62 protein-coding genes, 2 tRNA genes and 1 pseudogene are annotated in these 52,159 nt (G+C 33.4%); 31 read left to right on the forward strand and 34 right to left on the reverse strand.

All coding sequences use genetic code 11. The features are described 5' to 3' along the window. Window positions 1–78: 78 nt before the first annotated feature. Window positions 79–324 carry a DUF3781 domain-containing protein gene (locus Q4Q16_RS06435; RefSeq protein ID WP_303346898.1) on the reverse strand — a complete coding sequence of 82 codons (246 nt, stop codon included), beginning with the start codon at window positions 322–324 and terminating at the stop codon, window positions 79–81. Between the two features lie 131 nt (window positions 325–455). Here Q4Q16_RS06435 and Q4Q16_RS06440 point away from each other — a divergent pair, with 131 nt between their 5' ends. Beyond that, window positions 456–599: a hypothetical protein gene (locus tag Q4Q16_RS06440; RefSeq protein ID WP_303346899.1), complete on the forward strand. Its 144-nt coding sequence runs from the start codon at window positions 456–458 to the stop codon at window positions 597–599. 193 nt (window positions 600–792) lie between these two features. On the opposite strand, the gene Q4Q16_RS06445 is transcribed toward Q4Q16_RS06440, so the two are convergent. Together Q4Q16_RS06445 and pgsA are read right to left on the reverse strand one after the other, a co-directional pair. Then, window positions 793–1,035: a DUF357 domain-containing protein gene (locus Q4Q16_RS06445; protein ID WP_303346900.1), complete on the reverse strand. Its 243-nt coding sequence runs from the start codon at window positions 1,033–1,035 to the stop codon at window positions 793–795. Next, on the reverse strand, window positions 1,028–1,597 hold the full coding sequence (gene pgsA / locus Q4Q16_RS06450; RefSeq protein ID WP_303346901.1) for an archaetidylinositol phosphate synthase: 570 nt from the start codon (window positions 1,595–1,597) through the stop codon (window positions 1,028–1,030). Before pgsA ends, Q4Q16_RS06445 begins: the two co-directional genes overlap by 8 nt. Before the next feature lie 49 nt (window positions 1,598–1,646). Here pgsA and Q4Q16_RS06455 point away from each other — a divergent pair, with 49 nt between their 5' ends. The 5 genes from Q4Q16_RS06455 to Q4Q16_RS06475 are packed head-to-tail and all read left to right on the forward strand — an operon-like array spanning window position 1,647 to window position 5,332. Then, complete coding sequence (locus Q4Q16_RS06455; protein ID WP_303346902.1) at window positions 1,647–2,228, forward strand: L-threonylcarbamoyladenylate synthase; 582 nt, start codon at window positions 1,647–1,649, stop codon at window positions 2,226–2,228. A 58-nt stretch (window positions 2,229–2,286) separates the two neighbouring features. Continuing rightward, window positions 2,287–2,991 (forward strand): DNA repair and recombination protein RadB, encoded by a 705-nt coding sequence (gene radB, locus Q4Q16_RS06460; protein ID WP_303346903.1) that lies wholly within the window; start codon window positions 2,287–2,289, stop codon window positions 2,989–2,991. Between the two features lie 55 nt (window positions 2,992–3,046). Further along, window positions 3,047–4,216, forward strand: a complete 1,170-nt coding sequence (locus Q4Q16_RS06465; protein ID WP_303346904.1) for a pyridoxal phosphate-dependent aminotransferase — start codon at window positions 3,047–3,049, stop codon at window positions 4,214–4,216. Further along, window positions 4,213–4,950: a DUF362 domain-containing protein gene (locus Q4Q16_RS06470; protein ID WP_303346905.1), complete on the forward strand. Its 738-nt coding sequence runs from the start codon at window positions 4,213–4,215 to the stop codon at window positions 4,948–4,950. Before Q4Q16_RS06465 ends, Q4Q16_RS06470 begins: the two co-directional genes overlap by 4 nt. Window positions 4,951–4,954: 4 nt before the next feature. Then, window positions 4,955–5,332: a putative zinc-binding protein gene (locus Q4Q16_RS06475; RefSeq protein ID WP_303346906.1), complete on the forward strand. Its 378-nt coding sequence runs from the start codon at window positions 4,955–4,957 to the stop codon at window positions 5,330–5,332. Between the two features lie 30 nt (window positions 5,333–5,362). On the opposite strand, the gene Q4Q16_RS06480 is transcribed toward Q4Q16_RS06475, so the two are convergent. Next, window positions 5,363–7,141 (reverse strand): ribosome biogenesis/translation initiation ATPase RLI, encoded by a 1,779-nt coding sequence (locus Q4Q16_RS06480; RefSeq protein ID WP_303346907.1) that lies wholly within the window; start codon window positions 7,139–7,141, stop codon window positions 5,363–5,365. Between the two features lie 738 nt (window positions 7,142–7,879). Here Q4Q16_RS06480 and Q4Q16_RS06485 point away from each other — a divergent pair. The 8 genes from Q4Q16_RS06485 (at window position 7,880) to Q4Q16_RS06520 (ending at window position 11,072) form a co-directional block, all read left to right on the forward strand. Next, on the forward strand, window positions 7,880–8,101 hold the full coding sequence (locus Q4Q16_RS06485) for a hypothetical protein (protein WP_303346908.1): 222 nt from the start codon (window positions 7,880–7,882) through the stop codon (window positions 8,099–8,101). Next, window positions 8,098–8,268, forward strand: coding sequence for an LPXTG cell wall anchor domain-containing protein (locus Q4Q16_RS06490; RefSeq protein ID WP_303346909.1), 171 nt, complete (start codon window positions 8,098–8,100; stop codon window positions 8,266–8,268). The genes Q4Q16_RS06485 and Q4Q16_RS06490 overlap by 4 nt, the downstream gene beginning before the upstream one ends. Beyond that, complete coding sequence (locus Q4Q16_RS06495) at window positions 8,269–8,892, forward strand: energy-coupling factor ABC transporter permease (protein ID WP_303346910.1); 624 nt, start codon at window positions 8,269–8,271, stop codon at window positions 8,890–8,892. Between the two features lie 2 nt (window positions 8,893–8,894). Further along, window positions 8,895–9,386 carry a hypothetical protein gene (locus Q4Q16_RS06500; protein WP_303346911.1) on the forward strand — a complete coding sequence of 164 codons (492 nt, stop codon included), beginning with the start codon at window positions 8,895–8,897 and terminating at the stop codon, window positions 9,384–9,386. A 178-nt stretch (window positions 9,387–9,564) separates the two neighbouring features. Beyond that, the gene (pth2, locus tag Q4Q16_RS06505; RefSeq protein ID WP_303346912.1) at window positions 9,565–9,903 is read left to right on the forward strand and encodes an aminoacyl-tRNA hydrolase; all 339 of its coding nucleotides are present in this window, start codon (window positions 9,565–9,567) and stop codon (window positions 9,901–9,903) included. 56 nt (window positions 9,904–9,959) lie between these two features. Beyond that, window positions 9,960–10,616, forward strand: coding sequence for a delta 1-pyrroline-5-carboxylate synthetase (locus Q4Q16_RS06510; RefSeq protein ID WP_303346958.1), 657 nt, complete (start codon window positions 9,960–9,962; stop codon window positions 10,614–10,616). 2 nt (window positions 10,617–10,618) lie between these two features. Beyond that, window positions 10,619–10,780 (forward strand): zinc finger domain-containing protein, encoded by a 162-nt coding sequence (locus Q4Q16_RS06515; RefSeq protein WP_303346913.1) that lies wholly within the window; start codon window positions 10,619–10,621, stop codon window positions 10,778–10,780. Between the two features lie 22 nt (window positions 10,781–10,802). Next, window positions 10,803–11,072: an elongation factor 1-beta gene (locus Q4Q16_RS06520; RefSeq protein WP_303346914.1), complete on the forward strand. Its 270-nt coding sequence runs from the start codon at window positions 10,803–10,805 to the stop codon at window positions 11,070–11,072. 312 nt (window positions 11,073–11,384) lie between these two features. Here Q4Q16_RS06520 and Q4Q16_RS06525 read toward each other — a convergent pair. The 3 genes and pseudogenes from Q4Q16_RS06525 to Q4Q16_RS06535 all read right to left on the reverse strand — a co-directional run bounded on the left by Q4Q16_RS06525 (window position 11,385) and on the right by Q4Q16_RS06535 (window position 15,207). Then, a pseudogene (locus tag Q4Q16_RS06525) lies at window positions 11,385–12,344 on the reverse strand (IS5/IS1182 family transposase). Between the two features lie 544 nt (window positions 12,345–12,888). Further along, window positions 12,889–13,800 carry a type II secretion system F family protein gene (locus tag Q4Q16_RS06530; RefSeq protein ID WP_303346915.1) on the reverse strand — a complete coding sequence of 304 codons (912 nt, stop codon included), beginning with the start codon at window positions 13,798–13,800 and terminating at the stop codon, window positions 12,889–12,891. Continuing rightward, a complete protein-coding gene (locus Q4Q16_RS06535; protein WP_303346916.1) occupies window positions 13,801–15,207 on the reverse strand; it encodes a CpaF family protein in 1,407 nt (468 codons plus the stop codon). 132 nt (window positions 15,208–15,339) lie between these two features. On the opposite strand from Q4Q16_RS06535, the gene Q4Q16_RS06540 reads away from it, so the two are divergent. Beyond that, window positions 15,340–16,236 (forward strand): 50S ribosomal protein L11 methyltransferase, encoded by an 897-nt coding sequence (locus Q4Q16_RS06540; protein ID WP_303346917.1) that lies wholly within the window; start codon window positions 15,340–15,342, stop codon window positions 16,234–16,236. Here the strand turns inward: Q4Q16_RS06540 and Q4Q16_RS06545 are convergent. Beyond that, window positions 16,233–17,486, reverse strand: a complete 1,254-nt coding sequence (locus tag Q4Q16_RS06545) for a tripartite tricarboxylate transporter permease (protein ID WP_303346918.1) — start codon at window positions 17,484–17,486, stop codon at window positions 16,233–16,235. The genes Q4Q16_RS06540 and Q4Q16_RS06545 overlap by 4 nt on opposite strands. A gap of 147 nt (window positions 17,487–17,633) precedes the next feature. Between Q4Q16_RS06545 and Q4Q16_RS06550 the strand changes: the two genes are divergently transcribed. From Q4Q16_RS06550 to Q4Q16_RS06565, 4 genes are all read left to right on the forward strand, one after another. Further along, window positions 17,634–18,125, forward strand: coding sequence for a hypothetical protein (locus Q4Q16_RS06550; RefSeq protein WP_303346919.1), 492 nt, complete (start codon window positions 17,634–17,636; stop codon window positions 18,123–18,125). 442 nt (window positions 18,126–18,567) lie between these two features. Then, a complete protein-coding gene (gene feoB / locus Q4Q16_RS06555; RefSeq protein WP_303346920.1) occupies window positions 18,568–20,586 on the forward strand; it encodes a ferrous iron transport protein B in 2,019 nt (672 codons plus the stop codon). Window positions 20,587–20,728: 142 nt separating this feature from the next. Further along, entirely contained in the window at window positions 20,729–20,956 is a 228-nt protein-coding gene (locus tag Q4Q16_RS06560) for a FeoA family protein (protein ID WP_303346921.1), read from the forward strand. Between the two features lie 52 nt (window positions 20,957–21,008). Continuing rightward, a complete protein-coding gene (locus Q4Q16_RS06565) occupies window positions 21,009–21,206 on the forward strand; it encodes a hypothetical protein (RefSeq protein WP_303346922.1) in 198 nt (65 codons plus the stop codon). Here the strand turns inward: Q4Q16_RS06565 and Q4Q16_RS06570 are convergent. The 7 genes from Q4Q16_RS06570 to Q4Q16_RS06600 form a co-directional block, all read right to left on the reverse strand. Then, the gene (locus Q4Q16_RS06570; RefSeq protein WP_303346923.1) at window positions 21,203–22,042 is read right to left on the reverse strand and encodes an energy-coupling factor ABC transporter ATP-binding protein; all 840 of its coding nucleotides are present in this window, start codon (window positions 22,040–22,042) and stop codon (window positions 21,203–21,205) included. The genes Q4Q16_RS06565 and Q4Q16_RS06570 overlap by 4 nt on opposite strands. Before the next feature lie 8 nt (window positions 22,043–22,050). After that, the gene (cbiQ, locus tag Q4Q16_RS06575) at window positions 22,051–22,881 is read right to left on the reverse strand and encodes a cobalt ECF transporter T component CbiQ (protein ID WP_303346924.1); all 831 of its coding nucleotides are present in this window, start codon (window positions 22,879–22,881) and stop codon (window positions 22,051–22,053) included. A gap of 95 nt (window positions 22,882–22,976) precedes the next feature. Continuing rightward, window positions 22,977–23,291, reverse strand: a complete 315-nt coding sequence (locus Q4Q16_RS06580; protein ID WP_303346925.1) for a PDGLE domain-containing protein — start codon at window positions 23,289–23,291, stop codon at window positions 22,977–22,979. Next, window positions 23,284–23,916: a cobalt transporter CbiM gene (cbiM, locus tag Q4Q16_RS06585; RefSeq protein WP_303346926.1), complete on the reverse strand. Its 633-nt coding sequence runs from the start codon at window positions 23,914–23,916 to the stop codon at window positions 23,284–23,286. The genes Q4Q16_RS06580 and cbiM overlap by 8 nt, the downstream gene beginning before the upstream one ends. Before the next feature lie 255 nt (window positions 23,917–24,171). Then, complete coding sequence (locus Q4Q16_RS06590) at window positions 24,172–25,452, reverse strand: oligosaccharide repeat unit polymerase family protein (protein WP_303346927.1); 1,281 nt, start codon at window positions 25,450–25,452, stop codon at window positions 24,172–24,174. A 13-nt stretch (window positions 25,453–25,465) separates the two neighbouring features. Further along, complete coding sequence (locus Q4Q16_RS06595) at window positions 25,466–26,239, reverse strand: adhesin (protein WP_303346928.1); 774 nt, start codon at window positions 26,237–26,239, stop codon at window positions 25,466–25,468. Between the two features lie 8 nt (window positions 26,240–26,247). After that, a complete protein-coding gene (locus Q4Q16_RS06600) occupies window positions 26,248–26,415 on the reverse strand; it encodes a 4Fe-4S binding protein (protein ID WP_303346929.1) in 168 nt (55 codons plus the stop codon). A 154-nt stretch (window positions 26,416–26,569) separates the two neighbouring features. Here Q4Q16_RS06600 and Q4Q16_RS06605 point away from each other — a divergent pair. Together Q4Q16_RS06605 and Q4Q16_RS06610 are read left to right on the forward strand one after the other, a co-directional pair. Further along, window positions 26,570–26,652 (forward strand) — tRNA-Leu (locus tag Q4Q16_RS06605). A gap of 41 nt (window positions 26,653–26,693) precedes the next feature. Further along, window positions 26,694–26,766, forward strand: a tRNA-Thr gene (locus tag Q4Q16_RS06610). Between the two features lie 7 nt (window positions 26,767–26,773). Here the strand turns inward: Q4Q16_RS06610 and Q4Q16_RS06615 are convergent. The 7 genes from Q4Q16_RS06615 to hmd all read right to left on the reverse strand — a co-directional run bounded on the left by Q4Q16_RS06615 (window position 26,774) and on the right by hmd (window position 32,113). Next, a complete protein-coding gene (locus tag Q4Q16_RS06615) occupies window positions 26,774–27,334 on the reverse strand; it encodes a UPF0254 family protein (RefSeq protein ID WP_303346930.1) in 561 nt (186 codons plus the stop codon). Continuing rightward, complete coding sequence (locus tag Q4Q16_RS06620) at window positions 27,327–27,977, reverse strand: hypothetical protein (protein ID WP_303346931.1); 651 nt, start codon at window positions 27,975–27,977, stop codon at window positions 27,327–27,329. The genes Q4Q16_RS06615 and Q4Q16_RS06620 overlap by 8 nt, the downstream gene beginning before the upstream one ends. A 9-nt stretch (window positions 27,978–27,986) precedes the next feature. Continuing rightward, complete coding sequence (locus Q4Q16_RS06625; RefSeq protein ID WP_303346932.1) at window positions 27,987–28,682, reverse strand: Nif3-like dinuclear metal center hexameric protein; 696 nt, start codon at window positions 28,680–28,682, stop codon at window positions 27,987–27,989. Further along, a complete protein-coding gene (locus Q4Q16_RS06630) occupies window positions 28,683–29,468 on the reverse strand; it encodes an SAM-dependent methyltransferase HcgC family protein (protein ID WP_303346933.1) in 786 nt (261 codons plus the stop codon). Between the two features lie 3 nt (window positions 29,469–29,471). After that, window positions 29,472–29,951, reverse strand: a complete 480-nt coding sequence (locus tag Q4Q16_RS06635) for a DUF3236 domain-containing protein (RefSeq protein WP_303346934.1) — start codon at window positions 29,949–29,951, stop codon at window positions 29,472–29,474. 24 nt (window positions 29,952–29,975) lie between these two features. Next, a complete protein-coding gene (gene hmdB, locus Q4Q16_RS06640) occupies window positions 29,976–30,974 on the reverse strand; it encodes a 5,10-methenyltetrahydromethanopterin hydrogenase cofactor biosynthesis protein HmdB (protein ID WP_303346935.1) in 999 nt (332 codons plus the stop codon). A gap of 125 nt (window positions 30,975–31,099) precedes the next feature. Beyond that, entirely contained in the window at window positions 31,100–32,113 is a 1,014-nt protein-coding gene (gene hmd, locus Q4Q16_RS06645) for a 5,10-methenyltetrahydromethanopterin hydrogenase (RefSeq protein ID WP_303346936.1), read from the reverse strand. 376 nt (window positions 32,114–32,489) lie between these two features. On the opposite strand from hmd, the gene hmdC reads away from it, so the two are divergent. The 3 genes from hmdC (at window position 32,490) to Q4Q16_RS06660 (ending at window position 35,833) form a co-directional block, all read left to right on the forward strand. Further along, window positions 32,490–33,986, forward strand: a complete 1,497-nt coding sequence (gene hmdC / locus Q4Q16_RS06650) for a 5,10-methenyltetrahydromethanopterin hydrogenase cofactor biosynthesis protein HmdC (protein WP_303346937.1) — start codon at window positions 32,490–32,492, stop codon at window positions 33,984–33,986. An 83-nt stretch (window positions 33,987–34,069) separates the two neighbouring features. Next, a complete protein-coding gene (locus tag Q4Q16_RS06655) occupies window positions 34,070–34,939 on the forward strand; it encodes a hypothetical protein (RefSeq protein ID WP_303346938.1) in 870 nt (289 codons plus the stop codon). A 9-nt stretch (window positions 34,940–34,948) separates the two neighbouring features. Beyond that, on the forward strand, window positions 34,949–35,833 hold the full coding sequence (locus Q4Q16_RS06660) for a PhoU domain-containing protein (protein ID WP_303346939.1): 885 nt from the start codon (window positions 34,949–34,951) through the stop codon (window positions 35,831–35,833). A 23-nt stretch (window positions 35,834–35,856) separates the two neighbouring features. On the opposite strand, the gene Q4Q16_RS06665 is transcribed toward Q4Q16_RS06660, so the two are convergent. The 7 genes from Q4Q16_RS06665 to Q4Q16_RS06695 are packed head-to-tail and all read right to left on the reverse strand — an operon-like array spanning window position 35,857 to window position 40,316. After that, window positions 35,857–36,699: a fumarate hydratase gene (locus tag Q4Q16_RS06665; protein WP_303346940.1), complete on the reverse strand. Its 843-nt coding sequence runs from the start codon at window positions 36,697–36,699 to the stop codon at window positions 35,857–35,859. A 49-nt stretch (window positions 36,700–36,748) separates the two neighbouring features. After that, window positions 36,749–36,988 (reverse strand): 4Fe-4S binding protein, encoded by a 240-nt coding sequence (locus Q4Q16_RS06670; RefSeq protein WP_303346941.1) that lies wholly within the window; start codon window positions 36,986–36,988, stop codon window positions 36,749–36,751. Window positions 36,989–36,997: 9 nt separating this feature from the next. Further along, entirely contained in the window at window positions 36,998–37,498 is a 501-nt protein-coding gene (locus Q4Q16_RS06675) for a 4Fe-4S dicluster domain-containing protein (protein ID WP_303346942.1), read from the reverse strand. A gap of 11 nt (window positions 37,499–37,509) precedes the next feature. Then, window positions 37,510–38,376, reverse strand: coding sequence for a pyruvate synthase subunit PorB (porB, locus tag Q4Q16_RS06680; RefSeq protein WP_303346943.1), 867 nt, complete (start codon window positions 38,374–38,376; stop codon window positions 37,510–37,512). Window positions 38,377–38,378: 2 nt separating this feature from the next. After that, complete coding sequence (gene porA, locus Q4Q16_RS06685; RefSeq protein ID WP_303346944.1) at window positions 38,379–39,524, reverse strand: pyruvate synthase subunit PorA; 1,146 nt, start codon at window positions 39,522–39,524, stop codon at window positions 38,379–38,381. A 13-nt stretch (window positions 39,525–39,537) separates the two neighbouring features. Then, on the reverse strand, window positions 39,538–39,780 hold the full coding sequence (gene porD / locus Q4Q16_RS06690) for a pyruvate synthase subunit PorD (RefSeq protein ID WP_303346945.1): 243 nt from the start codon (window positions 39,778–39,780) through the stop codon (window positions 39,538–39,540). A 14-nt stretch (window positions 39,781–39,794) separates the two neighbouring features. Beyond that, window positions 39,795–40,316, reverse strand: a complete 522-nt coding sequence (locus Q4Q16_RS06695; protein ID WP_303346946.1) for a pyruvate ferredoxin oxidoreductase subunit gamma — start codon at window positions 40,314–40,316, stop codon at window positions 39,795–39,797. Window positions 40,317–40,603: 287 nt separating this feature from the next. Here Q4Q16_RS06695 and Q4Q16_RS06700 point away from each other — a divergent pair, with 287 nt between their 5' ends. Then, window positions 40,604–42,208 carry a dihydropteroate synthase-like protein gene (locus Q4Q16_RS06700; protein ID WP_303346947.1) on the forward strand — a complete coding sequence of 535 codons (1,605 nt, stop codon included), beginning with the start codon at window positions 40,604–40,606 and terminating at the stop codon, window positions 42,206–42,208. Between the two features lie 2 nt (window positions 42,209–42,210). On the opposite strand, the gene Q4Q16_RS06705 is transcribed toward Q4Q16_RS06700, so the two are convergent. Next, window positions 42,211–42,615: a hypothetical protein gene (locus Q4Q16_RS06705; protein WP_303346948.1), complete on the reverse strand. Its 405-nt coding sequence runs from the start codon at window positions 42,613–42,615 to the stop codon at window positions 42,211–42,213. A 119-nt stretch (window positions 42,616–42,734) separates the two neighbouring features. On the opposite strand from Q4Q16_RS06705, the gene Q4Q16_RS06710 reads away from it, so the two are divergent. The 6 genes from Q4Q16_RS06710 to Q4Q16_RS06735 are packed head-to-tail and all read left to right on the forward strand — an operon-like array spanning window position 42,735 to window position 47,494. Continuing rightward, window positions 42,735–43,589 carry a MoxR family ATPase gene (locus Q4Q16_RS06710; protein ID WP_303346949.1) on the forward strand — a complete coding sequence of 285 codons (855 nt, stop codon included), beginning with the start codon at window positions 42,735–42,737 and terminating at the stop codon, window positions 43,587–43,589. Window position 43,590: 1 nt separating this feature from the next. Beyond that, window positions 43,591–44,745 (forward strand): VWA domain-containing protein, encoded by a 1,155-nt coding sequence (locus tag Q4Q16_RS06715; protein WP_303346950.1) that lies wholly within the window; start codon window positions 43,591–43,593, stop codon window positions 44,743–44,745. A gap of 8 nt (window positions 44,746–44,753) precedes the next feature. Next, window positions 44,754–45,671: a TIGR00269 family protein gene (locus tag Q4Q16_RS06720; protein WP_303346951.1), complete on the forward strand. Its 918-nt coding sequence runs from the start codon at window positions 44,754–44,756 to the stop codon at window positions 45,669–45,671. A 5-nt stretch (window positions 45,672–45,676) separates the two neighbouring features. Further along, entirely contained in the window at window positions 45,677–45,877 is a 201-nt protein-coding gene (gene thiS, locus Q4Q16_RS06725; protein ID WP_303346952.1) for a sulfur carrier protein ThiS, read from the forward strand. 2 nt (window positions 45,878–45,879) lie between these two features. After that, entirely contained in the window at window positions 45,880–46,743 is an 864-nt protein-coding gene (locus tag Q4Q16_RS06730; RefSeq protein WP_303346953.1) for a DUF89 domain-containing protein, read from the forward strand. Window positions 46,744–46,750: 7 nt separating this feature from the next. Beyond that, the gene (locus Q4Q16_RS06735; protein ID WP_303346954.1) at window positions 46,751–47,494 is read left to right on the forward strand and encodes an NAD(P)-binding domain-containing protein; all 744 of its coding nucleotides are present in this window, start codon (window positions 46,751–46,753) and stop codon (window positions 47,492–47,494) included. On the opposite strand, the gene Q4Q16_RS06740 is transcribed toward Q4Q16_RS06735, so the two are convergent. The 4 genes from Q4Q16_RS06740 to mer all read right to left on the reverse strand — a co-directional run bounded on the left by Q4Q16_RS06740 (window position 47,475) and on the right by mer (window position 51,473). Beyond that, window positions 47,475–48,743 (reverse strand): cytidyltransferase, encoded by a 1,269-nt coding sequence (locus Q4Q16_RS06740; RefSeq protein ID WP_303346955.1) that lies wholly within the window; start codon window positions 48,741–48,743, stop codon window positions 47,475–47,477. The two genes, Q4Q16_RS06735 and Q4Q16_RS06740, sit on opposite strands and share 20 nt — an antisense overlap. Before the next feature lie 24 nt (window positions 48,744–48,767). Further along, window positions 48,768–49,250: a DUF308 domain-containing protein gene (locus Q4Q16_RS06745; protein ID WP_303346956.1), complete on the reverse strand. Its 483-nt coding sequence runs from the start codon at window positions 49,248–49,250 to the stop codon at window positions 48,768–48,770. Between the two features lie 39 nt (window positions 49,251–49,289). After that, the gene (locus tag Q4Q16_RS06750; protein WP_303346959.1) at window positions 49,290–50,372 is read right to left on the reverse strand and encodes an archaeosine biosynthesis radical SAM protein RaSEA; all 1,083 of its coding nucleotides are present in this window, start codon (window positions 50,370–50,372) and stop codon (window positions 49,290–49,292) included. Window positions 50,373–50,513: 141 nt separating this feature from the next. Beyond that, on the reverse strand, window positions 50,514–51,473 hold the full coding sequence (gene mer, locus Q4Q16_RS06755; RefSeq protein WP_303346957.1) for a 5,10-methylenetetrahydromethanopterin reductase: 960 nt from the start codon (window positions 51,471–51,473) through the stop codon (window positions 50,514–50,516). Between the last annotated feature and the right edge of the window lie 686 nt (window positions 51,474–52,159).

Raw genomic sequence — 52,159 nt, forward strand, 5'->3', positions numbered from 1 at the left:
ACAATATTTTAATTAAAAATCAACTGGTCTGCCAAAAACTAATTTTGGCGGACACTCATCAAACGGGATTCTTAAAAATCATTTACAGATTTTATGGGCAGTTATAATTGTAAAGCTGCTTGTATTGATTGTTATTCTGCAATCGTCAATTTCAACATAATAGTTTTTACCTTCTTTTTTAACTCGAGATTCTTCCTTCTTAAGTTTTGAAATGCAATAGCTGACAGGTTCGGCACTGATTTCTAAATTTTTCGCTATTCTTCCAACGCCCATTTTAGTCGTATGGATTTTATCAACATTGTCTAAAAGAACTTTCTTATGCATTTTAACACCTATTTTTTACAATCAATAATTTATTTATATGGCCTTTATTTATTTAGTATTTTTATTTTTAAAATTTATTCTTAAATCCACAGAAGAAGAACAGCGTAATTCCAGCAATTATGGGATTGCTATTGGTACAATCACTGAAGGTTGGGGCAATGCTTGAAGATATGGGTCATGCAGGAGTTGCTGATTTTCAAATTTCGGATAATAAACCTGCCGGAATGTCTTGTTGGTGTCATGGCAGCTATTGCAGCATCATCAAACCATCATAATATTGGATGGCGAATCAATATGATTGTCTGATTTCAAAACAAGTTGCAGAATCTTAAGCAATTAATCAATTTGCATGAAGATAAATGTGAATCCATTATTATTGTAACTCATGATATGAGGGTTATTGAAGTTTCGGACATTGAAGTAATTTCTGCCGGTGATGATTTCATTAATAAACGGTAAAATTGATGTTTAAATGAGTCCATGAATCATTCTTAAAGCATCCAATAATCCGTGACTGTATTCGATACAACCGAATGCAGTTCTCATGTCTTTCTTTTCTAAATAATACTTGGAATCATTCCAATAATCAATAGCTCTGTCGTATACTTCTTTTTCTTTTCCTTCAAAAGTAATATGGGCCACCTGATTCAGGTTTCTTTCTAATTTTGCAATGTCTTTTGCTATCTTTTCGGGACTTTCAAGTTCAGTCATTTAATCTCCTCCAAACATGCCACACTCTCTGAGCAACTGTAAAGTATGATAATGCCACTAAAATGTAAATTATGTATGTGAAGTAAATATCGCCTGCAAAGTATGCTGTGATTGCTCCTGCCATTAAAATAATCATGCGGACTGCACGTTCGGCTATTCCAATGTTGCAGTCAACGCCTTGAGATTCCGCTCTTGCCCTTACATAACTGACGCAGATTGCAGAGTGAACTGCTAAAATGCCAACAAACCAGTTGCAGTATCCTCCAAATATTATTCCAATGTAGATTATTGCATCTGCAAATCTGTCCATTGTGGAGTCAAGAAATGCACCGAATCTGGATGATCTGTCATGATATCTTGCAACAGCACCATCAATAACATCTAATAGTCCGGAAAGTAAAATGGCTACTGTTCCTAAAATCAGTAATTTGTTCGCAAATCCATAAGCTGCAAGAACCGCAACGAATGGGGAAATTATCGTAACAATATTCGGATTGATATTTAATCTTTTAGCGATAGGATTCAATATTTTTGTCAGTAAGGGTCGTAAACTTTGAAGCATAATTTATATATATAAAGATTTTATCTAATATAATTGTTAGGTAGATTAAATGAAAATAATAAAAACAAGTATTGATGGTGTTGATGAAAAAATAATAGCTGAGGCAGTTCAGGTATTGGCTGGGGGAGGAGTTGTGCTGTATCCGACCGACACGGTCTATGGGCTGGGAGCCAATATTTTTGACAATAAGGCAGTTAAAAAAATTTTCGCAATTAAAAAAAGAAGTTTGTTAAAACCCTTATCTATACTTGTTCATGACATTGACGCAATAGAATTGGTTGCTAAGGTCACACCTGATCATAAAAAGATTTTCAATAAGTATCTGCCAGGTCCATATACATTTATTTTAAATAAAAACAGAATAGTCCCGAGAGCAGTCACAGGAGGATTGAGCAATGTTGGAGTAAGGGTTCCTGACTGTAAACTCGCCTGCAGTTTAGCCAGGATTTTTCCAATTACCACAACTAGCGCCAATATTTCCGATGATGAAGTTCTGGCCAGTCCCGGAGAAATTTTAGAACAGCTTGATTGTGAAATCGATTTTGTAATTGATGTTGGAGATTTAAACTCACAGAATCCCTCTTCCATTATTGATTTATCAGGCATTAAACCAAAAATCATAAGAAAATAAATGGGATTTCATTTATTGTTCTTAAATTATATATTTTATAAAAAACTAATATCTTATTATGAAGGTATTGGCTAAATTCGAAGATAATCACAAAATTCCATCTGATTCATCTCTTGATGTCATGTTGGGCGGAGGATTTGAAAAAGGCATAATCACCCAGATTTTTGGCCCTCCAAGTTCAGGTAAAAGTAATATAACTTTATCAATAGCTGTCAATGTTGCCAAAAACGGTAAAAAAGTGATTTATGTAGATACTGAAGGTGGAATTTCAATAGACAGGATTAAACAGATTTCCGGCATTGATTTTCCTATTGTGGCTAATAACATTATGGTTTTCGAACCGACTAACTTTTCAGAACAAAAAGATGCCGTTAAGTCAATAGATATCTGGCTTAGAAAAAACCATAGGGATGTTGACTTGATTGTTCTGGATTCTGCTGTGGCACTGTATAGGGTGGATGATATGAAATCCTCCATATTAAATAAGGAACTGGGCAGGCAGATGGGTATTTTATCCAAAATTGCAAGACAATATGATATTGCAGTAATTTTGACAAATCAGATTTATAGTTCCTTTGATGATGAAGGAAACAATGATATTAAGGCTGTTGGGGGAACTATTCTGCAGTACTGGAGTAAAGCTATAATTCAGCTTGAGAGAGGAGACGAAATCAACCAAAGAATTGCAACACTAAAGCGCCATAGAAGTATTCCTGAAGGAAAACAGACAGTTTTTTCAATTACTTCAAAAGGCATTGTTTAGGTAATTTTATTAATAATTAAAAATATATATCTATTTTAAATCGTTGAGTGATATTATGAGGACTAAGTTTGATATTAAAAACCCAAGAAAAAAGTTTAAAAAAACTGAAAGGGTGCCTCCAAAAGGTTATGATAATGCAAATGACTTTTTTGAAGACATGTATATGGATGAAGACATGATTTGGATGGGTCAAAATACTAACCATTTACATGATGATACAATAGCCGACGCAATGGTTGAGGCTATTCGTAAAAAAACTTATTGCAGATATCCTGCTCCAGAAGGATTTTCAGAACTCAAAAAATTAATATTGGACGATTTAGGTTTTGAAGATTTGGAAGTTCTATTAACCTCCGGCGCAACCGAATCATTGTACTTATGTATGCAGGCTCTTTTATCACCTGAAGACAATGTTGTTCTATCAGACCCGGGATACTTTATTATCGGGGACTTTGCAAATAGGTTTGCAAATGAGGTAAGGTATGTGCCGATTTATGATGAAAAATACGGATATAAATTAACTCCTGACCTTTTAAGAGAAAATATGGATGAGAATACTCGTATGGTCATTTTAATTGATCCTTTAAATCCTTTAGGTTCCTCATATGATGAAGATGAATTAAAAGAATTTGCAAAAATCGCAAAGGAAAATGATTTGTACATTTTACATGATATTACTTACAAAGATTTTGCAAGAGAGCATTTTTTAGTTGAAAATTATGCTCCCGGCCAAACTCTGACCATTTACAGTTTTTCAAAAATATATGGAATGGCAGGACTGAGGATTGGAGGAGTGGTCTCTTCAAAACCAATAATTGATGTTATTAAAAATGCTGTTGTCAATGACTTGGGAGTAAATATTATTTCTCAATATGGGGCTATTGCAGGGCTCAAATCAAAACAGGACTGGTTTGAAGATATGAGAGCAACCTGTTTTGAAAATCAAAGATTAATCAAAGAAATGGTTGATACAGTAGATGGCATATTTTTGCCGGTTTATCCGTCTGATGCGAATATGATGGTTATTGATTTATATGATGCTGGAATCGATCCAAAAGTCATGTCAAATTATCTAATTAAAAAAGGACTTTTCACAAGGGAAGGGGAATATACCTCCAATGATTTTGGAGATAGATATTTGCGTATTAGTTTTTCCATTCCGACAGAAGAAATTAAGGTATTCTGTGAAGAGTTCCCTAAAGCTGTTGAAGCTTTAAGAAAATGATTAATCCGGATTTTGAGGGGTTTCGATATCACAAACCTCTTCCTAATTTTTATAAGACAGATAATCCTGCAAATCCCAAAAGGGAAATTTCAGATGAATTGCTTTTGAAATTAAACAGACTGGCTAGAAAATACAATTTCACTGGAATCACCTATTCCAAATTGTCTGATGATTTTAAAAAGGAATTTAACATTGTATTCGATAATGTGCTTATTTTTAAATTTCTCATGGGAGATGACATATTGCAGATGGAACGGTCTTTTGAGAAATGTAAATTAATGGATGAGGAATTTCAGGAGTATGGCATTCATATTTATGAATTTGCAGATTTTCTAAGGGAAAATGGGTTTCAGGCAGATTTGTTACACCCTTTAGATGATGGCTTAAGTTTAAGAGCAATTGCCATGCAGTCCAGGGATTGTATAATTACTAGAAGCAACATATGTTTATTTAAAGACGGACTGCATAACGGATTTTTTATAATCCACACGTCAATTGATAACTTGCCTGTGAAAACCGAAAATGAAATGTTGTGGGTTGAAGATTTCTGCTCAACCTGCGGAGTTTGTATTGATGCGTGTCCTGAAGATGCATTTGATGATAACGGAAAAATTTTAAGAAAGGTCTGCACAGCCCACAGGGAAGGTTGCAACGAGTGTATTTTAAGATGCCCGTTCTTTAAAAGAGGTTATGATAAAGTTAAAAAAAGATACGAAAGAATGAAAAAAAGGTGAGAAAATGTGTGATAAAATAGCTTTGGTTTCATGTAGCGGATTAAGTCCACTGGGGTTGGTTGTAAGAGCGGCTACTGTAGAATTGGCTTTGGAAAATGAGAATATTGTTGCTGCATGCATTTCCGAATATTCTGCACAGCCAAACAATTGCTCTGCAATATTGGATGATGCAAAAGTTGTTACAATAACCGGATGTGGAGATGATTGCGCTTCTGTTATTTTAAATGAAAAGGATATAGAAACAGTTAAAAACATTTCTGCAGATTTGGTTGTAAAAACTTATGATTTAAATCCTTTGGATGCAGTTCGTTTAGATGATGACGGTGAAAAAGCAGTAAGCGTTTTGAAAAAATACATCTTAAAGGAACTTGAAAATATCTAATTTTAAAAAAATAAATAATGAGGAGATTATTTAATCGGACAGATAATAATATTCTCCTTTCTCTTTTTGTTCACGGTCTTTATAACTGTCAAGTTTATTTACTCTTGGCCTTTTTGTTTCTTTGTCTCTTCTGAATGTAATGCTTAGGTTTCCTAAAAATTCGTTCATTGCATTTCTTAAATCAGTAGGTTTTGATGCATGGCCGTTTAAACCCGGAGTTCCGTTAAACACCATCGCCCTATCAGAGATATAATCGATAAATACAATATCGTGATCAACGATAAGTGAGGCAGCATTTCTGCTTTCAACCATTTTGCGAATCACTCTTGCAGCTATTAATCTCTGTTCCACATCTAAAAATGCTGTAGGCTCGTCAAAAAGATAAATTTCAGCATCTTTTGATAGTGTTGCTGCAATAGCCAATCTTTGAAGTTCCCCTCCACTTAAACCGTTAACAGGTTTGTCCAACATATCATCTAATGTTAGGGGTTTCATAATTTCGCTTTCAAAGATTTTGCTTCCGAAGCTTGGAGCGTTCATGTATAAAAAGTCGCTTACGGTTCCTTCAAAGTTAGAAACGATGTACTGTGGCTTGTATGCAATTGAAACCTCTTCGTCAACTTCGCCCTCTGTCGGATTTTCGACTCCTGCAAGTATTTTGGCAAATGTTGTTTTACCAATACCGTTTGAACCAAATGCGGTTACGATTTCATCATAGAAAATCTCTCCTGCATCTGCAGATAAGCAAAATCCGTCATATTCTTTATTCAAATCAGAATAGCTTGCAAGTGCATCTCCTTCATCTTCGGGAGTTGGAGGCCTGATTGTAAATTCAATTGGATTTTTTCTAATTCTCACATTCTCTTCTGCTAAAAATCCATTGATATATGCATTTATTCCTAAACGAACTCCTTTTCTTCCAGATACAACACCGTATCCTCCTGGTTGTCCATATAATATATGGATGTTGTCTGATAAAGCGTCTAAAGTAGCAAGGTCGTGCTCAATAACAAGTACGCTTTTGCCTTCTTCAGCAAGTGAGCGAATTACTTTAACGGCGTTCAGCCTTTGAGATACGTCAAGCCAGGAAGTAGGTTCGTCAAAGTAATAGAAATCCCCTTCTCTTAAAACGGTTGCAGCTATTGCAACTCTTTGAAGTTCCCCTCCGCTCAGGTTTTCCATTTTTCTGTCCAATACATTTTCAAGCTGCAATTCCTTTGTAACATATTCAAGCTGATTTCTCTCATTTACATTGGTGAGCAAATCTCTGACTTTTCCTTTTACAACTTTTGGAAGCTGGTCAACCATTTGCGGCTTTAAGACAGTTTTAATTTTACCTTCAGATAAGTCTTTGAAGTATTTTTGAAGAGATGATCCTTTATAGTATTCGATTACATTGTCCCAATTTTCAGGCTTATTTTCAAAGTCTCCAAAGTTCGGGATTAAATTTCCTGATAGAATATTCATGATTGTGGATTTACCAATACCGTTCTGACCTAAAAGACCCAGAACAGTTCCCTCTTCTAAGGTTGGAAGTCCAAATAATTCAAACTGGTTTTGCCCGAATCTATGAATAGGCTCTCCTGCAGCTTCTGGCAGGTTAATGATTGTAATGGCATCAAAAGGACATCTATTTGTACAAATACCGCATCCTTCACATAATTCTTCAGATATCAACGGTTTTTTAGTATCTTCATCAATTATGATAGTGTCCTCATCCATTCTAACACCCGGACAGTAATTGATACATAGATAATCGCATTTTTTTGGCTGACATCTGTCTTTATCTAAAATTGAAATACGAGTCATTATTATCACATAAAAAAATATAATCATATATAATTTTGTTTATTCTATTTAATTAAATTATGGTTATTTTATTCATTTATGTGTCTTTTGATGGCGCCATCTAAGATTTTATCTTCCTTTATGATTTGATTTATATTTTTTTTTAAGAGTGGTGTGAGGTATTATTAAGTTGTTTTATGCTGATATGTCATATATTTATCAGATATGATTTTTTATATCCAAATCAGCATTTTCCAGCTTTAATATCTAATTAATGAGTGCTGATGTAAATTGATATTTGTGATAAGGTATGTTTGGATGCATTTTTAAATAACTTAATCTGTTCAGTTGCACATATCTTTTTTTGAATAATTATTCTAGTGTAATAATATTTTATAATCTATTTGATGAATTTTATCATTCATTGGTTTTTGTAAAGAAAATCTTATTTTTCATTTTGCTAGTTCTTATTATTATAAATATAGTTAATTTTATTAACTTATATAATAAAAATAATATTATTGTTATGATTTTTATATATTATTTTGATGCTGTAAATAAAATGAGTTGTTATTAAGCTTGTTTTATTTTAGTTATTCTTTTAGGAGTAACTATTTTATAAAGTTAAGAGATTTTATATGGAAAAAGCAATATTATATGTTTGATATGGTAGTATTGATGCAAGGTTCCTCAGCACATATCGTATTTGCTCATCGAAGGTATTCTGGTGACGAGGTGCTGAAGAAATCACTACTTCTGATGTATCCGGTTCTTCTTCTGGAGGATCTTCACAAAGTTCATTTTCCGATAATTCCGGAGATTTTTCTGATAGTGAAAGCAGCGGTTCTGGTTCAAGTTCAGGCAGTTCCAGTTCTGGTTCCAGTTCAGGCAGTTCAAGCTATTCAACCGGCCACAAATCAACTGGTTCAAAAGTTAATTCTCAAAAAAGTCAAGTTGAAAGTGGTGCTGCTTCAGAGGTGAATGCTGATAATCGGACTAATGCTACTAATGACACAAACAGTTCTAATGACACTAATGTTTCTGCTCCTGAAACACCGCAAGACAACAATAATCTGTTAATTGTCGGATTATTGATTGTGGTTATTGTTGCAGTTATATTGTTCTTAAAATTTAAAATGGGTGGATAAATGCATATTCCAGATGGCTTATTACCTGTTGAACAGGGAATTATTTATTTAGTTATTAGTCTTGTTATTGTTGGCATTTCATTTTATTATGTCTCAAAAAAGACAGATATGGAAAAACGTTTGGTGTTGTCAGGTGTTTTGACTGCCATTGTAGTGGTTGCCACATCTCTTACAATACCTTCTCCAATGGGCATTCCGATGCATTTCTTTATAATTCCATTAGTTGTACTTATTTTAGGCCCATTCAATGCTTCATTAGTTTCCTTTTTAGCACTTTTAGTTCAAGCTCTTGCATTTGGTGAGGGAGGTGTTACCACTTTCGGAGCTAATGTTTTTGATATGGGAATTATCTTAAGTTTTGTCGTATATGGTGTTTATAAACTATTTTCCAACATCAATGAACGTTTCGCAATTTTTATCTCAACCTTAATGGGTATTCTTGCAGCCACTTTTGCTCAAATTTTTATTTTAGCTGTTGCAGGCGCATCTAGTTTGAATGTATTGGTTGGAAGTTTATTGCCTTATTATTTGATGATTGGAATTATGGAAGGTCTGCTTACTGTTGTTATTTTGGAATTTATTTCAAGAACTAATAATACTATTTTAGAAATTGAGAAGGTTTGATTATGAATGTGAAAATTTATGGGTTGTTAATATTTAGTTTAATATTATTTGTAGGAATTTCCTCGGTCAGTGCACATGGTGCTGATTTGACTGAGGATACGATGATTATAGCAAATGATTCAAACGGAATTATAGCCAAGTCCATTGTTGATGATTTGGGATTGGAAGAGATTAAAGTGTATAAATATGTTTCTGATGGTGATGTTGAACATCAACTGGAACATGCTTTATCTAATCCAAATAAGAGGATATTGGCTATTTCATATCAGGATACTGTAAACGAGTTTTTAAATAAACATCCTGATTTAAAAAACAGAATTATTATTAGTGATGATGACAATAATTCCATTGCAGATAATGCTAAAAAATTAGTTGCTATCGATGTTAATTCCAATGATTCAGGTGATTTTACCACTCCATTAATTGTTGGTCTGATTATTGGAGTATTAATTGGTTTGACTGCCGGAGTTTTCTTAATGAAATACAAAAATTAACTTTTAAGAAAACTCTCTCCTTTTTTTTTTTTAAAAATGGGCGTATCTTCCAAAAGCAATTTATTCACATTTTCTTTATTATTGTGTATTTTCAAAAATTAATTTTTGAGTTATGGCATTGTTATTTTTTTTCAAAAAATTTTTAAATTTATAAGTTAATAATTATATACTGATTAAGATGAAGCAAGTGATGATTGTTAGAACTGATTTAAAAATGGGTAAGGGAAAAATAGCTGCTCAGTGCTGTCATGGGGCTATAGGTTCTTATAAAAAAACCTCTCCTGATAAAATTAAGAAATGGGAAAATGAGGCTTATGCTAAGGTTGTTTTAAAGGTTAGCACTTTAGATGAGTTAACAGAGCTTAAAAAATTAGCTGATATAAATGGAATTTCTAATTATTTGGTAGTTGATGCCGGAAGAACGCAAATACCTACATCAACCGTTACAGTTTTGGCACTCGGTCCTGATGAAGATGAAATACTTGATAGAATCACCGGCGAGTTGAAACTTTTATAGGTAACTGCCGGTTTAATCGAAGCTATTTTTAATTTAATGTGGTTGAAATCATGAGCATAAAACAAGTTGTTAAAATCGGAGGAAGCTTATTTCCAAATCATGCAATAAATTTGGCAAAAAAACTTAAAAACACTAATTCACTTATTGTTTTAGGCGGCGGAGAATTTGCTAACTTAATAAGAAGATATGATGGCGAGATGGGTTTTTCAGATGAAACCAATCACTGGTGCGCAATTGACTGTATGGATATAATTGCTAAGCTTGTAAATGATAAAGTGGAGTCTGTGAAATTGGCATATTCTATCGAAGATGCAAATGAAATTTCAAATAAGGGTTTTACACCGATATTTGTGGTTTCAGAATTTTTAAGAAGTGAAGATCCATTTGAATGTTCATGGGATGTTACTTCAGATTCAATTGCAGTTTATATTTCTCATCTTCTAAATGCAAACCTTTTAATAGTAACAAATGTAAATGGAATATATACCCAAGAACCTAAAGAGCCAGGTTCAACATTCATTAGTAAAATTGATGCAAAAACTTTACTAACTTTTCAGGAGTCATCGATTGATGTGATGTTGCCGTCTCTTTTATTAAAGTTCGGGACTAATTGTTATGTTGTGAATGGGAAGTACCCTGAAAGGGTTTTATCTTTAATAGATGATAATATAAAGGATTATAACTTCGATTACACACAAATAATAGGTGATTAAAAATGAGATCTATAGAATGTATTTCATGTAAACAAGAAATTCCATTAACAGGTACATTTGTTGAATTCGAATGTCCTATTTGTGGAGCAAAAATTGCAAGATGTGAAAAATGCCGTACCTTTGGTCACGGATACAAATGTGAATGTGGTTTTGAAGGACCATAGATTTTAAAATGGGGGAATTAGAATGGGTGAAGTATTAACCACTATGAAAATTATGCCTGAGAGTCCTGATGTGGATTTGGAAGCTATTAAATCCACTATTGAAAATTCAATGCCTGAAGGTGCTAAACTCCACGATATTGCTGAAGAACCAATTGCATTTGGTTTAGTGGCTATTATTTTAAACTTCATCACTGAAGATGGTGAAGGTGGATCTGAAGCTGTTGAAGAAATGGTTCAGGATATTGAAGGCGTTGCAAGTATTGAAATTACTGGCGTAGGAAGATTAATGTAGTGACCAAATAGTAGGGGGAAGATTAGTTTCATATTCTTTCTTCACTAGATTTTATCTAAAATTTGAGGTTATTTTTTCAAATAACTCTCATTGCTTATTTTTTTTAATTATTTTACTTTTTATATTAATTTTTTGATTCATTTTTTTAAGTATTATAATACTTTATTCAATTTGTCCGCTGCAGATTTAAGGTTTTCATTAGTGCGATATCATTTTTTGATTTCTTATTTACTTTTCATTCAACTGAAAACATTATCTATTTTTAAGCATTGCCTTCATTTAACTGAAAAATATTTTAGGTGTCTGAATTTTTTAGTTATCAGATAATTGGGTTATGGCTGTTTTTGAGTAAAATCCTTGTGATATGATTAGTGATTCTAGGAATACATTTATGCTGTTTTTTTTAACTGATTTTGGCGTATACTTGTGTATTTTTCTCATGTTGGGTCCTTGTTTGAGTAATTTGAAAAAATCTTCTATTTTTCCTAGAATCGGTTTGAATTTCTTCCAGTTGTCTATTTTTTTGAATAATTCATGTTTTAGATTGTTGTAGAATAGTTTTTACGTTATTATTTTCTTTGTTTGGTTAAATACTTGTAGTGGGTAGGATGATTGGTCATCAAGCTTTGTTCTGTTGAAATTTTCTTTTGGAAAAATAAAATGAACAATTTTGTATTTGCTGATTCATAATTGGTAGTTTTTATAGCTGCAATAACATTTGTCGAAAATTATTGTGTCTCCTTTTTGGATTATTCGTCTTTTTTGTTGAGTTTCCATAATTTCGTCAAAGTTTGGCATCGTTTGGGCTCAGGAGTGGATTAAAATGCAAACAGGATTCATACTATCAAAATCAATGACAACTGTTGCTTTAAATCAAATATAAAATCCTTTGAAGGATTAATAACTTCATTTTAAATTCAATTATTTGGGATGTTCTTTTCTCTTTTTATTTCTGTGAAAATTAAAATCCAAGTTCGCTGGTGTTGTATCGACAATAAAAATCTTTTTTTCTCTTCTTTTCACACGATTTCTTGAATTTAAAATACTCACGAAGCTTTTCTTTTGATTCAAGCTCACTCAATATGATGGAATGTCCAAACCAAATAACATGTGGATAAATATGATTTTAAAAACAAATACTTGATTATCCAAATTTTTAAATCCAAATGAAGCTAAAATTTTAAAAGTTTATCCGGAATTCATAATTTTAAATATTTCTTTCAACAAAGTATAATTTGGGTCTCTAATATCTAAATCTGATATATGTTTCATTTTTATACCTAAATAAATAAATGTATTGCATAATATTTAAATTTACATATATTGAGGTATTTTTTAATAAAATTAAATCAAATTACACGGTATTTTTACAAATCACCACGAATCAGTAAGAAAAATAAAACATATTGTGCCGAATTTTAACCAGAATAATTCAGGCTCCTAATGGCTATTGATTATTATAAATTGATTATAAATTTTTTAGGTTAACCAAAATATTTATATGTCTGTTGATGTAATATAAGAAATAGCGATAAAAAATTAGGCAAACCTAAAAATCTAATTTATTATTGCTGTTGTTAAATTAGTGTAAAATGTTCTAATTTGATGTATAATATGACTACTCTCAAGAAATTAAATATGATTTTCATATTTAATTTCAAAAATTTAAAGATTATATTTCATAATGGAGGATAAGAAAATGTCAAATAAACCAAAATGTTGTTCAACTGATACAAAGAAGAAAAAAAGCATTTTAAAAAAAATATGGTGCTTATTTTTCGGATGTAACTGTCATTAAATACAAATTATCTTTTTTTTAGATTTTCGGCTCTAATTTTTTAATGAACACTCCCATAAAAATCACGACTGACGGGAAAAACAGCCCATAAATTATGAGCAATAAATCTGATGAAATTACATCTCCCATAACTGTTGAGCCTGCCATTAGCATTATTAAACTAATCACCGGTGTTAGGATTGCAATAAATGTGTAAATTAAAATAAATGAGTTTAATTTCTGAGAATATTCTTTTAATTTAATCTGCATATCAAAAGAAATATCGCTGGCTATTATATCTAGGCTGTTGGAAAGGTTTCCGCCTACTCTTAATGTGCTGACAATCTGATGTATTGCTCTTGTAAGTCCTTCGGATTTGACTCTGCCGGACATTTCAAGCAATGAATCCTCAGTGGATTTGCCAAATTTAATTTCTTCTAAAACTCTATTGAATTCTCTTGAAAGGGATCCATAATCTGCATTTTTAATTGTTGCTAATGTATCGTGAAGACCTTTTCCGGATTTCAGTTCAATCCCAATGTGCCTTAATGCATAAGGCAGTTCCTGGTTTAAATCAGAATAACTTTGCTGCTGTCGGATTTGGGGATAATAAAAAACTAAAATATAAAGCATCAGCATTAGTGTGAAAAATATTCCGGATAGTTCCCAACTTGCAAATAACGGTAATAATAGAGATATTATAATTATTGTTCCAATAAGTTTCTTATTTAGCAAATATGGAATTAGGAATTCTCTTATCCTATTAATCTGATCGTCTTCGTTTTGGGACAATTTTATATCTCTTTGCAGATTTAGTTTTTCGGATATTCCTGAATTAATTTCAGGTGCTTCAAGTTCAATTTGCCTAAATGATATGTTTTTTAAAAAACTGATAAGGTTGATTGTCAGTTCTCCCACAGCTATGAAAAGTTCTTTTAAAATGGGAATCACCTATCGGATAATTTTATTTAGAACTTTTTCAGGGTCTTTATAATAAAGTTCTAAAATTGCATTAACCTCTTTAACAGAACGGATATTAAAGTTTATCATGTGTTTTAAAACTAATTCCCGCTTTTCCACTTCACGGTATAGCTCATTAATTGAAATTCCGCTTAGATTTGCAATTTGGGATAATGTTTTACTGCTTATGCCGACATTGTCGATTGTATCTGTTTCGGGATTCCACTGAAATATTTTGTTTAATTGAATTACTCCCTCTTCAATTCCAACTACTTCTGCCACTTCGCTAATCCTCCTATAGGATACTCCGGAGGGGGTGTAAATTCTATTTTGCATTATTATAAAGTCGATGGCCTGTATCATTATTTCCGGAACGGACATCGGTTCATTTGTAAGTCTTGTTATTGTCTCTCTCGCATCATTGGAGTGTAGGGTTCCAAATCCTGAATGGCCGGTATTCAGTGCAGTAAATAATGTTATGGCTTCTTCTGCTCTTACTTCTCCTACAATTATTCTGTCCGGGCGCTGCCTTAGAGAATTTTTAACAAGGTCGTTCATTGTTAATTCCCCTTTATTTTCTACATTTGCCGGACGTGTTTCCATTCTGATTACATGTTCATGGGGGATTTGAAGTTCCAATGTGTCTTCTATCGTTATTATTCTTTCTTTTGGGTTGATGAAGGCTGAAAGAGCATTGAGTGTTGTTGTTTTTCCTGAACTTGTTCCTCCGGATATGATTGCATTTGCAGATTTAATGCCGAGCCCGTCAATGCATAACCAGAAGAATGCCGCAAGCTCAATTGAAATCGTCTTTGAATTTATCAAATCAATTATTGTAAGGGGATCCTTTCTAAATTTTCTTATGGTAAGTGATGGGCCGTCGGCTGAAATGGGTGGTATTGTGGCGTTTATTCTTGACCCGTCAATTAACCTTCCATCTAAAATCGGAGACTCCTTGTCGATTCTTCTATTGATCTGTCTTGCAATGGAATCTATTAGATTCATAAGTTCTTGTTCGTTGTTAAATTGGATGTTTGTCTTCATCATTCCGTATTTTCTGTGATAAACATATACAGGTTTTTTTATCCCGATTATCATAATCTCTTCTAAATCATCATCTTGGATTAATGGGTCGATTTCTCCGTATCCGATAATGTCTCTAAGCAACTTTCGCGATAGGTTGTCTAAATATTTTTTAGTAGTGTTTTGAGTGTCTAATCTTTCAAATAAAAAGTTTTTGATGTTGTTTAATATTTTCTCTTCACTTACCTGAAAGTTTTCTCCGGAGGATATTGCCAAATCGACTAGGTTTTCTCTAATTTCGCTCAGGATAACTTTTTCTTCGGATGTGTAATTTTGTTTAGTGATGTCATATTGAGGTATTATTTCCTTGTTCATTTTTCCACCGAGGGGGATTTTTAATTACACTTAGAGTTTAGTAATACTAACTTATATAGTTTTTATTACTTATCCCATCACAATTATTATTATAATCCAATTATAAAAGTTTACATAATTATGGTGTTTTTTATGATAGATTTGGATGAAAAAATTAAACAGTTAAACGAGTGTGAAAAATGCAGAGATGTTCAGATAAAAAAATTTTCTCCTTTAAAGGATTTAATAGACTTTGATGCGCTTGACGGAGAGTATATGAAATGTGAATGTGGAAAAAGACCTCTTGATATTGTCATGAGCCATATCCTAAAAATAATGATTGAGGAAGGGATTGCTCCACAAAAAGCCACATTAAGGCGCAATTCTCCGGTGCCTCTGTCTAATTTTTATTATAGCGGCCTAAATCCTCAGTTCATTGGGGAAGATGCATTAATACTTCTCCACTCTGATTTTACAAAAATGGTTGCTTCAAGACTGTTTAATGAAGTTCCCGAAGTTGTCTGCGTTTTAAAGGGAAGTCCCCAAACTCCTGTTGGGCAATTTGACAAAGATTCCAAAATCAATCATTTTGAAATTCTTGTAGGCAGAGACGAGCAAATAAACGTCATGAGGACATTGCTGGAGGATAAAATTGCTTTAGTAAAAAATCAGTCTAAACACCATATAGAAGTGGCGATGACCACAGAGGAAAAACTACTGAGGCTGCACAACTATCTGGATAATAATAAAATTAACAGGGGAATAGCTATTGATGCAATGTGCGGTTTGGGAGCTCTTGGAATTTATTTGCTTAAATGGGGTTTTAAAAAGGTAATTTTTAATGATGTTAATCCTGAAATGATTGAAAACCTCAAGAAAAATCTTGAATTAAATAATATCACTGAAGGATATGAAATATTCAACGAATCTTTTGAAGATTTGAAAGCGGAACATGCTGATTTGTGCATAATAGATGCATTTCCTGGTGCAGATACTTCAGATATTCTTGAAAAGGCAGAAAAAATTGCAGACAATGTAATCATTATCTAAATAAACATTTTCATATAGATTACAATGGAGGGGATTATCAAAATGCCCATTAGATGGGATTTGCCCACTCCAATATAGTGGGGCAGCATTCCAAGAGCAATTGATGTAATCAGGACTAAAGCCATATAACCTGCAGGGGCAGCATAATAAAAGACAAAGATGAAAAATATTGCAATTTGGAGGATAATAACTCCTATTGACAGCTTCTTATAATCAACCATTCTCATTAATCTGGAGAAGGAATCTCCTATTTTTAGAGAAAGTGCAAGTGAAACTGATACTGCAAGCAGTGATGCAAATATAAATATTATCAAATGATTCGGATTCATCTCCGAAATCAGATATGACATATAAACTGCAATTCCGCTTCTGGGATTTCCAATAATATAGATGGCCATTAGGGAAAATAAACAGTCGGAAATATTAAGTCCTGATGTTGCAAGCAAGAAATTAACTGTATCTTCGCTGTCATTATCATTGGTGCCGCTTACTGCTTGGGCTATTACAGTTCCTTGTGCAGGTCCGAAACCCGGAAGAAAACCTAAAATTGCCCCTGTTATTCCTCCTGCAAATATGCTTTTAAACTTGTCATAATCGATGTTTAATTCATAAAAGGGGTTTTGAGGGGGAAGACTAGATGATTCATTTAAACTAAATAAAATTGTACTTATTCCAAAAAGCCCGCAAAAAGCGCCCATTAATGTCACTCCAGATGAGATTGGGGTCTGGAATATGGTCCAACCCAGAATTCCGGATAATATGAATAAGAGCAGTGACCATAAAAAATCTCTAAAAGTTGATGTTAAGCTATAAATTAAATAGACTGATGCAACAAGAAGAATTATCCAGGTATAAGGCTTTGAGATATCATGTAGAGCCGGCAGGACTATTGAAAAAATCGGAAGCATCAAAATTGTAATTAATATTGCTCCAAAACCTCCCACAGATACGATTCTTATAACTTCTTTTGATCTGCCTTCCAGCACCATTCTATGGCCTGGAAGTATTGATGTTGCTGTTCCTTCCTGTGGAACTCCCAAAAGCATGGATGGGACAAACTCTATAAGTGCATGTGCAATGGACATGGAAACCATTAATACGCACAGGAACTCGGCCGATACTTGATTCAATAAGAAATTCGATGAAGCAAACAGTATTGCTCCTGCTGTGTTAACATGTATTCCTGGGACTGTTCCTGTTATCGTTCCGATTAATATGCCTATAAAACAGGCAATTATTAATTCTATCATAGCTATTGATTAACTGAAATATAATTTAAACTTTGTTTAAGCCATTCGGTTAAATTGTTTTCATTTGGTGTGGTGGAGATAGATTTCACTTAAAATTTAAATACCATTTATAACAAATTATACACAAGGAATGCTTGTGGGGATATCATGAATAAGAAACAACTTATATTAATTTTAGGAATTTTAAGTGTTTGTTTTATATTGGCAGGTCCTGTTTTTGCAAAGGAGGCAGTTAAAGTAAAGATTGATACGGACCACTCTCCTTTTTTTAATAATGGCCTTATTGTGATTACTCTTGTGGACAGTCATGGCAAACCTATTAAAAGTGACGGAACTATTCACTATAATATTACTGATGAATTTGGAAATTATAAATGGAAATACGGGCCTTATAAGAGCAAAGTCATATTAAAATATCCTGTCGGCAAATACAAGGTTAAGGTTAAATTTGATGGGGATTCCCATTACAAAAAAGCTAAAAAAACCCAATATGTCGCTGTAGAAATGTTTGATCCTTATACTTATTATGATAACCATAACTGGGGATTAAACCAAAAAATAGATGATTATTTTGACTATACTTATTGGGATGAAGATATTTATGATGATCCATACACTTATGATGGTGAAGGACCTTAAAAAAGAGAGATTTGGTGTTTGTGGTACTAAACACCAATTGACTTTTTTGGGAAATTATTTGGCAGATAAATTTCCTTTTTTTTTATCAAATTAGAAAAATTGTGAAAATCTAATTCAATAAGATAGTTTTTTTTTTGGAGATTATATTATTATTGGCTAATAATAATATTTGTGACATAAGTGAAAAATTTAGGCATGCCTAAATTCTTTCTCACCAATATTGAAGTTTGTTTTCATCATATATAAATGTTTTTGAATTTTCAGATGGTTTGGTGTTATATGTCTGTACTTAACAATTGTTATTTTTTTATATTTATGTCTTTTTATTTTGGTATGACTAAATATTTAAATATGATAAAGGTAAAATAATAAAATATTTAGGTTTACCTAAGTTTTTATAAAAAAATATATTTATTTAATCTATTGAACAAGGAGGATATTAATGAAAAAATTAATTGTAGGATTAGCAGGAAACCCCAATGTGGGTAAAACTACTGTATTCAATCAATTAACTGGTATGCATCAGCATGTGGGTAATTGGCCAGGTAAAACTGTTGAAAAAGCAGAAGGTCATTTTAAACATGGGGATTATGAGTATAATCTTATTGATTTGCCGGGTAATTATGCATTAAGCGCTCACTCTATGGAGGAAATTATTTCCAGAGATTTTATTGTAGATGATGATTCTGATGTAATTGTTAATGTGGTTGACGCCACTAACTTGGAGCGTAATTTATATTTAACTATTCAAATGATGGAGTTGGGCGCTAATCTGGTCTTGGCACTTAACATGAATGACTTTGCAAGAAAAAGGGAACATATCATTGATATTGATTTAATGAATGAACTTTTGGGTTTTCCGGTTGTTGAGATTAATGCAAAAACAGCTGACGGATTTGAGGAATTATTAACAACTGTTGAAAAAGCCGCTGAAAATCCAAGAGACTGTGCCGCCAAGTTGTCTTATGGTAATGAATTAAAAGAACATTTGGGAGATCTTCAAAAATTAATTGAAGAAGATGAGGAGTTACTGGACGTTCCGTCTATTTGGACTGCAATCAAATTATTGGAAAAGGATTCGATTGTAATACAAAAAGTACAGCAGTCTTCTAATTCTTCCAAAATCATGACTGAAACCGATAAGGTGGCTGGCCATCTTCACACTATATTTAATGAAGGCGCCGAAGAAGTTGTTGCAAATGCAAGGTATGCATTTATCGACGGTTTAATGGCTGAAGCTGTTGAAATGCCTGCTGTTGAAAAAGAAACTGTAACTGATAAGATTGATAAGATTGTTACAAACAGAATTTTGGCTCCGTTCATATTTGTAATTATAATGTGGGTGATGTTTCAATTAACATTTACAATAAGTGCTCCTTTTCAAACTCTTATTGAAGAAGGATTTGGAGCATTAAGCGGATTTGCCTCCTCTTTTATTGCCAATGAATATTTGTCTTCATTTGTCAGTGACGGTATTATCGGAGGGGTAGGTGGTGTGCTTACTTTCCTGCCGGTCATTATTCTGATGTTTTTATTCTTAAGCATATTGGAAGACTGCGGTTATCTTGCAAGAGCGGCATTTACTTTGGATAAGCTCATGCATAAATTAGTTGGTCTTCACGGAAAAGCATTTATTCCAATGATTTTAGGATTTGGCTGTGGTGTGCCTGCGATAATGGCTACTAGAACCATGGAAAATGAAGGGGACCGTATGCTTGCAATGATGCTTGTTCCGTTCATGTCATGTACTGCCAGACTGCCGATTTATGCTGTTTTTGTTGCTGCATTCTTTTCGGATATGGGAGGAAACATACTGCTTGTAATCTACTTGTTAGGTATTTTTGTTGCTCTTGTTGTTGCAGCTATTCTTAAAAGAACCATGTTTAAAGGATTGTCCACTCCTTTTGTAATGGAATTGCCAACTTATAAGGTGCCGTCTCTTAAAGGGGTAATATTGCACACCTGGGAAAAAGTAAAAGGATTCCTGAAAAAAGCAGGTACTATTATTCTCGGATGTTCCATTGTATTGTGGGCGCTATGTACTTTCCCATTAGGTGTAGAATATGGTTCTGCTGATAGTTTACTTGGTATGATAGGTAATGTTATTGCCCCAATCTTTGCTCCGTTAGGATTCGGAACTTGGCAGGCTGCTGTTGCAATTATTGCCGGATTGGCTGCTAAAGAGGTTGTGATTTCAACATTCGGTACTCTTTCAGGTTTGGATGAAGACGATGAAAATGGTGTTGTCAGTTTAATACATGACACATTTACTCCACTGTCTGCATTTTCATTCATGGCATTTGTATTGTTGTACGTTCCATGTTTTGCAGCTATTGGTACAATCAAGCAAGAAACAAACAGTTATAAATGGCCTTTAACTATGTGTGTTATTACCATAGTAACTGCTTATGTTGTCGCATTTTTAATTTATAATGTCGGATTTTTAATGGGATTTAGATAGGTGATTTGATGAGGAGTAAAAGCGGAATTAAAGGTTAATTAGCTATATTTAAAATTTTTAAATTTTTAGTCATAACTAAATATTTATATAATAGTTTGAATAAAGTTAAGTATACCTAAAAATTTATGATTCATGTGATACTATGAAAACTTTAAAAGATGTAAAACCTGGTGAAACAGTAAAAATAAAAAAGTTCCATGAAACTGGAGACATTGATTTAAGAAGACATCTGTTAAGTATGGGTTTCGTTAAAGGGAGTGAAATAACTATTAAAAAAGTAGCTACTTTAGGCGATCCAATCAAAATGAATATTAAAGGATACGAGGTTTGTCTTCGCAAAGAAGAAGCTGAAAACATTGAGGTTGAATAAACTTCAATTTTTTCATTTTATTTTTTTTAACTAATTTTTTTTGGGTGTTATTATGAAATGCCGTATGTGTGGTTTTGAGTTTGATGAAAATAGATTGGAAAATCGTGGTTGTGCTAGTTGCGGCAAGCACAGCAACTGTAATCTAATTCATTGTCCTGAGTGTGGATTTGCAAATTCTCCGCAATTGGATCAGGAATTTGATTTTATAATCAAACTTAAAGATAAATTTGGAAGAAAATCAAAAAGTTAATCTTTTGATGCTTTCAGTATTTCTTCAACCGTTTCATTAACGGTTATTTTTTCGGTATCTACATCTAATCCATTTTCTTTTAATTTATACAATATTTCGGTAGTTACCGGTTCTTTTAAACAGGCTTTTTTTAATAATTTCTTGTCTGAAAATATCTGGTGTTTGTCGCCATGTGCAATTATTTCTCCGGAATATAAAACAAATATCTTATCTGCAAACTGATTTACCATTTCTATATCGTGTGATGAAATTATGATGCTTATTCCTTCGTCATTGAGCCTGTTTAAAATAGCCAATACTTTATCAACACCTTCAGGGTCAAGACCTGCAGTTGGTTCATCAAGAATCATTATTTCAGGTCTCATTGCAATAATGCCTGCAATGGCCACTCTTTTTTGCTGACCTCCACTGAGGTGATGAGGTGTTTTATCTTCAAATCCTCTCATGCCGACCATTTCCAATGATTCGACGATTCTTTTTTTAACTTCATCATAATCAAGGCCCAGATTCATGGGTCCAAAAGCAACATCCTCTTTAACGGTTGGTGCAAATAACTGGTCATTAGGATCCTGAAACACAATTCCTACTTTTTGTCTTACTTTAAGCAGCTCGTCACGGTTATAAATTATCTCTTCACCATCAACTTCAATGTGTCCTGAGGTAGGTTCTGTTAAACCGTTTAAATGTGAAAAGAGTGTTGATTTTCCTGCTCCGTTAGGACCTACAATTGCAATCTTCTCTCCTTTTTTAATTTTGAGATTTATGTTTTTTAAAGCTTGAGTTCCATCAGGATATGTGAAAGATAAATTTTTTGTCTCTAAATGAATTTGTTCCATATTGCCACCTAATTGATTGATAGATTTTGACCGATGTATCCCAGTTGCCCGGAATATTTGAATATGATTATTTCAAATATTATAACTATTATTATAATTGAAATTATGTATATATAATCAGTTTTTTCAGGAGATTTTTTTTCATCAAACATCTCTGATGCATCAGAAAATCCCCGGCTTACCATACTTTTGTGAACACGTTCTCCCTGCTCATAGGCCTTTAAAAACATCATGCCTATTGTGTAGCCCACCTGTTTAACTCTCCATTTATAACTTGTTTTATTGGAATGGATGTCAAAGTTTCTTGATTTCTGGGATTTTCGTATAGCTGCAAGTTCATCAACAAACAAGAATAAAAATCTCACCATGATTGATAAAATCATTGCCAGGTCTCTTGGCATTTTCAATTTTCTAAAGGAACTTGCCATTTCCTGTAACGGGGTTGTTGATGAGTAAATTATGATTGCAGTTAATGTTGCAATAATACGCGCTAAAAGCAAAATTGCCCAATTGAGGCCACCATCGGTAACTGTTAACCATGAATAACTCCAAAGAACGTTTCCAGGTTGTATAAATGGTTGAAATATTATTATTGCTCCACCAAATGGAAGCAACAGCAACAGTCTTTTAAATGAATCAATATATGATAAATCAGCTATTTTTAATATAGTCAATAGCATTATTTCAATTATGATTGGTATAAAAAGCTCTTTTGAGGTAACACAAACAATAATTATTAATATTGTTGAAATTAATTTGATTCTTCCTTCCAAATCATGAATCGGACTGCTTTTTGAAGATAGTTCGTCAAATCTGATTATTTGTGTTATGTCCGCCATACAATTCACTGGTATAATATTGAAAATTAGTAATATATATAAATTTTATCTGATTTAATCAGTTTAAAAAGAAAAAAGGAGAAAATTAAAAAATTTTAAATCCTGTTTTTAACGATTTCTGCAACTGCATACCCTAATCCTAGGGTTATAATTACTCCGATAATCAAGGCTACAACTTGTAATGCTTGATCATCAGGATTGTCTGCAAATGCATAATCTGGGAAAATCGCTTCTGGAATTCCATTTATTTCTTCAATCTGGAAATCTTCAGCTAACCCTGAATCTTCTGCAGATTTTTCAAGTCCGTCTGGATCACCTGATGCGATGTATGGTGAAAGACAACTGACTATAATACAGATGACTACTGCAACAACAATTAGATACTGATCTTTTTTATCCATACTATGCATCTCCTTTATTCCATGCAAGTAAATCTGGTCTAAATTTATCTAATGCTACAAGAACAATCACGGTTAATACTGCTTCGATTATTCCAATAAATACGTGATATAAAACCATTGATGGAATACCTATGTTTATTGGGAAAGTTCCAGCAATACCCATTTCAATAGCGGCTGCTAATGCTGCAATTACTGTAGCTAACCATGCTGCGACTCCTGCAGCAGGGTATTTTCCTATAAATTCTTTTAATCCTTTAAAGGAGTATAAACCTATTGCTCCTCCAATGATTCCCATGTTCAATACATTAGCTCCTAATGCAGTAATTCCTCCGTCTCCAAAGATTAATGCTTGGATAAGTAAAACCACTGTAAATACTAAAACAGCAGCTTCAGGAGCAAGGAATACAATAGCTACTAATGCTCCTCCAACCATGTGTCCACTTGTACCAAATGGAATTGGCATGTTCATGGACATGATTGCGAAGATACCAGCGGCAAGTACTGCTAAAAGAGGTATACGTTTTTCATCTAAGTTTGATCTAGCCCATTTCACAGAGAAGTACAATGCAACAATTAATATTACATAGTATATGATACATTGTGTAATAGGTATAAATCCGTCTGGTATATGCAAATTTATTCCTCCATTTTAGAATAGTAATACTTTTCCCAATTTATTTATATATTGAGTATTACTATGATAGTATTATTTTTATTTTTTTTACAAATGTCAAGTTATTTGCATGTTTTATAGAAAACTATTTATTATATAGCTCCCTTTTTCAACTTGACATAAATATTTAAGGTTAATTTATATATATAAATGTTATTAAAGTAATACAAATTTGTATTATTCGCTATTTTAGTAATACTTTTTTTAAAAAATAGTTCAGGATTCTGATTTTATGATGTTTGTTAAATAGATTAAAATGGCGGCTGTAAAGTAAAATAAAACCTGAATGTCTAAAATTCCAGTTTCAATTCCGAGAATTGAGTATGTTAAAATTAAGCTGTAAAGCCCAATATAAAAATAATCTTTAGTTTTTTGCATTATTTTAAATCCAACACCTAAAATAAATCCTAAAATGCACATTTCCACAAACACTCCAACTTTTCCAAAATCAATTACCATTTGTCCAATAAGTGTTGGAGTAATTGTAACTTCGCTTCTCCATGCAATTAATTTTCCAACCATCATTCTTGGCCCTAATTCACTTCCTGGAATTGAACTTGCTAAAAGCTGACCGTGGGCTATACCAAAGTTTCCGCTGATAAAATCAAGTAAATTTAAAACATGCAATGTAAAATCCGCTCTTGATTGCAGGGAATACAATGGGCTGGTTGAGGAAGTTATTGTCATTTCGCCCAGTGAACGAAAATAACCTATTCCAACTATTGCACATACACCAATTGCCGCACCAATAACGACTTCCCACGCTGAAATGATATTTCCATAGAAACCTATCACAATTATTATGAGAAATGCTGCAAGTAGTGGTGTCCTATAACCTAAAAGCAATAAAAATCCACAAGCAAGAATGAGTAAAAATGCGAATCTGAATCTGGCTTGTGAACGGGTTATGATGTTGTCCTGATAATCTTTTAGATATGAAGATGCAACTAAACATATTCCGGGTATAATTAAAAATACAGGCATTGTAAGTATAGGCTTTAATAAATATCTAATTGAGGGTTTTAAGAGAGGGATTCCTCCAACAGATGCAACACTTACAAAGAAAAATACAATGCTCACCAGAATTAAACAAAATCCGATAGAATAAATGTCTCTTTTTTCGAATTTTAAAATATTCTGATTAGCTGCATTGAAAAAATATTTTGGAAATATTGAAGATCCAATAAAAAACGCCATAAATCCCAAAAGTAATGTAATAACCAAACTTGATGATGGGGAATTTAGGGATAGCAGTAGAAATGCTGCAAACAAAAGCAAAACGATTAGCGGATTAAAAAGATGATGTTTTACAATCTGATTTTTATTTAAAAATTTTAAAAAGTCCTCATCAGGATATAACTTTTTAAAATAGCTGTTAACCCATTGATTTTCTATAAATTCTAAAATAGAAAAGATTATTGTAAATAAAAAGGATTTGTGAAATTCATCACTAATCCTGTTTATTATTGCAGTTAACTTGGAATAAATAATGCTCATACATTTACACAACTTAGAATTTTCTTATATTAATAACGTCGTAGTTATTTTTAATCTGATCCAGCTGACTGTCGCTGCAATTGTAGACTCTGATTGTGATCTCGTCGGTAAGTCCGTTGATGTTGCCTAAAACGGAATTGGCATAGTCAAGTGTTTGTCCATTTGCGTTTTCAAGTATTATGCTATTGCCCAATCCACTGTTTGGTGTTTTGATAGCTAATCTTTTATCATTTGAATTGATTATATTTGTTATTTCCTGAATTTCCATTAAATCAAAAGAATCAAGTGTAACTGTTGTAGATATCTCAAAGTCGGCACCGGATAAGTTTTTATTCAGGTCATTTATTGTTTGGATTTTTTCCGGGCTGGCTTTAACCTCTACTAAGTTTTCATATTTGCTTCCATCGGTTTCAAGTGAAATTTTATCCACATAAACGTCTGCTTCAGGAATGCTTTTGTATAATCCAACTAAATAGCTTGTCTTATTGTCTTCAATAAGTATCTTAACGTCGGTTCCACCATTATTTCCAATCCATTTTACAGTACCGTTTACTGTCACTTTCTCTCCATCGCTTGCATTAAAACCGTCAACGACTGCTTTTACAATATATCCGTCTTTATAATAATTTGAATAAGTGTCTGGGATTTTATTGATTGTAGATGCATCGAATGCTGTTTTTTGGATTTCTGATGATTCGTCTGTTGTAATATGTATAAATGCAAAAGCTATTGCACCTATAACTAAAATGATTAATATATAATCAATTATGGTAAATTTTTCCTTCATGTTAAAACCTAATCTTCATAAATAGCGCCGACCGGACAAACATCAACACATTCGCCGCAGTTATCGCATTTTTCAGCATCAATAATTACTGTGTAAGCTTTTCTTTCAATTGCTTCTTCTACACATACATCGATGCAATCTTCACAAACTCCACATTCTTCCATATCGATTTTCAATTAATACACCATTTTTATTATTTTAAAAATATATTTATATTATATATTTAAATAGTTTGTTACTCAATAGTATTTTGTAGTTTTAATATTTTCATAGTAACTTGTCAAAAAAGGTAAGATTTATATACTATGAAGATAAACATTATTATTGTATGCAAGGGTGCCCGAGCGGCCAAAGGGGGAGGACTTAAGATCCTCTGGTATAGGCCTTCGAGGGTTCGAATCCCTTCCCTTGCACTATTTTACAATTTTTAGAATTTTTACTGATTCCTGACAGCGCCTTAGTGGCTCAGCCGGTAGAGCGCCACCTTGGTAAGGTGGAAGTCGGGGGTTCGAATCCCCCCTAAGGCTTTCTAAACTATTTTTTTATAATTTCAACATTTTCTAAAGAGTTTATTTTGTCAAAATTATTGTTTAAAAGAAGTAATGTTATTTCTAAGGCTTTTTTAATTCCTGCTTCTGACCGCTTATAGAGATGTCTGCTGTTTAATTCATTTAAATCTGCATAAATGTCGGTGGTGGTTATTATTTCATATTCATTATTAATAATTGCTATTGCTCCATGGCCAACACCTGCTGTGGTTCCAATAGCTATATCACAATCGCTTAAGTTTTTAACGGCTTCCGCCATAATTTTGCTGACTTTTTTATCTCCAGTTTCGTCATAAACCTTTATTCCCTTAATTAAATTGTCAGGTTCGGGGGGGTTTCTCACATTTAATATTTTCTCAACGGCTTCAATTGTTGGAATAAATAAACTGCAGGTCACGCTAAGTTCACCATAATCAAAATCTCCATATTCTTTTGGGTCTTTAATATACTCCCTTCCGAAATAGCCCTTATAATTTTGAGCTAATGCATGCAGTTCCCTTCCGATTTTTCCCTGAGTAAAACATTCGGCTGTAGCTATTTTAATCATTTTTATCTCTTAATAATTTTAGTGAACTTATTGTAATTATTTTTGCAACTTCATCTAATGTATATGGTGTTACAGGTTCGCCATCTCTGATTAATTTGTTTGTTGTTAAAATTAAATGGTCTTTTGTAATTCCCTGAGCTCTCAGCTCTTCAACTGCAGGGTTATTATTGTCGTATTGGGAAATATCTTTTATTACAATATCTTCATTTCCAAATCCGAATATTCCTGCTGTACCTATTGTTTTTGCACCTCTTTTTTGTGCATGTTTAATTATTTTGGCCGCAGTAGGTATTGTGTTGCCTCCTGCAATAACAATAATCACAACATCCCCTTTAATCAAATCTAAATTTTCGCTGCCAATATACTCGTTGTGACTTTCTATTTTTCGGTATTCCTCGTCATGTGTGCATAGTCTCTTTATGAAATCCGGTTTTCCCTCATCAATTTCAGCCCCGTAAAGTGTAAAAAGCACATCTCCTCCGGATATCTTCTGTCCATCAAATGCACCTATTATTTTCGGACCTCCTCTATGAACCTGCATCAGGTTAATAGCTATCCGTAATCCTAATCTTCCACATCCAATTAAGTCTATCCTGCCTTGGGGAACCTGTTTATCTTCCATTTTTTGTATTGCGTCTGCCATTTTTATCACTTATATTTGTTCAATCGGCCTTTTATCAATAACCTCAACATTGATGTCAAGCTCTTCTAAAAGTTCGGATAATTGGTATAATCCAGGAATTTCACTTTCGTGATGGCCTAAATCAATTAAAGGGATTTTCAGATTTTTTGCAAGAATTGCAGTTTCATGTGTTAAATCGCCTGAAATTAACAAATCCAATTCTTTTTCTTTAGCCAGTCTGATGTAATCCGGATTTTTAAGGCCAAATCCTGATATGACTCCAATTTTATTTAGCTGCATATTGTCATTTAATTTATTTACAGTCCGGACATTTTCAAAATTATCTGAAACTATTTCCTTCAACTGTCTGAATGTAAAATTTGTTTTACAAATTCTTCCGATATTTGTTTGCTTATCAAATATATCAACGACATCTAATTTCAATTTTTTTGCCAGAGCATCATTTGCCCCTCCATCAACAATGTCCCAGTTTGAATGAATTGTGTAAGTGGATGTTTTGGGAGCAAATAATGGGGGGTGATGTGTAATGACTAAAGTGCCTGTGCTGTAAGTGTCATCTTCAGGCAGCAGGTCCATGTAAATTTTAATGGAGCCAACATCTTGATTTGCATCATATTCTCCTGCAAAACCAATGTTGTCATGAGGCAATGCGAAAGTTTCGGGTATTTTTTTGTTTAAAAAACAGGCTATATCTTTAAGTCTCATTTAAATCATTTCAGATTTTATTCTATCCAGTTCATAATAAATAAGCTCGTCACAGTCAAAAGGATTGATTGTAGATACTTTAAATGCGGATTTATCTGTTAGTTTTACAAACTTATTAATATTTTTCTCTTTAAAAATAACTTCTTCAAAAAATCCCATTTCACAGGCACTATACAAAATTCCTTCTTTGTTGAAGCAGCTGTTCAGCACATTATTTAAAATACCTATTGTTAAGGTCATTGTTCCTGAAGTTTTTGTATTAATTCCTTTTGTTTTTATAATGGCTTTGTGTATTGCATTTGCTGCATTCAACCGTTCATGAATGTTATTCTTATCTTTTAATAATTTATCATTGTCTTCAGCTATCGGATCTTCGATTATGAAAGTATTTACATTAAATTTTGATGATTGCTCAGCAGTAATGCCTCCAAATCCTGTTGTGTCAATAACAACTTCTCCAGTGTAAATCAGATTCAAATCCGATGAAAAATTAACTTTATTTTTAAGTTTTCCTCCGATAGAAGTATACAATAACTGTTCTAAATGAGGATAAATATCAACTAATAAAATATTATTATATTTTTCACTTAATTTTTTAACTATCCCCACGCCTGTAAAATATGTTCCGATAACTATTATTTTGGTGTCATTGTCAAGATTCAACTTTTCTAAATAGCTATATACGGCTTGTGATTTTTCACATATTATTTCATTAAAAATATCTATTAATCTTGTTTTGGATTTGAGCGTAAGCACTTCAGAAGTAATTCCCACATCAACATTCATTTTTTAGCCTTCTTTATTGAATCCAATTTTTTCCAATGCTTCACATGCCTCTCTGTAAACTGCCTGTTCTATTGTTTTTTTATGAATCAGATGTGAAGGTGATGTTCCGCAGGTTAAAATTCTTCCTTTATTGTCTATAAAAATAAGTAGTGATCCGGAACCCGGTATGCCTAATCTGCCTCTTGCAATTATTAAATCTGCATCACTTTGGTCTAATGCCATGTATGCCTTTGCAAGAGCAGGAATTCTGCTTGTATCTGCAGAATTTGTATTGATTTGAAGTATTTTTGCTTGAGGTAGGTTATATTCATTTAAAACTTTGTTTAACACTTCAACTTTGATTCCATTTTTATTTGGGATATATACTTTCTTAGCATTTTTTATATAGTCTTGAATCTCCCGTATTTCTTCAAGGGTATCTCCAAATCTGGAGTTATTTCTAGATTCTTCAAATGCATTATGTATCATCTTTTCAAATGCCATAATATCATATCTCAAATATGATGATTAAATAGTTTGAGGTATCAGTCCCAGTTTTTCAATCACATTAACTACTTTATTGTAATTTCCGTATTCCGGTGCACCAACGCCTTTCACTTCATGGGGGTAGTTGTCTGCAATGACGGTGGCTAAATTATTCGCACCTGCTTTTAGTGAAAACTCCACATTTTCAGGACCAACAGTTGGAGTGGGCATTGTAATTCTAATGTTTGGATACATTATGCGGGTAACTGCAACGATTTTCAGCTGCTCTTTTAATGGGAATGGTTTTTCATTTGCCATAGGAGTGTCCTCATATGGATTAAAACCCATAATCGGAATTTCCTCTAGGGTTTTAAAGTTACTTAAATAACGCAGGTGTTTTAATCTGTCTTCAACGCTTTCCCCAATTCCTAAAAGCAATCCTGAAGACAATCCTATTCCTGCATCGCTTATGCGTTTACAAGTTAAAATTCGATGATTTAGTGAATCACCAGGTTTTCTTTTAGAAAATACCTCTTCGTTAATTGTTTCTAAGTTACAACAAATGGTATCTACGCCTAATTCTCCTAATTCATTTATGGATTTTTTAGTTAAATCTCCACCAACATTAACCAGAATTTCCAAATTGGAGTTGCTTTTAACTATTTTGCATGCATTAACTACCTGCTTGCCTTTATAACCGTATCCTCCGGAGCAGCTTACACGGGGAATGCGTGCTTCTTTTATGGATTCAACAGCATTAAGAATTTCTTCGTTTGATTTATAAAAAGCATTATAATATCCTTTTTTGGATGTTTTCTCTGCAAATCCGCAATATTCGCATCTAGGTTGTATCTGACATTTGTTTGTGACATGTATTGTGGATGTTAATTTAATTGTTTTTGATTCCTGGCTTCTTATTTTTGCAGCTGTATCAAATAACTTTTGCATGTCTTCGTCATTATTTATATTTAATAACTCTAAAAATTCATCATCAGTTAAATTTTTTCCCTGTTCTGCTTTTATTAAAATTTCATCAATCATACACATCCCTCTTTATTATTCGCTTTAAAAATAGGATTTAACTTATTTTTTAATAGTTGATTTCGCAGCGATTAAGAAATAAGTTAAAAAAATTGTTGGAATTAACCAACAATTAGTTAACTTGTTTATTTGTCTTTACCTAAGTAATCTAATACGGTTGGGACAATTTCGGATAATGAACCGAAGTTCATTGAGTCAGCAGTACCTAATAATGCTGCTGGGTTTAAAGCATCATCCATTTTGTCAATACCTTCATCTTGCATTAATGCAGTTACTTGGGTTAAAGCTTCGTTAGCCATCATTTGTGCAAATCCTGCAGGTGCTCCTAAAATTTGAGTTACGGTGTCTCTGTAAGCTAAAATACCTGCATAGGTAATTGCAGTTACTGCAGAACACATGTCACATACTGGACCTACCATGTTTGCAGGTAATGTGAATGCGGATCCTCTTGCTTTTTGACCTAAGTCCATTAATGTGTCAATGGATGCTTGGTCAGCAAAACCTTCTGCGATGTAAACTTGTCCTTTCATTTCAGGTACAGCACCGGGGTGGTAGGAAGCTACATTTACATTGGTTCCTAAGTCCTCGAAGATTTTGTTTAATCCGGTAGTTGGAATGGTACATGCATGAGTTACGATTGCGCCTTCTTTAATGTTGTCAGCAAATTTTTCGATAATGGCCGGTTGCATTCCACCTTCTGGTAACCAGGTCATTACCCAGTCAGCATCTGCAACAGCTTCACAATCATCAGTAGTAATTTTCATTCCTAAATCTTCAGGGTGAGTAAAGTGAATAGCTCCTTTGGATGGTTTAGGAACAGTTTCAGCTAATTCTGCTACTTTTGCTCTAATTGCAGGCATTACTTCTTCAGGGTTTCCAGCTTTGTGTGCAGCAATTACTTCAGAGTAATCGAAGTCATCTACAACTGTGAAATCTCCGTCAAAAGTTGGATCAGATACGACAATTTCATCTACTCCAGCTAATTCTAATAACTCAGCACCCATTTCGATGGTTGAGTGAGTCATTGAAATGTTTTCTTTTCCGGTAAGTTCTGCAACTTCACAAGCTCTTGAGAAGTTTGTAATTCCTGCTGCTGCATGAGTTCTGTAACATCCTGCACCTAAAATTGCTACTTTCATTTTTTTATCTCCTTTATTTTAAATATTCTTTTTCTAATTTCTATTTTTCTGAAAGATTCTTACTACAATGCTTTTTAAGGGTATGTATTTTTTTGTTGTTTTGACCTATTTTCTATAGTTGTTAAAACATGTAGTAATATTTTTTATTAAATTTGTGCTACTATTTAAATCTTTATATTTGTCTTTAAACTAGTATTACTTTTTTTATCATATCTGTTTTTTAGTAATACTTGTATTAACTTTTTCTTTATATGAATAAAATAGTATTACTTTTGCTTTTTCTATTTAATCGGATTTAAACTAATATAAATCAAAAAGTTTTTATCTGATAATTTTACTTAAATATATTTAGAATTTGATGTGGAGGATTCTTTTCATGTACGATTTAATTAAAGATGCAGTTCACGATGATGCTGCTGCAGTTGAAATATCAAAAATGGATAAAGATGTGGGTTCTGTTGTTGATGCAATATCTGAACTTTCATTGGAAGAGACTATGAAATTGGGGATGCGTTTTAAAAGGTTTCCTTTGGGATGCGATTTAACAGAAGTTGTTGTTGGAACCTGCGCATCTGATTTGGAATTGGTTGATTTATTGGGTAACTGCCGATTGGCCGACATGATTGGTGCACCTATTCATATTTGCGCTTACGCTTTTTCAGACATTGGCGAAAAATTTGGAATGACTGGTCTTGAAGTAATGAAAAAGGTTCATGAAATTGTCGATGTTCCTCTTGACTTGGATCATTTTGGTGAAAATGGTGCTATGAGACTTCCAAAAAACATCACAGGATGTGGTGGGGAATGCTATAATAAAGGTCCAGTATTTACAGAATGCCCTCGCGGGAGAATTCATGAACGTTTAATCAACAAAGAACTGGAACAGAAAATGGATAAGAATGATTGGGTTAAATTATCTTCTTCAGTTGCGGTTAATGTTTCATCAGAACAGACAGGTGAAGCTCATGCAGCTCCATTAAGAGAGGCTAAAGATATTGCGGATTTGGCTAAAGAATACGGTAAAGGTTTAGAGTCAATCATGTTTGTTGGAGATGGATATGAAGAAGTAATAGTCGGCTTTGAGAAATCCATTGAACTTGGTGCTGATGTTATTGTTGTTGAAGGAGGACCGTTCAACAGATGCGAAAACGCTACTGAAGGATATGCAAAAACAATCGCCGCTGCAAGAATACTGTCTCCGGGCAAAGTTGTTGCAACCAACGGAGCTTATGAAAATGAAGTTAGGGCAGGTCTTAGAACAGGTTTAAATATGGTCATAACAGGATTTCCTAAAAATCATCACGGGTATATGTGTGGTTATGAACCTGGAACTGCAAGAAGAGGAAAATTTGGCCTTCCCCGTGTAATTCAGATAATTAATGAGGAGTTTCCAAACAGGGGGCTTCCTGCCCAGAAACATGATTTGCTTGCAATAGCCACTGCTGTAAAATTTGCAGGTTCAGATAACATTTATCCTAATAAGATAGGATCATATCATGTAGGTGATGCTCATTGGGCAACATTGGTTAATTCAAGAATGTATCAGAATATTGAATTAAAACACACCTTAAACGATGTTGTCAACTTAACTGAAGGAAATACTGTTTCCTTACATGGCGGAAGATTTATTTCATGGGTGCTTGCCAAAGAATTAGACAAGCATGTCGATGAAATTATTATTTCTGATGTGGATAAATGGGTATTGGACAATACTGTTAACAATCTGCAGGATGAACTAAATGCTACAATCATTCCTGAAAGTGATGATAAGGTCGCATCGAGCCAGGCTGATTTTTCCATAGCATCATCAACCATGATTCCGGTTAAAGAGAATATTTTGAAAAAAGTACCTAATGCCCTGACTATTGTTTAAATTTTCCTTAAAGTTTAAATTTATTAAAAATAAATAATATTATGATATTGTTTATTTTTTAATTAAATTTTTTAAGGTGAATTATGAACTATAAAAAAATTGTATTGGTCGGTTGTATTTCAGCATTTGTTGCTATTCTAACCTCAATTATGGGTGTTGCTGGTACAATTATTGGTTCGGTTATTTCTTCTGTTCTTTATAATATGCTTACTGAGGCATTGGAAGCTCCAATTGGACAAGCAACATTCAGCAGAAACTTTGAATGGGAAATTGCATACATATTTCCAATTGTTGTAATTGCATTAATTCAGCTGCTTTTGATTGCCGCTTTATTATCTGAAGTGGGCATATTGCCTTACACTTTTTTAAATGCATTTTTATCACTCCAACACTTTGCGGATAATAATTTATACAGGGTTTTAGGATTGGCATTAATTGTTATGAGCGTTTATCCATTGGTGTTAAAACCGGATATTATTAAAAAATCAAATGGTGCGGTTATTGCATTTGTTGGTTTGATATTTTTAGCAAGAGGATTTGTTGATCTTCAAAACAGCATTACACAAATCTATGATGGAATATTTTCATTGTTTGATTTGCCGATAGCTATTCTTGCTTTTCTATTGTTATGTGTGGTAATAGGCAGTATAGTTGTTTCAGCAAGAAACGCTGAGAAAGAATATAAAGTGATTAAACACAATATCAACAGGGAAGATTTTAAGAGATCCAATGTTGGAAAAACATATCATTCCAAAAAGCACAGTGATTTCGATTATGCTGATAAAAGGAATAGTGTAAGACGAACACATCAAAAAATCAACAAGTCTAAGAAAAACATTGAAAATGATTCCGAGATTAAATTTAAAAGCAGTGTTGGTAATAAATCAAGGATAAACAAATCTTCCGACAGCATTCATTTTGAATCTAATGATTTATTGGACGATTATAAATGATGGGATACAATGAGTAAAAAAGATAAAACGTTGAAGGGGATTTTGGATATTATTTTGTATGAAAATCCTTCAACTCAGGATGAAATCGCAGAGAAGTTAGGAATAACTCGCCGTTATGTTACTCAATTGCTGCAACCTCTTGTAAAGGAAGGAACTGTAAAAAGAGCTTATATGATAGATTTAAAAAGCTATGAGAAAATTGCAGAATCTCTAAGCGATTATGTCAGTTTTCATGAAACAAAAGGTAATGTGATTGTTACAGACATGATTTCAAACATGGCAAAACATGTCCACTCCCAGCTTGAAGTTTCATTTGATGCTGTTTTGGAACATGACATGGAAAAAGCAAACAAGGCTTTGGAAATGGATTTTGCCACTAATAATATGGTTGAAAAAATCAGAACTTCCGTTGAAACAATTGTCAGTATGAACAAACATTCTGAAATTGCCAAATCCATGCTTTATAATGAAGTTGCTTATGATTTGGAACGTATTGGCGATTACTGTGGCCATATTGCAAAATTTGTAATTAATGATGTTTATGAAATTGAGGAAAATGCATTAAAAAAATTAAAAAATATGTATAATTTAGCTCAAAAAATGATTAATCTGGCGGTCATGGCTTTCATTGAAGGAAGAACTGATTTAAAAGATGATCTGATGGAATTGCAAGAGGCCATTCATATTATTCAAACTAAAGCCATTAATCTAATTGCCGAACAGATGGCTGAAAATTCATTTGATGAAAAAGAGCGTTCAAATTACTTTATTTATTTATTCAGAGTAATCAAAGCGTTTAAAAGAATGGGGGATATTTCTGTTGAAATCATGGATGTTTCAATCGAGTTCCATAATAACATTCCTAGATCCACCACTCCGAGAACCTTTAGATAAAAAGCAATTAGATTTGAGATAATCTAATTGTCATGTATTCTTGTTGTTGCATGTCTGTCGGCCCAACATTGCACGCAAACACCAATAGGTAATCCTGCAGTATGTGTGTGGGCTTTTAATATTTTTACATCCAGGCAGGTTGTTTTTCCACCAAGACCCATCGGTCCAATTCCAGAATTGTTGATTTCTGTTAGAATTTCCTCTTCAAGTTCAGCTATTTTCGGGTCGGGATTTCTCTCACCAACTTTGCCGAGCAATGCCTTTTTACCAAGTTTTAAACATAAATCTGATGTTCCTCCAATTCCGACGCCAATAACTGTTGGAGGGCATGGTTTTCCTTTAGCTTTAAGAACAGATTCAACTACAAATTCCTTAATGCCGTCAATTCCTTCAGCCGGAAGAGCCATTTTCAATGCGTTGTTGTTTTCAGAACCGAACCCTTTTGGCAATATTGTTATTTCAAGGTAATCTTCGTCAATTAGTTCAATATCAATCGGAGGAATGTAATCTCCAATGTTGATTTTTGTATTTTCTCTTGTTAGCGGATCAACAATATTTGGCCTAATCGGAATTTCTTCAGTTGCTTTTTTAATTCCTTCTTCAATTCCTTTGCGCAGATTTTCAACTTCCACATTACCTAATTTTACAAAAACCACCGGCAGTCCTGTATCCTGGCACATTGGAATTTGTTTTTCTTCAGCAAGCTCGGTATTTTTTAAAATAGCTTCAATATTTAGCTTTGCAAGTTCATGTTCTTCGCTTTTAAGAGCATTTTCAAGTGCTTTTTTTACATCATTTCCCAAAACGATAGCTGCTTTTTTGTAAAGTTCATAAACAGCATCTTTAATAACATCTTCAGTAATCAAAATAAAACCCTATAAAAGTTAATTAATCTTATTTTTGATTTTAAGATATTTAAATTTTAATTACATTAATCGGGCAAACTTCAACACAATCCCTGCATTTTGTGCATTTTTCTCTATTGACTGTTATGGCACCACCCAAAACCTCGATTGCGTCTTCCCTACAAGCTATCAAACATGGTGCATTTGATGGTTGGCAATGCATACAAAATAAGACGGGAGTGTCAACGGTTGGTGTTTGTTGACAACTTCCGCATGTTGTACAATTAGTACAGTTTCCTAATTCATACATAATTCTTTATTATTCGTCTAAAACAAGTCTTGCCCTTGCCTGACTTGTTATCACGTGGACAAAACCGCCCTTATTGCTGGCAGGTTCATATAATCCGGACATCTTAGCAAGGTATTTTTCCTGATTTTTAGCCCGAACTTTTTCCGGATCAGCAACACTGATGGCTCTTTTAGTACATGCTTTTATACATGCAGGTCCTTCTTCTCTATCAGCACAGAGGTCGCATTTTTCAGCAACTTTGGATTTGAAAGTCATTGCACCAAATGGACAAACCATTACACATAATCCGCAACCAATACATTTTTCAGCATTAACTCCTTCATCGGTAATCGCTTCTGTTGGACAGATTTTTATACAAGGCGCACTTTCACAATGTTGACATACAATGGAATAAAAGGTAGAATCATGTTCTATAATTTTTATCCTACTAGCATTATGTATTGATGCACACATGTTTTCACAATTAAGGCATCCATCACATGTATTGCTATTTACAAGAATACTTTCCATTGGTTTTCCTCCTATAATCCTAATTCTTTACACTCTGCGTCTACAAATTTTTGGATTTTTTCAATGTTTTCATCATCTAGGTGTTTGAATCTTTTTTGTACTGACAAATACTCTTTTACAGGTTTTCTCTCTTCAGGCCTGTATGTGATTTCGAAGTTTCCATGGTCAATTTCATATAAAATCCATGATCCGGTTTCCACTGCCAATCTTCCAACTTCAATGGTTTTTTCAGATGGGAATCCCCAACCAGTAGTACATGGTTGTTGTAAGTGTATGTATGCAGCTCCTTTAGTTTCTGCTGCTTTTTTAACTTTTTTAACAAAGTCTTCAGGATATGCAATAGATGCAGTAGCTACATATGGAATTCCATGAGCCGCCATAATCATTGGCATATTTTTCTTAGGTCTGTCTTCTCCAAAACTCGCATTTCCTTTTGGTGAAGTGGTGGTACTTGCACCGAACGGTGTAGCTCCACTTCTTTGGATACCTGTGTTCATGTATGCTTCATTATCATAACAAATGTAGAGCATATTGTGTCCTCTTTCCATAGCTCCGGATAATGATTGTAAACCTATGTCTACAGTTCCTCCGTCCCCACCGAAAGCAACCACATTAACATCCTCTTTTCCTTGGATTCTCAATGCACTTTCCACACCTGATGCTACAGCTCCAGAGTTTTCAAATGCAACGTGCATGAATGGAATTTCCCATGAAGTTTCAGGGTATGGGGTGGTCATAACTTCAAGACAACCAGTAGCAGAAATAGCTACAGTATTTTTGCCTAATGTATTAAGAGCTAATTTTACACCAATTGATGCTCCACAGCCTGCACAGCCTCTGTGTCCCGGTGCTAATAAATCTTTATCTGGTATATCCATGTCTATTCCTCCTTAAGTCCAATCCATGTAACCTCTTGTTCAGGTGATTTGGTTTTCTCATAAATTTCCAAGATATAATCTGGAGTTATGTCTCTTCCACCTAAACCTGCAATGAATCCATAGATTTCTTTATCAATTTTAACTTTCAAATCAGCATAGAGAGCTCCGCCAATTCCAAATGTGAAGTTTTTATCAATGACTGCTAGTTTTTCACAATCTTTAACAGCTTCTTTAATTTCTTCAACAGGGAATGGTCTGTATGCTCTAATTTTAAGCAAACCTACTTTTTCGCCTTTTTCTCTTAATTCATCCACCATTACTCTAAGAGTACTGCAAAGTGAACCCATTGCAACAAAGATAATTTCTGCATCTTCGGTTTTGTATGTTTCAATAAGACCATATTCTCTTCCGAAGATTTCTGCAAATTCATCACAAGTTTTCTGAATTACTTCAACTGAGTTATTCATTGCAATTTCCATGTCATGTCTTGCTTCGGTATAGTACTGAGGATCAGCAAAGTTACCTATTGACATTGGTTCATTCGGATCAATGAAGCAGTGTTCTGGAACATATTTAGGTAAAAATTTATCCACACTTTCTTGATCCGGAATTTCTACAGGCTCTACGGTGTGAGTTAAAATAAATCCGTCTAAACATATCATTGATGGAAGTAAAACATCAGAATTTTCTGATATCTTATAAGCCATTAAAGTAGCATCTAATGCTTCCTGAGCATTTTCAACATAAATTTGCAACCATCCTGCATCTCTTTGTGCAATGGAATCTTGCTGGTCGTTCCAAATGTTTAATGGTGCGGAAATTGCTCTGTTTGCATTAGCTAAAACTATAGGAGTTCTCATACCTGCAGCAGCATATAAAATTTCATGCATTAACATTAATCCTTGTGAAGATGTTGCTGTAAATACTCTTACTCCAGCACCACTAGCTCCAACAGCAGCACTTATTGCGCTGTGTTCAGATTCTACTTTAACATATTTAGCATCAATTTTTTCATCAGCAACATATTGTGCTAAGTACTCAGAAATTGTAGTTTGCGGAGTAATTGGATAAACGGGAATAACTTGTGGTTTAGCTAATCTTACAGCTTCTGCAACTGCTTTGTTTGCTGTCATTACTTCTTTTATCATTAAATCACTCTCTTTATTCTTTTACCATTTCAATTGCATCGGAAGGACATTCGTATGCGCAAATTCCACATCCTTTGCAGTAATCGTAATCTATATCATGTTGTTTATTTACACTGGAATCTGGACAGAATATAATACAGTTGTCACAATCAATACATTTTTCTTTATCTAAAATCGGTTTGAATGTTCTCCAACTTCCAGTTTTGTTATTTCTACTATTACCGGGGGTTTTAATTACACAGCCTATACTTACCATTATATTCACCCTTTTTATCCCATATCATAAGCTTTTTTAGTAGCTTCCACGTTTAATTCTCCAACTTTTCCAGGGAAGGTTTCTCTAATCACTTCAAGTAATGATTCAATACTTACGACTTGGGTTTTTTTAGCAAAATATCCTAAAATGATAGTGTTTACTATATTGCGTCCCAACATGTCTAATGCAATTTTGGTTGCATCAATATTGTGTACGTCATGTTTTCCACTACCTTCAAAACTTTCAGTATTAATTATAACTTCCGCTTCATCTTTAATTCCTGAAAAAACATCTGCTACATTTAATAATCCATCATCCAACACTAACACATAGTCAGGATTGTAGATTTGATATCTCAATGAGATTGGTTCATCATCAATTCTTGTAAACGCCATAACTGGAGCTCCTCTACGTTCAACTCCAAAGAATGGAAAAGCTTGAGAATATTTGCCGTCTTTGAATGCTGCCTTTGCTAAAATTTCAGCAGCGGTTACAGCTCCCTGTCCTCCTCTTCCATGGAAACGAATTTCAATCATTAATTTTTCCTCCATTTATTTATCATGTATAATCATTATAAATTCTAAAATATATAAATTTTATGTTAACTTTCATTGAATCTGTTCCTTTTAAATTTATTTATTTTCTATTGTTCATTATTTTAAATTTTTATTATAATTTTTCTCATGTTTGATTCATTTTATTATATAATTTTTAAATATTTAATTATTTGTTGGACTTAATTAATTTATAATTCATTAAAAGAATTAATATAATAATAATTATTAAATAATATAATATATTGAGAGGTCAGTTGGGATTTATCATGAAAGTTTTGATTATCACTGGAGAATTAGCATATCCTTTAATTAAAGAAGTTGTTTCAAAATCAAAAGAAGATATAATTGTACATGTTGCAGACAATACTCAAGTTGCTGCATTTTTAACTCCTAGACAAATTATTAAGGAAATAAAAACTTGCTTTTCAAATCAATTAGATGAAATTGATATGATTCTGGTTCCGGGATTGATTAAAAAAGGGACAAAAGAAATTACAAAAGAAATTGGAATTCCAACTTTTAAAGGTTCTACCGACGGCGCTGATCTTGCAATGGTTTTGAATTTAATAGGTTCTATAGAATTGTCTGAAGATAAACCTGCCGATAAATTAATAGAGGAAGAAAAACGAAAAGAAGCGATTAAATTTATTGAGGAATTTGAAAATGATAAAGAAAATATCGAAAAGCTTCTCAAAAAACCGAATAACATTTTAATTAAAAATCTCCCAGTGGGTGAAGACTTTCCAATGAGAGTATTGTCTGAAATTGCTAATGCCCCATTTTTATCTAAGGAGGCATTGATTAACAAATGCCAGTATTTTGTTGATTCGGGAGCGGACATGATTGATATTGGAATGGCTGCCGGGGAGGACTTTTCAGATAAAATTCCGGAATTGATAGAAACCCTGCGTCCGATTGTTGGAGATAGGCCCTTAAGTATTGATACACTGAACTCCAAGGAAATAAAAGTTGCGGCTGAAAATGGAATTGATTTTGTTTTGAGTTTGGATTTGGGAAACAATTCCGAAGTTAAGGAAATACTAAAAGAAAAGGGTATTCCTGCTGTTTTGCTCCCAACTAATTTTTCACAAGGTAAATCTCCGAAATCTCCTGATGAGCGGGTTGAGGCAATGCATCAACTAATAAAAGACACTGAAGGTTTAAAATATGTTGCAGATTTAATTTTGGATCCGGTTAACAGTTCAAGCATTGTTGAATCGATTATTGCATGTCATGAATTTCATAAAGTCAATCCTGCGCCAATGTTTTTCGGTGTTGGAAATGTTACTGAGTTAATGGATGCCGATTCTGGAGGTGTGAATGTTCTTTTAGCAGGTATTGGTATGGAACTTGGTGTCAGCATATTGTTCACTCCAGAAGAAAGCGGAAAAACAAGAGGCAGCGTTTATGAGTTAGCTACTGCATCTAAAATGATGTTTCTTGCAAAACACAGAAAATCTATTCCAAAAGATTTGGGCATTAACTTGGTCGCTTTTAAGGACAAACATAAAAGAAATGATATTATATTAAATGAACTTGATGGAATTCCTGAAACAATACAGGATAAACCGATGAAATTCATTAAAGACAGGGCGGGCAGTTTTAAAATCAATGTTGAGTATGGAACCACTGTTGGCGATAGCAGAATTACTGCCACTCATTTTAAGAAAAACAAACCCGAACTTGTAATTGCAGGAAGCTGCGCTCGCGAAATATATGAAGAAATAATTACTCAAAATTTGGTTAGCAGGATGGAACACGCTGCATATTTGGGGTCTGAACTAAAAAAAGCAGAAATCGCAATGATTACTGGAAAAGAATATGTTCAGGATTTTGAATTATTCAAAAATCCTGACGAGTTTAAAGAATAGATTTATTCAAAATCAGCAGGGTCACCTGGAGTGTCCTGGCCAGCTCCTGGATTGGATGGTTCCGGTTCTGGAGTTGGTTCCGGGCTTGGTTGTGGTTCAACACTGCCTCCGCCTTGACCTGATCCTCCGCTTCCACTTGATCCGCCACTGCTGATACTGCTACCTCTACTGGATCCGCTACTATAATCACCGCTAGAACTGGAACCTACAATACCAGTATCATGGGTCGAGCCTGAATCAGTTGATGTATCATTAGCTGTGAGATTAGTAGTATTGTTTAAAGTAGTATTGTTGGTTTCATTTGCAGTATTAAATGAAATTCCATTACTGCTAATTACAAAAGCAATAGCGCCTGCAATTATAATCAATATCACTAATGCAATGATGATCACATTTTCAGTTTCCATATTTTACCTCCTTATTAAATATATTATAAAACTATTAATACTTATATTATTACACAAACTTTAAATAAATTTAGATTAAATCATATTTTATAATAAATAAATTTCAGAAGGTTTAAGAATTGCAAGTTGAAAATATTAGTATTAAAGATATTGATAAAAGTCTTTTAGATGCGAATTATGTTTCAAATAATGAAATTTCAACTACATTATACTTGTCTTTTTTACTTGGAAAGCCAATGCTTATCGAAGGACCGCCAGGTGTTGGAAAAACAGAATTTGCAAAAGTAGTTGCAAAAACTTTTGAAAGAGACTTTTTCAGGATTCAATGTTATGAAGGAATTACTTTTGAACAAATTGTCGGTGAATGGAATTATCAAAAACAATTGCTTCATCTGGAAGCTGCTAGAAATGATTCAAACCGTGAAGAGAAATTATTTGATGAAGAATTTTTCATAAGAAGACCTTTGCTTAATGCTTTTTTAAATGAAAAGGCATCCGTATTATTAATAGATGAAATTGATAAGGCTGATGAGGAAGTGGAAAGTTTTTTACTTCAGGCATTGGGAGAACAGGAAATAACCATCAATGATTTGGGCACTTTCCATTTACAGAATGACTTGATAGTAATTTTAACCTCTAATTCTCAGAGGTCTTTACTTGATGAAACAAAAGACAGATGTTTATTTTTATACATTCCATACCCTACAATCGAACGTGAAATCGAAATTGTCAAGTCAAAGTTGCCTCATGCAGATGATAATATCATATCTCATATAGTCAAATTGGTCCATGAGATACGCAATCTCAATTTAATGAAAAAACCGTCTGTTAGGGGTACTGTTGACTGGGTTCAGTCTGTTACTAATTTGGGAACTAAAAATCTTGACAAGTCTCTCGAAGACAGTATCGGTGTAGCTATTAAAAACGAAAGTGATAAAAAAAGAGTTGTAAAAGACATTTTTAATAAAAGATAAGATGATTACTAAAATTGCAACCTTGTCATCACAGCTAAGAGAAAAAGGACTGTCAGTAAGTGTTAGAAGCACTCAGGCCGCTGTGAGAATTTATGAGGAATTTGGTGAAGAAGATAGGAATTTACTTAAAACCGCATTAATGGCAGTTTATGTCAAAGACAGATTTCAGATTCCCGATTTCAATAAAGTTTTTGATGAAGTTTTTTCCATCCGGCCAAAGTTAGAAACTCCTGATGAACTTAAAAAAAGCAAAGCATATCTGGGGTCTGGACCTAAATCAAATAAATATGTTATTAAAAAACAGGGGAGCATGGCTCAAAAAGTCCAAAAAGAAAAGATTACCAATGATAAATTGAGAATGCTTTCAGGCCAGCCCCTGCTCGATGAGGTTAAAAAACTGGAACGGGATGGGGAGCTAATGAATAAAGATTTGACAAAACTTAATCGTTTTGACCCCCGCATGCTTGAAATTTGCCAGAGATTAGGTAAAAGAATAGCCAATAAACGTTCAAGAAGAAAAGCTAAAACAAGTCATAATAATATAGATATCAGAAGAACTATTAGAGCCAATTTAAAATATGGTGGAGTTCCCTTTGAACTTGTAAAGGCAAAACCGAGGCCCCATAAAAATGAACATTTATTCTTAAATGATATTAGTGGGTCATGCGAATGGATCAGCAGCTGGTTTTTCATGCTTATGTTTTCAGCTCAAACAGCATTTAAAAGATCAAGAACTTTTGAGTTTGATAATAAAGTGATTGAAACCACCGATGCTTTAAAAGAGGAATATCTCATTGATTCATTTATTAAAGTTAAAGATTTGCGAGTTAAGAATTTAATGGTTCACGGCACTTCCGATATGTATTCGGCATTTAAAAGTTTCCAGGAAAAAGCCAATATTAACAATAAATCTTATGTGATTATCTTATCAGACTGTCGTGACTGGGCAGGACCAAAGGTAAATGGTGTTCCGGCCAGTGTAGACATTATAGAAGAAATGGCAAGGGATTGCAAAAAACTTATAATTTTAAACCCTGAAGATAGAAATAAGTGGGACATAGTTGACAGCTGTGTTTCATTATATGAAGAAGCAGGAGCGCAGGTATTTGAAGTTAATACTCTAAACCAGCTTGCACATTTTGTAGAACAGATGTAGGTAGTAATATGCAGTGTAGTAAATGCGGTAATCCGAAAGTTATTATTAAAAAAGAACAATCCGGTCAGCTATTATGTAAAGATTGTTTTATTGAATCAATTGAAAAAAAAGCCATCAAAACAATTAGAAAAGAAAAATTGTTGGATAAGGGAGATAAAGTCTTAGTGGCCCTTTCCGGAGGCAAGGATAGTGTAACGGCACTTGAGATATTAAATTCGTTTCGCATGATGAACATCATAGACCTCTGTGCCGTAACCATTGACGAAGGAATTGATAATTACAGACAGGAAGGTATTGACATCGCCATCAGACATGCTGAAAGATTAAATATTGAACATAAGGTAGTTTCACTAAAAGAGGAATTTGGAATAACTCTTGATGAAATAATGCAAAAAGAAAATCATAAGGGATCCTGCACTTACTGCGGAGTGTTTAGAAGAACTCTCATCAATAAGGCGGCTCGTGAAATGGGTGCAACAAAAATAGTCACCGGACATAACCTGGATGATGAAGTTCAGGGAATCATAATGAACTATCTTGAAGGCAATGTCAATAATTTAACCAAATTAGGTGCAAAAACAGAATCTAAAGCAAAAGAATTCACTGTTAAAATAAAACCTCTGCGCGAAATACCTGAACGCGAAATAGGATTATATGTTGTTGCAAAAGAATTGGAAGTTCACTTTGACAGCTGTCCTTATGCAATGCAATCATTCAGGGGAGAGGTTTCTGAAGTTATAAACCAATTGGCAGAAAATCACCCTACAATTAAATATTCTACACTTAGAGGATATGATAAAATCAAAAACATATTAAAAGATGAATTTTCAAAGGAATTTAATCATGGAAGATGCGCGAGATGTGGTGAACCTTCATCTAATGAATTATGTAAGGCATGTTCATTTTTAGAAGAATTAGGTTTGTGATATAAATGCAATTTACGTTAAAATACAAATCCATCAACGAAAAAAGAGAATTACCTGAAAATTACACAATTAAAGATTTGCTTAATGAACTGGAATTATCTGCTCAAACTGTCGTATCAAAACAAAACGGCGAACTTGTAATCGAAGAAACCGTAATTGAAGATGGTGATGAAATTCAATTAGTTCAAATAATTTACGGAGGGTAATTTTGAAAATTAGTTACGAGTGCGGCCCATGTTTTTTAAGGCAGGCAAGAGAAGCTTTGGATTTATCAACTGATGATGAAACTCTTAAAATGGAAGTTATGGAAGAAATTTTCAAATATTTAGGCGAAAATTTTAAATCAGGAGCTAATTCAAATAGCACCGGTTCTACAATCCATAAATTAATCAAACAAAAAACATGCTGCAGTGATCCTTATTATAAAGAAAAACTTGAAGGCAACAAAATAGCCCTTAAATATCTGCCGGAAGTTAATAAAATTTTAAATGAAAACGATAGTTTGGAAAATCACGTTAAAATAGCCATTCTCGGCAATATTTTAGACTTCGGAGCATTCACATTAGATGATGATGTTGAAAGCGTAATTAAAAGCTCACTTAAAAAAGATCTGGCAATTAAAGACATTGAAGAATTTGAAAACTCACTAAAAACTCATGATAAGGTCTTATATTTGGTGGATAATACTGGAGAGATAGTATTTGACAAATTGCTTTTAGCCAAGATTAAAGAATATGGTCTGGATATTACAATTGCTGTTAAATCGGAACCTATCCTAAATGATGCTTGCAGGGCAGATGCGCTGGATGTTGGGCTTGATGAATTTGGCAGAATTGTTGATATTGGTGCAGGAACTGTCGGATATGTGGATAGTGAAATTTCAGACGAGTTTAGAGAAATTTTTGACAGTCATGAATTTGTAATTTCAAAGGGCATGGGAAATTATGAAGGATTAACCGAAATAGACATATCAAAAAAAGAAGTTTACTTTTTATTATGTGTAAAATGCAATACAATTTCAAGAGATATTGGCGCGAACTTGCATGACATGCTTCTTTTTAAAAACAAGTAGTGATATGATGATAATCGGATTGATAGGATTTGGAAAAGTTTCTCAAAACATTGTAGACTTGATTAAATCAGATGACATAGAATTTATAACCTCTCTTGAAAACAGGTCTTCCAAAACGACTGAAGCAATTGAAAAACGCAAAATCAAAGCTTTGGATACATTCAAGGAAGTTGCTGCTGCATCAGATATTTTAATTTCGGCCAATTCTCCAAAAAATGCACTTGAAGTTGCAAAAAGTTACGGAAAATATTGCAACGGAATTTATTTGGATTTGAATAATATTTCTCCTGAAACCACGTTTAAAATAAATGAATATGTTGGAGATTTGGTTGATGGAGCCATAATTGGAAAAATTGATTCTGATAATCCCACAATATACCTTTCAGGTAAAAAATCCGGTGAATTATTATTTTTAGATGAGTTTGTCAATACATTTAAAATCAGTGATGAAATTGGGGATGCAGCTATCCTAAAATTACTTAGAAGCACCTATACAAAAACATTATCTGCTCTTTTAATCGAATCTGTTGAAGTTGCAAAAGAATATGATTTGGAAAATGAATTCTTTGAGGTTTTATCATTAACGGAAGGTGAAAATTTTAGAGAAAAATCAATTTCACGAATCAATAACACTTTGTCCAATTCTAAAAGAAAATCCGAAGAACTTGATGAGATTATAAATTACTTCATCAAAAACGACCTGGTCATGGTTAAAGCGGCACTGGAAAAACTCAGCCGATTTCAACCTTAACCTTAAATCCTTTTTTAGCTTTTGTTATGCTTCCCTTAACAGGAATAAAATGGGAGTCCATAATGTATCTTAAATAAGTAACTTCATTTGCAGGAAGTCTTAAGTTTGTTTTGATTTTTTTGCCTTCGCTTTTAAACTGAACTGAAAGTCTGCCGTTTTTATCTACATACAAGTCAGTTTTCAGACCTTCTTTAGTAATCTTTGTTTCAAATTTAGTTAGATTCAGCCCAGCATCCACAGTTAATGGAGCATCAACTTCAATCATTTCACTTCTGAATTTGTCATTGGCTTTGCGAGCATCTAAGGTGCTGTTTGCTACATACCATGCTCTGTCAATAACCCTCTGGACTTTTTGATTGTCGGGAATAACTTCCTGGGATTCATAACTTCTAATTAAATTCATCACTTCCTCTTTGGTAACATTCATCTCAAGAGCGCTGACTGCTAATCTGGTCATTACTGGACCATACTCAGACCTTCTAAAAACTGCCCAAATAGATTCGGGATTTCTGTAAACTCTTCTTTTAATAATTTCATTTATAGTATTTCCATTAAGGTAAGCTATTTTTTCAAGATTGCCTCTTGAATAAGTGTTCATTCTTTTATAAATCTCATCCCAGTTTCTATCGCCCGGAACTCTGCCTGCATCTATTTCCCGCTGAAGAATTTCAACAGTGGCTTTTGGAAGTAATTTTTTAACGTCGTCGGTTATATTCATGTCGTTGCCGATTATTGATTGCCTAATCAGTCTGCCGGAATATTTTTCTTTATTAAGCTCTTTTACTACATGGAATTTAAGTTTGGCTCCAAGAAACTGGTTTATTGCATACCATCTTATTTCATTCCTATTTGTATATCCTTTCGGCATTCCGACAAAGTTTCCCTGAGCAATGAACTTTTTGGATTTGGATTTGATTTCATCAAGTGAAATGCTTGCAGATGTAATATAATCAGTCACCCCATCATCAATCATTTGCTTAAGTCTAATGGGCACACTATAGGATAAGACCAATCTGTGATGGATTCCTTCAAATGATTTAACTTCATCAGCACCTAAAGCTAATGCCATTTCACGACGCGCATCAAAATTAACGAAAAAAGGAGCATGGTTTGCACTAAAACCCTTATTTAAATAAACAACAACTTTTTTATTTTCCCTATCAGCTATTTTTCTGGCTTCTCTAATCAACTTTTCATGCCCTTTATGAATAGGGTCAAAATCCGCACTTATTCCAATCAATATAAACACCAAAAAAAAGAAATTCAGGATAGATTATCTATCCATTAACTTTAATATACCGCTTATCACTAACCATATTCCAATTAATGAACCAAGAATAATTGGGTCTGCAAGATAAGTTCCAATAATTATATACAATACACCAAGCACAATTCCGGATATTCCAATATAAAATCCATATCTGGTATCGCGATTATTAATTAATGAAGCAACTGCAACAATAATTAACATTATTCCTGCAAGATAAAGGGTGATTTCAGTTAAAAACCCAAGTGTTGCAGGATTGAATATCAAACAGATACTTAATAACAATAGCAAAATTCCTAAAAACAAATCAAGTATTGCTCCACTGGTCTTATAGTCTATTATTGTCACTCCCACAACAAGCAAATAAATAGACATTAATAATACAGATAAACCAATTAATGAACTAACTCCAATAATTCCAATCACCGGAAAAATAATGATTATTAATCCTAGAATTATGGATAGTAAACTAATAAATTTAGTTTTCATAATTTCCTCCTACTAATAAATTAATATCTTTATATTATATTAATATAATGGGATATGCTTAATCTCAACAGTTGAGCTGTTCATATCGGAATTGCTGATTTCGGCTAACCACTCATTTTTGCATTCGCAGTCATATTCAATTTTGCTTTGAGTTAAATTGTTAGCTATTATTATATGTTTTAAATCCTTGTTGCATTTTTTACAGTTGTATGGGCCGCGCCTTGATCCAAATCCTGAGGTGTCTAAAAGTGCAGGTATGTTTAATTCATCACGAACAGTGTTTATAATTTCAATACATGACCAAATCCATGGGGGCTGATAAGCTCCTTTTCTCCAGAATCTTTCAATTACAGTTCCTCCATGTATTGTTGCAGGGCAAAATGAAAGCCTGTCCACATTAATGGAATCGCAATATCTTGCAGTTTCAACCGCTTCGGATATTGCCTGTTTTTCAGATACAAGAATGGGCTTTACAAAGATATACGCTTTTGTCTTTAAATTGTATCCTTTGGAATCCCTTAGATTTTGCATTAATTTTACGGCATTTTCAAAATCGCTACGGGTAAACCCTTTATTTATTTTTTTAAGTCGAGTGTAATCATTTGATGTTTCAAGACCGATACTCACCTCAAATAATGTGTCTTCGATTATTTCAAATATTTCATCCAGATATTCCTCTTTTACATATTCTGGTCTTGACTCAACAATAATCTCTCTTACATTGCCTAATTTCATTAATGTGTGAAGTATTTCATCACGGGCATCTTTTGGAAGTTCATGGGGGTTTAAAAAACTTCCGGAAGCAAATAACTTAACGGAAATTTTTTCTTCGCTGTCAATCGGATGTCTTGATAAATGTTCGCGGAATATTCTGAGAATAGTTTCAGTGTCAATTGGTTCTAATGTGCAATCTGAAACATAACTGCACATTGTGCATCCTCCACTGTCTCCAAGTGCCCATGAACATCCTGGTGTGGGTAATATTATAAATAAGGTTTTTGAAACTCCGTCATAAGTTAAATCATCATTATACCAACTTGCTCCAACCTGTTCTGGAGTTTTCGGATCTTTTCGTTCAAATGCTTTTAATCTAATTTCTTTTGTTAAATTTTCAATTTCCATCATAATACCTGCAATCATGTTACTGTAATTATTATATTATATGGTGTTTTATATAATTAAAAATTTGTTGTTAAAAGAAGTCTGGTAATAAGTTGTGCATATGGCGGTTAAAAAAATAAAAAAGAGAAAAAGTAATCAAGTTTAGAAACTTGCGATTACGTCTCCTAATAATTTAATGGATTCTTCTACGTTTTTACCTACTGGGGAACCTGCTACATATTGAGTTACGCCCATTTCAGCTAATCCTTCAATTTTAGGGATGAACTCATCAGGAGTACCACATACTGAGAATGCGTCGAGCGCTTCATCAGTTACAGCGCCAATAGCTCCACCGAAGTCACCTTTAGCTAAGAATTCACCCATTTTTTCGTTGTATCCATCAGGTAATCCGTGTCTTGCGATAACTGGTGGTGGGGATCCTGCTGCAATGAATGCAACTACGATTTTTGCTGCGTTTTTAGCTGCATCTGAGTCAGCTCCGATAGAAGTAGCAGTGTATGCACCAACATCGAATTCTTTTGCGTCTGCTTTGTCAAGTCCTTTTTTAATCATAGGCATAGCAGCTTCGTAATCTTTAGGGTTGGAAGCGTTAATTAATACACCATCTGCGATTTCTCCAGCAGTTTCTAACATTTTAGGACCTTGTGCTCCCATATATACTGGGATGTGTTCTTGGATAGCTTTTACTCCACCTAATGCTGCACCAGCTTCAGTTTTTCCGCCAGCTAATAAAACGTTAATGTCAGCAATAGCTGCTTTGATGGTGGATACAGGTTTAGTCCATTCAATTCCTAAAGCATCGAAAGTTGCTTTGTCACCAGGACCAATACCGAAGGTTGCTCTTCCGTTTGAGATTTCGTCAATGGTTGCGATTGCAGAAGCAGAAATTGCAGGGCTTCTTACATATGGGTTGGTTACACCAGGACCCATTTTAATGGTTTCAGTGTTTGCTGCAAGTAATGCTAAGGTTTCGTATACATTTTTGTTGTTGTAGTGATCAGTGATCCATGCATATTCAAAACCGACGTCTTCTGCTAATTTTACTAAGTTTACAATTTCATCCAAAGGTTGATTTGGTACGAATTCTATACCGAACTTCATATTTTATCACCGATTATAGTTATGGTTTGTAATATATAAAGTAATTTTTATTTGAATTAGATAGAAAACTTTATATACAAATACATTGTTTTTCATTTGGGGATTATATTAAAATGACTTATATTAAAAAATTTATTTTTTCTATTATTTTATTATTGGATTTCAGTTGATAATAATTTACAATAAATTATTTTTTTAATTTATTTTGTTATTGTATTTTATCTAATATGGGGAGTTTATTATTCTTATTTTTTTATAATTCCTACTTTTATAAATTATTTCTAATTTAAAATTATTTTTGCAATATTTTTTAATTGATTTTGTTTATATAATTTCTCCCTATATTAGATGTGCTATGTGTTTTATGGCGATGACCTAAGTATTATTGTATGGAACAATTTCTACTATGATGGTTGCATTCCGCATGTAGCTATAAATTATCATATTTATTGTATTAATTTAATTATTAATCTCTTGAATATGCTTCGTGAGTACCTGAGTTTTTCGGGTATGATGTAAGTTTTGTAGATGTGGTGAAATTTGATTATAGAAACTTTTTTATCAAATTTTGTGTATTAATACTCGTCTATAATTTTTTTATGTGTACTTCAAATTTACAATAGTACTCTGTTATGTGTTCAATTCTGTTTGATCCTGGCAGATGCTACTGCTATTGGGATTCGATT

The sequence above is a fragment of the Methanobrevibacter sp. genome, assembly GCF_030539875.1.
Lineage (GTDB): Archaea > Methanobacteriota > Methanobacteria > Methanobacteriales > Methanobacteriaceae > Methanocatella.

Coding starts and splice junctions, on each gene's coding strand:
- hmd (WP_303346936.1), bottom strand. CDS start 32,113: ATGAAAGTAGCAATTTTAGGTGCAGGATGTTACAGAACTCATGCAGCA.
- Q4Q16_RS06660 (WP_303346939.1), top strand. CDS start 34,949: ATGAGTAAAAAAGATAAAACGTTGAAGGGGATTTTGGATATTATTTTG.
- Q4Q16_RS06470 (WP_303346905.1), top strand. CDS start 4,213: ATGATTAATCCGGATTTTGAGGGGTTTCGATATCACAAACCTCTTCCT.
- mer (WP_303346957.1), bottom strand. CDS start 51,473: ATGAAGTTCGGTATAGAATTCGTACCAAATCAACCTTTGGATGAAATT.
- Q4Q16_RS06465 (WP_303346904.1), top strand. CDS start 3,047: ATGAGGACTAAGTTTGATATTAAAAACCCAAGAAAAAAGTTTAAAAAA.
- Q4Q16_RS06735 (WP_303346954.1), top strand. CDS start 46,751: ATGATAATCGGATTGATAGGATTTGGAAAAGTTTCTCAAAACATTGTA.
- Q4Q16_RS06495 (WP_303346910.1), top strand. CDS start 8,269: ATGCATATTCCAGATGGCTTATTACCTGTTGAACAGGGAATTATTTAT.
- Q4Q16_RS06670 (WP_303346941.1), bottom strand. CDS start 36,988: ATGTATGAATTAGGAAACTGTACTAATTGTACAACATGCGGAAGTTGT.
- porD (WP_303346945.1), bottom strand. CDS start 39,780: ATGGTAAGTATAGGCTGTGTAATTAAAACCCCCGGTAATAGTAGAAAT.
- Q4Q16_RS06435 (WP_303346898.1), bottom strand. CDS start 324: ATGCATAAGAAAGTTCTTTTAGACAATGTTGATAAAATCCATACGACT.
- Q4Q16_RS06750 (WP_303346959.1), bottom strand. CDS start 50,372: ATGGAAATTGAAAATTTAACAAAAGAAATTAGATTAAAAGCATTTGAA.
- Q4Q16_RS06560 (WP_303346921.1), top strand. CDS start 20,729: ATGAAAACTTTAAAAGATGTAAAACCTGGTGAAACAGTAAAAATAAAA.
- Q4Q16_RS06590 (WP_303346927.1), bottom strand. CDS start 25,452: ATGAGCATTATTTATTCCAAGTTAACTGCAATAATAAACAGGATTAGT.
- Q4Q16_RS06500 (WP_303346911.1), top strand. CDS start 8,895: ATGAATGTGAAAATTTATGGGTTGTTAATATTTAGTTTAATATTATTT.
- Q4Q16_RS06520 (WP_303346914.1), top strand. CDS start 10,803: ATGGGTGAAGTATTAACCACTATGAAAATTATGCCTGAGAGTCCTGAT.
- Q4Q16_RS06655 (WP_303346938.1), top strand. CDS start 34,070: ATGAACTATAAAAAAATTGTATTGGTCGGTTGTATTTCAGCATTTGTT.
- Q4Q16_RS06700 (WP_303346947.1), top strand. CDS start 40,604: ATGAAAGTTTTGATTATCACTGGAGAATTAGCATATCCTTTAATTAAA.
- hmdC (WP_303346937.1), top strand. CDS start 32,490: ATGTACGATTTAATTAAAGATGCAGTTCACGATGATGCTGCTGCAGTT.
- thiS (WP_303346952.1), top strand. CDS start 45,677: ATGCAATTTACGTTAAAATACAAATCCATCAACGAAAAAAGAGAATTA.
- porB (WP_303346943.1), bottom strand. CDS start 38,376: ATGGATATACCAGATAAAGATTTATTAGCACCGGGACACAGAGGCTGT.
- Q4Q16_RS06485 (WP_303346908.1), top strand. CDS start 7,880: ATGTATCCGGTTCTTCTTCTGGAGGATCTTCACAAAGTTCATTTTCCG.
- Q4Q16_RS06480 (WP_303346907.1), bottom strand. CDS start 7,141: ATGACTCGTATTTCAATTTTAGATAAAGACAGATGTCAGCCAAAAAAA.
- Q4Q16_RS06540 (WP_303346917.1), top strand. CDS start 15,340: ATGATAGATTTGGATGAAAAAATTAAACAGTTAAACGAGTGTGAAAAA.
- Q4Q16_RS06550 (WP_303346919.1), top strand. CDS start 17,634: ATGAATAAGAAACAACTTATATTAATTTTAGGAATTTTAAGTGTTTGT.
- Q4Q16_RS06615 (WP_303346930.1), bottom strand. CDS start 27,334: ATGATTAAAATAGCTACAGCCGAATGTTTTACTCAGGGAAAAATCGGA.
- Q4Q16_RS06630 (WP_303346933.1), bottom strand. CDS start 29,468: ATGAATGTTGATGTGGGAATTACTTCTGAAGTGCTTACGCTCAAATCC.
- Q4Q16_RS06455 (WP_303346902.1), top strand. CDS start 1,647: ATGAAAATAATAAAAACAAGTATTGATGGTGTTGATGAAAAAATAATA.
- Q4Q16_RS06745 (WP_303346956.1), bottom strand. CDS start 49,250: ATGAAAACTAAATTTATTAGTTTACTATCCATAATTCTAGGATTAATA.
- Q4Q16_RS06635 (WP_303346934.1), bottom strand. CDS start 29,951: ATGGCATTTGAAAAGATGATACATAATGCATTTGAAGAATCTAGAAAT.
- cbiQ (WP_303346924.1), bottom strand. CDS start 22,881: ATGGCGGACATAACACAAATAATCAGATTTGACGAACTATCTTCAAAA.
- Q4Q16_RS06595 (WP_303346928.1), bottom strand. CDS start 26,239: ATGAAGGAAAAATTTACCATAATTGATTATATATTAATCATTTTAGTT.
- Q4Q16_RS06675 (WP_303346942.1), bottom strand. CDS start 37,498: ATGGAAAGTATTCTTGTAAATAGCAATACATGTGATGGATGCCTTAAT.
- radB (WP_303346903.1), top strand. CDS start 2,287: ATGAAGGTATTGGCTAAATTCGAAGATAATCACAAAATTCCATCTGAT.
- Q4Q16_RS06580 (WP_303346925.1), bottom strand. CDS start 23,291: ATGCATAGTATGGATAAAAAAGATCAGTATCTAATTGTTGTTGCAGTA.
- Q4Q16_RS06565 (WP_303346922.1), top strand. CDS start 21,009: ATGAAATGCCGTATGTGTGGTTTTGAGTTTGATGAAAATAGATTGGAA.
- hmdB (WP_303346935.1), bottom strand. CDS start 30,974: ATGATTGATGAAATTTTAATAAAAGCAGAACAGGGAAAAAATTTAACT.
- pgsA (WP_303346901.1), bottom strand. CDS start 1,597: ATGCTTCAAAGTTTACGACCCTTACTGACAAAAATATTGAATCCTATC.
- Q4Q16_RS06695 (WP_303346946.1), bottom strand. CDS start 40,316: ATGATTGAAATTCGTTTCCATGGAAGAGGAGGACAGGGAGCTGTAACC.
- Q4Q16_RS06570 (WP_303346923.1), bottom strand. CDS start 22,042: ATGGAACAAATTCATTTAGAGACAAAAAATTTATCTTTCACATATCCT.
- Q4Q16_RS06705 (WP_303346948.1), bottom strand. CDS start 42,615: ATGGAAACTGAAAATGTGATCATCATTGCATTAGTGATATTGATTATA.
- Q4Q16_RS06515 (WP_303346913.1), top strand. CDS start 10,619: ATGAGATCTATAGAATGTATTTCATGTAAACAAGAAATTCCATTAACA.
- Q4Q16_RS06445 (WP_303346900.1), bottom strand. CDS start 1,035: ATGACTGAACTTGAAAGTCCCGAAAAGATAGCAAAAGACATTGCAAAA.
- Q4Q16_RS06545 (WP_303346918.1), bottom strand. CDS start 17,486: ATGATAGAATTAATAATTGCCTGTTTTATAGGCATATTAATCGGAACG.
- Q4Q16_RS06535 (WP_303346916.1), bottom strand. CDS start 15,207: ATGAACAAGGAAATAATACCTCAATATGACATCACTAAACAAAATTAC.
- Q4Q16_RS06720 (WP_303346951.1), top strand. CDS start 44,754: ATGCAGTGTAGTAAATGCGGTAATCCGAAAGTTATTATTAAAAAAGAA.
- pth2 (WP_303346912.1), top strand. CDS start 9,565: ATGAAGCAAGTGATGATTGTTAGAACTGATTTAAAAATGGGTAAGGGA.
- Q4Q16_RS06715 (WP_303346950.1), top strand. CDS start 43,591: ATGATTACTAAAATTGCAACCTTGTCATCACAGCTAAGAGAAAAAGGA.
- Q4Q16_RS06475 (WP_303346906.1), top strand. CDS start 4,955: ATGTGTGATAAAATAGCTTTGGTTTCATGTAGCGGATTAAGTCCACTG.
- Q4Q16_RS06620 (WP_303346931.1), bottom strand. CDS start 27,977: ATGGCAGACGCAATACAAAAAATGGAAGATAAACAGGTTCCCCAAGGC.
- feoB (WP_303346920.1), top strand. CDS start 18,568: ATGAAAAAATTAATTGTAGGATTAGCAGGAAACCCCAATGTGGGTAAA.
- Q4Q16_RS06625 (WP_303346932.1), bottom strand. CDS start 28,682: ATGAGACTTAAAGATATAGCCTGTTTTTTAAACAAAAAAATACCCGAA.
- porA (WP_303346944.1), bottom strand. CDS start 39,524: ATGATAAAAGAAGTAATGACAGCAAACAAAGCAGTTGCAGAAGCTGTA.